Raw genomic sequence first — 57,142 nt, 5'->3', positions numbered from 1 at the left:
CCGGACCCGCGTTCGCGGCGGCGACGGCGGTGACCGGGATGGTGCGCCTGCGCCGCCCGGAGCTGACGCCGCGGCAGGTCGTCCGGGGGCGCGCGGCGCTGGCCGGGATCACCGCGCCCGCGGCCGTCGCCTACCGCGTCGGGGACCCTGCGACCGTGCCCGGACGGATGCGTGAGCTGGGGCTGACCGAGCGCGAGGCGCTGGGGGCGGTCGCCGCGTTCGCGCTGACCGGCACCGAGACGGTGGTGTCGTTCCTGCCGCGCCTGGTGGCGCTGCTGCACGACTCGGTACTGCTCGGGGCGGTCGCCGCCGACCGGGGTCGGGTGGACGCGTGCGTCGAGGAGGGGCTGCGCGTCACCGTGCCGTCGCCGGTGATGCTGCGCCGCGTCGCCGCCCCGGCCCGCGTCGGGACCGTCGAGGTGGTTGCGGGGGACCGGATCGTCATCGCGACGGTGTCGGCGGCCCGGGCGCTCGGCGGCTTCGCCCCGGACCGCCCGCACCCGCCCGCGGTGCGCCGGATCTGGTTCGGGGCCGGGCCGCACTTCTGCCTCGGGATGCCACTGGCGACGGCGCAGATCCGGATCGTCCTCGACGCCGTCCTCGACGCCCACCTCGCCCGCCCGTTGCGGATCGCCCGCCGCCGGGTGGCCCGTCGCGTGCTCGTCCCGGCCTACCGCGAGCTGGTGGTGCAGGGTGTCTGAGGCGCTGGACCTGCTGCACCTGATCCTCGACGCCGCCGACCGCCACGGCGACGCCCCGGCCCTGACCGGCCCACCCCCGCGGTTCACCGCGTTCCGCGGAACTGTCGCCGGGGTCGGTGCCGCGTTCCGCGGAACGCGATCCGCGGCCGGGACCGTGTCCCGCGGAACGGGCTCGCGACCGGGAACGGGGCCGGGGCCGGGACGGGGAACGGAGCCGGAGCCGAGGCCGTCCGGAACGCTCCGCGGGACGGGAAGCGCGTTCCGCGGGACGCAGCCGGCCGGGGTGACGCTGACGTACGCCCAGCTCGGCGCCCGGATCCGGGCCGTCGCCACCCGCCTCACCGACGCCGGGTTCGCCCCGGGGCAGCGGATGCTGTTCTCCGTCCGGCCCTCCCCGGACTCGGTGGTGCTCGCGCTGGGCACCGTCGCGGCCGGCGGAACGGTCGTGTTCGTCGACCCCGGTGTGGGGCCCGCGCTGTTCGCCGCCCGCACCGAGCTGGCCGCGCCGGGCTGGGCCGCCGCGGAGCCGGTGCTCTACGCCGCGGGTCGTCGGCCGCTGCGGGCACTCGCCCGCCGCCGGGGAGTGCTGCTGCCCGACTACTCCCGGCTGCCGGTACGCCACGTCAGGGCCGGGACGTGGCTGCCGGGCGTTCCGCGGAACGCGGTGTCGCTGCGGGACCTGCTGCGCCCGGTGCCGCGGGTCGACGTCGCACCCGATCCCGCCCAGGACGCGGTCGTCGTGTTCACCGCCGGCACGACCGCCGCCCCGAAGGCCGTCGTGCACACCCGCGGTTCGCTCGGGGCGGCGCTCGATGTGCTGTCCACCCGCTGCGCACTCGGCCCGGGCACCCGCGTGCACACCGACCAGTTCCTGCTCGGCCTGCCCGCGCTCGTCGCCGGGGGGCACTGGTCGATGCCGCCCTACGGGTTCGCGCCCGCCGCTCGCCCCGACGAGCTCGCGCGCGGGCTGGACGGCGCGACGCACACGTTCCTCGTGCCCGCGGACCTCGCCGCGGTCCTCGACGTCGTCGAACGGGGGGAGGTCGCGATGCCCGCCTCGTTGCGGCAGGTGCTCCTCGGGGCCGCACCGGTGCTGCCGCCGCTGCTGCGCCGGGCCTGCGCCGCCCTGCCCGACGTCGAGTTCCTGGCGGTCTACGGGATGACCGAGATCCTGCCCGTCGCGATCGCCACCGCCGCCGAGAAGCTCGCCCACCGCGGGCCCGGGGACCTGGTCGGGGCCCCGCTGCCCGGCGTCCGCGCCCGCGTCGACGACGACGGACGCCTCGTCGTCGGCGGCGCCAACCTCGGCCACTACCTCGGCGAGGAGGCCCCCGGCGAGCACACCACCGGCGACCTCGCGACGCTCACCGACGACGGCGCGATCGTCCTCGGCGGCCGCGCCACCGACATGATCATCCGTGGCCGCACCAACATCTACCCGGGCCTCTACGAGCCCGCGATCGCCGCACTTCCCGGCGTCGCGCAGGCGGTGCTGGTCGGGGTGCCGGACACGATCGGTGACGACCGGGTGGTCCTCGTCCTCGTCGCCGCCCCGGGGAGAGCGCCCGGCCTGACCGACCGGGTGCGGGCGGCGCTCCCGCGCGTGGTCGACGCGGCGGCGCTGCCCGACGAGATCGTCTGCGTCGACGACGTGCCGGTGGCCGGGCGCACCCGCAAGACCGACCGGGCGGCCCTGCGGAACCAGCTCGCGCGGGCGCAGGGGTGACGGGCGCAGGGACGACGGGCCGTGCCGCCCGCAGGCAGGGGGCGACGTGCGGATCGCGGTGACCGGCGCCGTCGGGTTCGTCGGCTCCGCGGTGGTGGCCGCGGCCCGCGCCCGCGGCTGGGAGGTGTACCCCCTGACCCGCCGCGAGTGGGACCTGAGCACCGGCCCCCTGCCTGGTCCGCCCGCGGTCGACGCCGTGGTCCACACCGCCGCGGCCGTCACCGACTGGGCCGACCCGGACCGGGTCTGGGCGGCCAACCTGCACGGGACGCGCCACGTCGCCGCGAGCTTCCCCGGTGTGCGCCTGGTGCACGTCTCGACCGCCAGCGTCTACGACCCGTTCGTCCCGACCGTCGACGCGCCCGAGTCGGCGGGCCCCGCGGCCCGGCACCTCACCGCGTACGGGGCGTCGAAAGCGGCCGCGGAACGCCTGCTGCTCGGGCGCCCGGGGACGGTGGTGCTGCGCCCGCACGCCGTCTACGGCCCGGGCGACCCGACGCTGCTCCCGCGGATCCTCGGCGCGGTCCGCGGGGGCACGCTCGTCGTCGCCGGCGACGGGGACACCCGGCACACCCTCACCGCGGTCGGCACGCTCGCCGACGCGTGCCTGCTCGGGTGCACCGGCCCGCCGGGCACCTACAACGTCGGCGACGCCGAACCGGTCACCCTCGACGCCGCACTCGGTGGGCTGCTCGCCGCCCGCGGGATCGACGCGCGCATCCGGCACCTGCCACGGCGGGCGGCCTGGCACCTGGCCGGGGTCGCCGAGACGGTCACCTGCGCACTGCGCCGGCCCGACCCGCCGCGGCTCACCCGCTACGCCGTGAGCCAGCTCGGGACGGAGCGCACGCTCGACCTCACCGCGGCCCGCGCGCGCCTGGGGATGGACCCGGCCGCCACGTCCTTCGCGGGCGCCGACGAGTGGTAGGCCGGGTCGGCCGAACGGCGTCCTGTGCGCGGCGGATGGGGTTTGCCCCGCCGCACTCCGGGCAACTCCGGATCATGGAGCCGTCCGAAACGGGGCGCGTGGAGTTCGTGCACCGCAGCTGGCCCGCCGATCCCGCCCAACTGACCGTCATCCGGCACGAGCTGGCCGGGTGGCTCACGCCGCTGTCCCTCACCCAGGACGAGACCGCCGACGTCGTGCTCGCCGTCGACGAGGCCGCCGCCAACGTCGTCCGCCACGCCTACGGACCGGACGAGTCCGGCGCGGTCGAGCTGACGCTCTGGACCGAGCCGGCCGAGGGCACGGGGCCCGGGGACGTGGGGTCGACCACGCTGTGCATCGAGGTCGTCGACCACGGCCACTGGCAGCCGCCGGTGGAGCAGCCGACGGAGGGTGGTCGCGGGATCCCGCTGATGAGCACGATGTCGGAGTCGGTGCTCATCCACTACGACGAACGGGGCAGCCGCGTGCTGCTGCGGCACCGCATCCCGAACGCTGCGTGAGAACTCCTCAGTAACCGGCGGCGGCCGCGCTCGTTCCCCCGGGTATGGGTCGGGGACGCAGGGTCGCATACGTCGGGGGTGCCGCGCTCGTCGCGGCCGTGGTCACCGGGCTGGCGGTGGTACCGGCATCGGCGCAGGAGGGTGACCTCCCGGTGCCCTACGGCGCTCTGGCCACGCTCGCCGCACAGGCCTCCCCGGTCCCCGCCGACCCGCCCGGCTCCAACGACTACGACTGTGAGCCCGGCGCGGAACACCCCGACCCGGTCGTGCTCGTGCACGGGCTGGGGGCGAACAAGTCCGTCAACTGGCAGACGATGTCGCCGCTGCTGGCCAACGAGGGCTACTGCGTCTTCGCGCTGACCTACGGCACCGCGCTGCCCGGGGAGAGCGTCGGCGGGCTCCTGCCGATGGAGCAGAGCGCGGAGGAGCTGGACGCGTTCGTCGACGGCGTGCTGGACGCGACCGGCGCGGAGCAGGTCGACCTCGTCGGGCACTCCGAGGGGACGCTGATGCCGCAGTACTGGCTGCAGTTCCTCGGCGGAGACACCGTCACCGACGACTACGTGGCCGTCACCCCGCTCTACGACGGCACGCTGGCCGACCCGTTGCCCGTCGACGCGCTGGTCGACGCCCTCGGGGTGCGCGACGTCGCCGGTGCACCGGTCGCAGCGGCCTGTGGGTCGTGCCCGCAGTTCATCTCGGGCTCGGACTACCTGGACCGGATGGCGGAGGCGGGCACCCGCGTCGAGGGCGTCGACTACACGACGATCATGACCCGCTACGACCAGCTGGTGATCCCGTACACCAGCGGCGAGCTCGAGGGCGCCACCAACATCGTCGTGCAGGACGGCTGCGAGATCGACCTGTCGGACCACCTGTCGATCATCTTCTCCGAGCGCACCGGGCAGCTCGTCCTCAACGCCCTCGACCCGGCGAACGCCCAGGACGTGCCCTGCCGCCCGGTGCTCCCTCTGCTGGGCAACGAGATCCTCTGAGTGACGGCCGTGGTCGACTTCGGCTACGTCTCCAGCTCATCGACAGCCGCAACGCCGGCCGCACCGACATCGTGCTGCTCGCGCTGCTCGCGCTGTTCGGCAAGATCACCGACGGCCTGCTCGGCCTCGCCGAGCGCCGGCCGCTCCGCCGCTGGAGCTAGTCAGCCCCGCAGCGCCTCCCCCCGCAGCTGGTCCCACAGCGCCACGACGTGCTCGCGCTCGGTCGCCACCGACCCGATCGCGACGCGGACGACGTATCGCCCGTCGACGACGGTGTGGGTGAGCAGTGCGCTCCCGGTGGCGTTGACGCGCTCCGACAGGGCCCGGGTCGCGTCGTCGCCGGCCTGCAGCCGGAAGCACACCAGCGACAGGGACCGCGGCACCGCGAGGACGAAACCGGGCTCCGCGACGATCCACGACTCCAGCTCTGCGGCGAGCGCCACGTGCCCGCGCAGGTGCGCGCGCAACCCCTCCAGCCCGAACCCGTGGATCACCGCCCACAGCTTCAGCGCGCGGAACCGGCGGCCCAGCGGCACCTGCCAGTCGCGGTAGTCGACGACCGCGCCGGAGTCGGTGGCGCTGTTGCGCAGGTACTCCGGGGTGATCGACAGCGCGGCGGGCAGGGCGGCGGCGTCGCGCACCCACAGCAGCGAGGCGTCGAACGCGGTGAGCAGCCATTTGTGCGCGTCGGTGCAGAAGGAGTCGACGTGCCGGGTGCCGTCGAGCAGGTCGCGGTGCTCCGGGCACAGCGCCGCGACGCCCGCCCAGGCCGCGTCGACGTGCACCCACACGCCGTGCGGGGCGGTGACCGCGGTGATCGCGGCGACCGGGTCGACCGCGCCGGTGCCGGTGGTGCCGACGGTCGCGCAGACGAGCACGGGCCGCAGGCCGGCGGCCACGTCGGCGGCCAGCATCTCCGCGAGCGCGTCGGCCGACATCGCGAGCGAGCCGCGCGAGGGCGGCACGACCCGCAGCGCCCGGGCGCCGAGCCCGGCCACCCGCACCGCCTTGGCGAGCGAGGAGTGCGTCTCGGCGGTGACGTAGACGCGTTCGGTGCCGTCGACGCCGGACTCCCGCCACGCGCCCCCCGACGTCCGGTGCAGGGCCGCGAGCAGGGCGACGAGCGCGGCCGAGGACGCGGAGTCGGCGATCGTGCCGCCCCCGCCACCGGCCCAGGTGAACGCCGGATCGAGGCCGAGCGCGTCGGCCAGGCCGTCGAGCAGGACCTGCTCGACCTCGGTGGCCGCTGGCGAGGTCGACCACAGCATCCCCTGGACGCCGAGCCCGCCGGAGAGCAGGTCGCCCAGCACGGAGTGCAGCGAGGCGTTGGCCGGGAAGTAGCCGAAGAACCCGGGGTGCTGCCAGTGCGTGGTGGCCGGGACGACGACCCGGTCCAGCTCGCCGAGCAGCGCGCCCAGCTCCCGGGGCGCCTCCGGGAGGGCGTCCGGCAGCTGCGCCCGGACCCAGCCCGGCTCCACCGCCGGGCGCACCGGCAGGTCGCCGACGCCGGCGCGGTACCCCGCGATCCAGTCGACGACGGCGTACCCGAGCCGCCGGAACTCCTCGGGGTCGAGATCGCTCACGAGAACCTCTCACTCAACCAGCCCGTGACGGCGTCGAGCACCTCGGGCGCGATCGTGGTCTCGATCGTGCCGTACTCGGTGATCGAGCCCGTGGCCGTCGGCTGCATGAGGTGGTTGAGGCCGGGGAACGTCCGCACGATGGCGTCCGGGCCGCCCGCGAGCAGCTCCCGCATCGGGCCCTCGCTCTGCGACGGCGGCACCTGCAGGTCCTTGTCCCCGAAGAACGCGAAGACCGGGACGTCGAGCGCGCGCAGGGCGGGGGCGGGGTCGTAGAGCAGGAACGGGGCGAGGTCGAGCGTCGAGTCCACGATCGCGTCGACCTGCTCGGGGCCCGGGCGCTGCGACTCCGGCAGCGTCGCGAGCTGGCCGATGATCTCGTCGCGCGACCGGGCCCTGGAGGCCTCCACGTCGCCCGCGCGCAGCAGGTCGGTGAACTCGGCGAGGAACGCCAGGTAGGCCTCCGTGTCGGCCGGGTCGGCCCCGGCCTGCTCGCGGAGCAGCCGGTTCTGCAGGATCAGCACGTCCTCGCCCGACACGGCGGGCCCGGCCATCGACACCACGAACGCGACGTCGCCGCGCGACGCGGCGAGCGGTCCCAGGTAGCCGCCCTCGCTGTGCCCGAACAGCCCGACGCGCGCCGGGTCGATCGCCTCGGTGCCCCGTAGGAACGCGACGCCGGCGAGCGCGTCGTCGGCCAGCACCTCGTAGGCGGTGCCGGACGCGGCGCCACCGGAACCGCCGACGCCGCGGTCGTCGGTGCGCAGCACGGCGAACCCGGCGCGGGTGAGGGTGTCGGCGAGCAGCAGGAACGGCTTGTGGCCCTCGATGGTCTCGTCGCGGTCCTGCGCCCCGCTCCCGGTGATCATGACGACGGCCGGGAACGGCCCGGCGCCCTCGGGGCGGGTGAGCGTGCCGGCCAGCGTGACCTCGCCGCTGGGGAACGTCACGTCGTCGGCGCGGTAGGGGAACGGCGGCTGCGGCTCCTGCGGGCGGGCCGGGGCTGTGAGCTCGCCGCGGGCCAGGGAGAACGGGATGGTCGGGGCGGAGCCCTGGGTGTAGTCGCCGGCGACGGTGTCGCCGTCGAGCGTTCCGCGGAACGTCGCGCCGCCGGGGGCGTCGGGCAGGGCGAACGTGACGGCGGTGCCGTCGACCCGCACGTCGCGGAGCGGGAGCCCGCTCACGCCCTGCGCGGGGATGTCGATGCTCCCGCCGTCGCCCGCGAACGTCACCTGGACGTCCAGGGGCGAGCCGGGCGCCTCGATCCGGCCCTGCCAGGTGCCCTCGATCGCGGTGGGCCCGGGCGGGGCCCCGCACGCGGCCAGCAGGACGAGCACGATTCCCATGATCCACCACCTCACGGGCGCCACCGTAGCCGTACTCAGACGGCGGGCTCCGCCACGGACGCGGCGCCGTGGGCGGCCCGCAGCACCGTCTTGAGCACCTTCCCGCTCGGGTTGCGCGGCAGCGAGTCGACCAGCACCACGTGCCGCGGGCGCTTGTAGGCGGCCAGGTGCTCGCGGGAGAACTCCTCGATGTCGGCGGCGGTCGGCGGGTCGGCCGGGTCACGCGGGGAGATCACGGCGAGCGGGGTCTCGCCGTACCGCTCGTCCGGCACGCCGATGATCGCCACCTCCGCGACCTTCGGGTGCGCGGCGAGGGCGTTCTCGACCTCGGCGCAGTAGATGTTCTCCCCGCCCGAGATGATCATGTCCTTCTTGCGGTCGACGACGTAGAGGTAGCCGTCGGGGTCGGCGCGCACGAGGTCGCCGGAGTGGAACCAGCCGCCGCGGAACGCCTCCGCGGTCTCCTCGGGCTTGTTCCAGTACCCCGTCATGACGGTCGGGCCGCGGTAGACGATCTCGCCGACCTCGCCCGGCGCGACGTCGGTCATCTCGTCGTCGACGATCCGGACCTCCACACCGACGATCGGCCGCCCGATCGAGCCGATCTTGCGGATCGAGTCCTCTCCGCCGAGCATGCAGGTGACAGGGCTGCACTCGGTCTGGCCGAACGCCGTCATGACCTCGGCGTCCGGGAACGTGTCGATCATCGTGCGCAACAGCGTGGTCGACGCGGGCGCGGCCCCCCACACCGCGCGGCGCAGCGCGGACAGGTCCCGGTCGCGCACGCCCGGCACCGCGACGATCGCCGCCCACTGCGCCGGCACGAAGAACACGGTGGAGACGCGCTCGCGCTCGAGCAGGTCGAGCATGGCCGACGGGTCGAAGCCGCCCGACGGGGTGAGCACGGTGGTGCCGCCCGCGACCAGGGTGTTGTAGAAGCCCGACACCCCGGCGATGTGGAACAGCGGCGCCCCCGACATCCCCACGTTGCCGGAGACGCCCGAGCCCGCCTGCAGGGCGTTCGCGTAGGCGTGCAGGTACATGTTGCGATGGCTGAGCACCGCGCCCTTGGGCCGACCGGTCGTGCCCGAGGTGTACATGATCAGCCCGGGTGCGGTGTCGTCGACGGGCTGCTCGGCGTAGTCCTCCGACCCGCCCGCGAGCAGCTCCTCGTGACCCGCGCCGATCGTGACGACGGTGCCCGCCCCGGCGGCCCGCGCGAGCGGCGCGAAGGTGTCGTCGGCGACGACGACCGTCGCCCCGGAGTCGGTGAGCAGGTAGGTGACCTCCTCGGCGACGAGCCGGAAGTTCACCGGCACGCAGATCGCCCCGAGCCGCAGTATCGCCGCCATCGCCTCGATCAGCGGCACGCTGTTGAGCGCCAGTACCGCCACGCGGTCGCCCGGGCCGACGCCGTGGCCCGCGAGGACCGACGCCATCCGGCTGACACGCGCGTGCGTCTGCGCCCAGGTCAGGGTGACCTCCCCGTCGCGGAAGGCGATCGCGTCGGGGGTGGTGCGGGCGAAGCGGGCGACGAGGTCGCTCATCGTCATGCCCTGTCCGGAGATGCCCTGGGACGTCATCACCCCACCCTGGCCGGGGGTCACCGCAGGGGCAAGGGGACCGTGGGGCAGGGTCGCCGGGTGACCACCGTCCCCGACACCCGGCTGCGCCTGCTCCAGGCCGCCGCGCTCACCAGCACGTGCGACCGGTTCGCGATCGCGCCGCTGCTCGTCGTGATCTCCCTGGACCTGGGCGCGTCGCTGGCCGCCGTCGCGACGGTCGCGAGCGTCTACTTCCTGGCCTACGGCCTGATGCAGCCGGTGTGGGGGCTGATCAGCGACCGGATCGGGCGGGTGCGGGTCATGCGGATCGCGCTGGTCGGGGCCGCTGTCGGTGGCGTCGGGTCGGTGCTCGCACCCGACCTGCTGGTCCTGGGGATCATGCGGGCCGTCGCGGGCGGCAGCTTCGCCGCGCTGATCCCGACGACGCTGGTCTACGTCGGCGACGCCTGGCCCGCCGACGTGCGGCAACGACCGCTGTCCGACGTGCTGGCCGCGTCCTCGCTGGGCGTGGCGGCGGCGACCGCGGGCGCGGGCCTGCTCGCCGACCTCGTCGGCTGGCGGATCGTCCCCGGGGTGACGGCGGTCGCCGCGGTGGTGCTGTGGTTCGCCCTCGCGCGGCTGCCCGAACCGGACCGGGTCCCGACCGGCGGCAGCCCGTGGCACGCGCTGCGCGGGGTGCTGCGGGTGCCGTGGGCGGTCGCGGTGCTGGTGCTCGCGTTCAGCGAGGGGATCGTCGTGCTCGGTGTGCTGACGTTCCTCGCGCCCGCCGCGCAGTCGCTCGGCACCAGCGCGACCGTCGCCGGGTTCCTCGCCGCCGGGTACGGGCTCGGCGCGCTGGCCTGGTCGCGGCTGGTGCGCCGGCTGGTCGGGCGGGTGCCCCCGGCGGGGCTCGCGGCGATCGGGGGTGCGTTCCTCGTCGCCGCCTGGATCGTGCCCGCGGTGGCGCTGAACCTGGTGACGATCGCGGTGGCGGGCGTGCTGGTCGGCGGGTCGTGGGCGTTCCTGCACTCGACGCTGCAGGCGTGGGTCACCGAGGTCGTGCCGGAGCAGCGGGCGTCGGCGGTGGCGTTGTTCGCGGCGTCGCTGTTCCTGGGCAGTGCGGCGGGCACGGCCCTGTTCGCCCCGCTGGCCCAGGCGGGGGCGTACCCGCTGGTGTTCGGGCTGGCGGTCGCGGCAGCGGTTCCGGTGGCCGTGCTGTCGGCGGTCGGGCGCCGGGCCTACGCGCGGAGCGCATGACGGATGTGACGGTCCGCGGACGGGGTGCGCCGGGCCCCGGCCGGTCGGCGATCATGGCCGCGTGACCGCCCCGACCCCCGTCCGCCACCGCACGCGGTGGGACCTGGTCGCCGTCGGCGCGGCCGCGGCGCTCGTCGTCGCCGCGCACCTGGTGGGGGAGTCGCTCAAGGCCGCGGGCCAGGACATCTTCCTCGGCCTGCCGCCGCTGCTGGCGGTGTGGCTGCCGCACGTGGGGCCGGGCACGCCGGTCGCGGTCGTCGTCGCGGTGCTGGTCGTCGCGCGCGGCCCGGACCTCGCCGCACGCCTGGCGTGGCGGCCGCTGTTGCTCCTCGCGTATGGCGCGTCGGCGGTGTGGACGGTGTCGCTCGCGCTCGTCGACGGCTGGACCCGCGGCGTCGTCGAGCGGCTGAGCAGCGACCAGGAGTACCTGTGGGACGTCCCGCGGGTCATCGACGTGCCGACGACGCTGCGCACGTTCTCCGACTTCATCCTGCCGGGGCCGGACATGTGGGTCACCCACGTCGGCGCGCACCCCCCCGGGGTCTTCCTGGTCTACGTGGTCCTGGACCGCCTCGGTCTGGGCGGCGGCGGGCCGTCGGGCGTGGTGACGATGCTGGTGGGGGCGTCGGCGTGCGTCGCGGTCGCGGTGACGTTGCGCGCGCTCGGCGTCGAGTCGCTCGCACGGGCGGCGCTGCCGTTCGGCGTGCTGTTCCCCGGCGCGGTGTGGGTCGGGGTGTCGGCCGACGGGATGTTCGCCGCCGTGCTGGCCTGGGGGGTGGCGCTGCTCGCGATCGGCGCGGCCGGAGGGCGCGCGGTGCCGGCGTTCGCCGGGGGCGTGCTGCTCGGGTACTGCCTCTACCTGTCCTACGGCCTGGTCCTCGGCGGCCTCGTCCCGCTGGCCGTGCTGATCCTCACGCGCGCGTGGCGGGCCGCGGCGTGGGCGGCGGCCGGGGTCGCCGTCGTCGTCGCCGCGTTCACCGTCAGCGGGTTCTGGTGGTTCGACGGCTTCGAGCGGGTGCAGGTGATCTACGCGCTGTCAGTGGCCTCGACCCGGCCGTACGGCTACTTCGTGTGGGCCAACCTCGCGGCGCTCGCGATCGCCGTCGGCCCCGCGGTCGTCGCCGGGCTGCGGCGGACCCCGTCGCTCCCGGCGCGGGCCGGGTGGCTCGTCGCGGCCGCGGGGGCGGCGATCCTGCTCGCGGACCTGTCCGGGCTGAGCAAGGCCGAGGTGGAGCGGATCTGGCTGCCGTTCGGCGTCTGGCTGGTCGTCGCGTGTGTCGGAATGCCGCACCCGCGCCGCTGGCTGGCCGCGCAGGCGGGGCTCGCGCTGGCGGTGAACCACCTGCTGCTCACCGTCTGGTGAGGGGCACGATGGACGGGTGGACGCCGCACGCGAGGAACTGCCCGCCGGCCCGGTGACGCTGCGGCGCTGGACCGCGGCCGACGTCGACGACCTGTACCGGGTGGTGGGGGAGTCGCTGTCCCACATCGGGCCCTGGATGGCGTGGGCCACGCACGGCTACTCCGACGCCGACGCCCTGCGGCACGTCGAGCACGTGCAGGAGGAATGGGCGCACGGGAGCGGGTACGGCTACGCGATCCGGCTCGGTCACGGTGCGCTCGTGGGTGGTTGCGGAATGTCGAACCGGATCGGTCCCGGCGGCCTGGAGATCGGTTACTGGCTACACCGTGCCCATACCGGGCACGGATACATCACAGCCGCCGTCGCGGCACTGGCGGCCGAGGCGTTCCGGATCGGGGCCGACCGTGTCGAGATCGTGCACGACGTGGCGAATCTGCGCAGTGGGGCCGTACCCCGACGTCTCGGATTCACCGAGGTGGCCCGCCGCCCGCCCCAGGAGGAACTGTCCCCCGGGGAGGCGGGCGAGGACGTGGTGTGGCGGCTGCTCGCGCCCTGATCAGCGGTTCCGGCGCCGATCAGTGGTTCTGGTGGTAGGCCTCGAGAACGTTGGACGGGATGCGACCCCGCTCGGAGATCTTCATCCCCTGCGCGACGGCCCATTCACGAATGGCCTGGTTCTGCTCACGGTCGGTGCTCGGCCGGGCCGCCGGGGTGGCCGACGAACCACCGGAGCTGCGGCGGCCACCGGAGCGGCGGGCCGCGGAAACGAACGGGGCCAGCGCGTCGCGCAAACGCGAGCTATTGGCGGTGGAGAGATCGATCTCGTAGGCCTTGCCGTCGATCGCGAACTCGACCTGCTCGTCGGCCTCGGAACCGTCGATGTCGTCGACCAGGGTAACGGTGGTGTGCTTCGCCACGCACGTGCCTTTCTCGGGATCGTCAATTGTTCGAGGTCGACGATAAAGGATGCGATGCCGCATTGTCGAACAGGGGTCGTTATTCCACCCCCGGGACGGGAATGGTGTCTCTCGATGGTCGAGATGCCTGCTATCGTCGGTGACGTGGACGGTGATCGGGACGAGTTGGTGCGCCTGTTGCAGGCCTATGCCGCGGAGGCCGAGCGGCTCAGTCAGGTCTTCGCCGACCGCCAGGGCATGCACGCCACCGACCTGTCGGCACTCCTGGCGGTGATGCAGGCCGACCGTGCGGGCGAGCCGCTCACCCCGGGGCGCCTGGGCCGGCACCTCGGGCTGTCGTCGGGGGCCACGACGGCGGTCGTCGACCGGTTGGAGCGCGCCGACCACGTGCGCCGCGCCCGCGACGACCGCGACCGTCGCCGCGTCACGCTGCACTACGGCGCCGCGGCGGAGCAGGTCGGGACGGCGTTCTTCGGGCCGCTCGGTGCGCGGATGGACGAGATGCTCGCCGGCTACGACGCCGCGGAGCTCGCCGTCGCCCGGCGCTTCCTCGGCGACGCCACGGAGATGGTGCGCGCGTACCGGGAGTCGGTGGCGCCGCCCGTGTCACCGCCCGTGTCGCCGCCCGTGTCGCCGCCTACCGGGGGCTGACGCGGTCCCACGCGCGCCGCCAGGCGGGGCGGGGCGGGGCGGCCTCCAGTGCCACCGGCGTCGTGCCGGGGGCGGGCGGCAGGGCCACCTCGATCTCGCCGCCGAGGCGGAACCCCGCGGTCAGCTCCAGGTCGTCGCCGCTCCAGAAGCGGCCGGGGTCGTACCAGTTGGGCCGGCGGTCGCGGGGCAGCAGGCCCATCTCCTCGTAGGTGAGCGCCACGACCTCCGCGCAGTAGGCGGTCTCCAGCCCCGCCGGTTCGACGTCCTGCGTCCGGCGCCACGGCAGCTGCGGGGTCCGGCCCCACAGCCAGCGGCCGGTGAGCCGGGCCGTCGAGGGGAAGGGGGTGCCGTCCAGCCGCGCGACGGCGCGCAGGGCCCCGTCCTCGATGTCGCGGCCCTCGTGCCGGTGCGCGTCCGGACCCTCGAGCTGCCGCAGCCAGCCGCGTTGCCCGTAGCGGTGCCCCCACTGCAGGACGGCGTCGCGCATGTCGTGCAGCTGTACGCCGCGCTGGTGCTGCCCGGTCCACAGGTCCAGCAGGGAGCGGCCCAGCTCGGCGTGCCACATCATCGGCGGCAGGTCGTCGACGACGATCGCCATGCCGACGTGGTTGACCGGTGAGTTCGTCAGCCCGCGGATGGCGCGGTCGGCGCCGCTGCTCCCGCGGAAGACCCAGATGTCGCCGGTCCGGGCGAGCTCGCAGGCCCGGTCGAGGGTGATCAGACTCGTTCCTGAACCAGGGGGCCGCACGCCGGTACGGTAGCGACATGCGCTGGTGGAAGCTGATCGGACTCGCCGGGCTGGCCGGGGTCGCCGCGACGGGTGTGGTCACGGTCCGGGCGGAGCGCAAGCGGCAGGCCTACACCCCCGACGAGATCCGCTCCCGGCTGCACGAGCGGGCCGCGCAGGCGGGAGCGAAGCCGGCGAACCAGGCGTCGGCGCGCTAGAGGTCCGCCGTCGCGCCCACCAGGTACTCCGCGAACTTCTCCCGCGCCGCCACCGCCCGGGTCGGGACGTGCTCGGTCGGCACGTCGGTCGGGGTGTAGCCGCGCAGGATCCGCTTCGCGACGGTGGCCTTGTGCACCTCGTCGGGTCCGTCGTAGATCCGGGCGGCGCGCGCGGCGCGGTACATCTCCTCCAGCGGGAGGTCGCCGGAGAAGCCGAGCGAGCCGTGCACCTGGATCGCCCGGTCGATCACGTCGTGGAGCACCTTCGCGCCCCAGTACTTGATCATGCCGATCTCCAGCCGGGCGTCGGACGCGCCGACCTGGTCCATCGTCCACGCCGCGTGCAGCGTGAGCAGCCGCGCGGCCTGCATCTCCGCGGCGCTGGTGGCCACCCAGTCCTGCACCATCTGCTTGTCGGCGAGCACCGACCCGTGCGTGTGCCGGCTGACGGCGCGCTCGCAGAGCATGTCGAACGCGCGGCGCGACTGCCCGAGCCAGCGCATCGCGTGGTGGATGCGGCCGGGGCCCAGGCGCTGCTGGGCGAGCCGGAACCCGTCGCCGGGGTTGCCGACCAGGTTCTCCTTCGGCACCCGCACGCCCTCGTAGAGCACCTCGGCGTGCCCGCCGTAGAGCTCGGGGGAGTGGGTGGGGTGGTCCATGACGGGGATGTCGCGGACGACGTTCACCCCCGGCGTGTCGGTCGGCACGATGATCATCGAGCTGCCCTGGTACGGCGAGACGTCCGGGTCCATCACGCACATGACGATGAGGAAGTCGGCCTGCGAGGCGTTGGAGCTGAACCACTTGTGGCCGTCGATGACGTAGTCGTCGCCGTCGAGGACGGCGCGGGTCGTCAGCAGCGTCGGGTCGGCACCCGCCCCCGGCTCGGTCATCGAGAAGCAGCTGCGCAGCTCACCGCGCAGCAGCGGGTGCATCCAGCGCTCCTGCTGCTCCGGCGACCCGCCGATGGCGAGCAGCTCGGCGTTGCCCGAGTCGGGGGCCTGGTTGCCGAAGATCCCCGGGGCGTAGCGGCACTGGCCGAGGATCTCGTGCATGAGCCCCAGCCTGACCTGCCCGAACCCGCCGCCACCCAGCTCCGGCGGCAGGTGCGCGGCCCACAGCCCGCGCTCCTTGACGCGCTCCTTGAGCGGGGCGGTGATGCGCGCGAACGCCGCGCGGTCGAGGTCGAGCGTCTCCAGCGGGATGATCTCCTCGCGGACGAACCCCCGCATCCACTCCAGCTGCGTCTCGAACTCCGGTTCGGTGGAGAAGTCCCAAGCCATGCCGTCACCGTAGGTATCGGACATGCTGACGTCCATGCAGCCGCACAGCTTCGAACCCCTGACCCCGGTGTCCTTCCTCGACCGCGCGGCGGCCGCGCACGGCGACCGCACCGCCGTCGTCGACGGGGAGCGGCGCTGGACCTACACCGAGCTGCACGACCGCTGCCGTCGCCTGGCCGGAGGGCTCGCGCCGCTCGCGGACGGGCGGCCGGTGGCGGTGCTCGCCCCGAACACGCACGTGCTGCTGGAGGCGAACTTCGGCGTGCCGTGGGCGGGGGTGCCGCTCGTCGCCGTCAACACCCGGCTCTCGGCGGGGGAGGTGGCCTACATCCTGGAGCACTCGAACGCCTCCGTGCTCGTCCACGACCCCGTGTTCGACGACCTGGTGGACGCGGTGTTCGGCACGCTGGACGCCCCGCCGCAGCGGATCCGGGCCGGCGCGGAGTACGAGGCGCTGCTCGACGGCGCGACGCCGCTCGCCCGCGCGATCGACGACGAGCGCGGCCTGCTCTCGATCAACTACACCTCCGGCACCACCGGGCGGCCCAAGGGCGTGATGTACCACCACCGCGGCGCGTACCTGCAGGCGCTGGCGATGGTGGGGCACACCGGGCTGACGCCGAGCGCGGTGCACCTGTGGACGCTGCCGATGTTCCACTGCAACGGCTGGTGCTTCCCGTGGGCCGTCACCGCGGCCGGGGCCACGCACGTCTGCCTGCCCAAGGTCGACCCCACCGAGGTGTGGCGGCTGATCCGCGAGGAGGGCGTCACGCACCTCAACGGCGCGCCGACGGTCCTGTCGATGCTGGCCTACGCGGCGGAGGCGGCGCCGCTGGAGGGCCCGCCGGTGAAGGTCGCGACGGGCGGGGCGCCGCCGAGCCCGGCGATCCTGCGGCGGATGGGGGAGCTGGGGTTCGAGGTCACCCACCTCTACGGGCTCACCGAGACGTTCGGGCCGGTCATGATCTGCGACTGGCGGCCGGAGTGGAACGACCTGGACGCGGGCGAGCAGGCGCGGCTCAAGGCGCGCCAGGGCGTCGGGAACATGATCTCCTGCGCGGTGCGGGTGGTCACCGACGACGGCGCCGACGTGCCGCGCGACGGGGAGTCGGTCGGGGAGATCGCGCTGCGCGGCAACAACGTGATGCTCGGCTACCTCGACGACGCCGACGCGACGGCCACCGCGATCCCCGACGGCTGGTTCCGCACCGGCGACCTCGGCGTCATTCATCCCGACGGCTACGTGGAGCTGCGCGACCGCTCCAAGGACGTGATCATCTCCGGTGGTGAGAACATCGCGTCGGTGGAGGTGGAGCAGGCCATCGCCGACCACCCCGCCGTGCTGGAGGTCGCGGTGATCGCGGTGCCCGACGAGAAGTGGGGCGAGGTCGCGGCCGCCTACGTCACGCTGCAGCAGGGCGCGAGCGCGACGGAGCAGGAGATCATCGACCACGTCCGGGAGCGGCTGGCGCGGTTCAAGGCGCCGAAGACGGTGACGTTCACCGACCTGCCGAAGACCTCGACCGGGAAGATCCAGAAGTTCGTGCTGCGCGACGAGGCGTGGAAGGGGTCCGAGCACCGGATCCGGTGAGGGGGAGGGGGAGGATCGTGCGGTGATCCTGCACGTCGTCCCGCTCGACCTCCCCGGACTCGGCGTCGGTGAGGCCGCCCGGCGCCTCGCCCACCGGGAGCGGGTCACCGCCTGGGCGGGGGACTGGTCGACCGGCGGCCTCGTCACCTGCGACCCGGTGCCCGGCGACCTGTTCCCCGCGCTCCCCGCCGTCGCGCCGGACCCGGCGCACCCCGACGCCGTCGGCGGGGGCTGGTTCGGCCACCGCGGCTTCGACGGCACCGACTCGTGGGCGTCCTACCGCGACGTGCTCCGGTTCGACGGCACGGCCTGGTTCCACGAGGCCCTGCTCGACGGCGCGTTCGACGCCGCGGCCGCCCGGCGGCGGGCCGCCGAGCTGGCCGCCGACCTGCGCCGGCCGGCCCGGACCGTCCCCGCGCGGCTGGAGGTCACCGCGTTCCCGGACCGGACCGCGCACGTCGTCGCGGTGGAGCGGTGCGTGCAGGCGATCCGGCGGGGTGAGATCTACCAGGCCAACATCGCCTGCCACGTGCACGGGCGGCTGCACGGGTCCCCGCACGACGCCTGGGCCCGGCTCGTCGAGGCCCACGCACCCGCCCGCGCCGCACTGGTGGCCGATCCGGGCCGGACGGCGGTCGGCGCGAGCCCCGAGCTGTTCCTGCGCCGCCGCGGGCGCACCGTCGAGACCTCGCCGATCAAGGGCACCCGCCCGCGGACCGGGGGCCCCGACGACGCCGCCGAGCGACAGCGGCTCGCCGCGTCGACCAAGGACGCGGCCGAGAACGTCATGATCGTCGACCTGATGCGCAACGACCTCGCGCGCGTCTGCTCCGACGTCACCGTGCCGCGGCTGCTCGAGATCGAGCCGCACCCCGGGGTGTGGCACCTGGTGTCGACGGTGCGCGGCACCCTCGACACCGACGACGCCGGGCTGCTCGCGGCGACCTTCCCGCCCGGCTCGGTCACCGGCACCCCGAAGATCCGGGCGGTCGAGCTGATCGGCGAGCTGGAGGCGGAGCCGCGGGGGCTGTTCACCGGGATGCTCGGGTACCTGAGCCCGCTCGCCGGCGTCGAGCTCGCGGTGGCGATCCGGACGCTGGAGGTCGCGGCGGACGGCACGGCGCGGCTCGGGGTCGGCGGCGGCGTCACCGTCGACTCGACCCCGGTGCAGGAGTGGGCCGAGTGCCGCACGAAGGCGGCCCCGCTGCTCGCCGCGCTCGGCGCCGCACCGTGGCCGCCGGACCCGGCGCCGAGCCGGCTCGCCGACCCCGCCGCCGGGCTGTTCGAGACCCTGCTCGCCGTGGACGGGCGGCCGCGGCGGGTCGCCGAGCACGTGCGGCGGCTGCAGACGTCGTTCGCCGAGTGTCACGGACGGCCCCTGGACGCCGACGTGGCGGCCGCGATGACCACCGGTCCGCCCGGCCCCGCCCGCGTCCGGGTGGACGCGTCGCCGGACAGCAGGCTCGCGGTGCGCGCGGCCCCGTTCGTCCCGGTGCCGCTCGCCGCGCAGCCCGGCCTGGACCTGGTGGTGCACCGCCTGGGACCCGCCGGGGCCCCGCGGCACAAGTCCGCCGACCGCGACTGGACGGCGACGGTCGAGGCACCGCTGGGGCCGGACCAGGCGGCACTGCTGGTCGACGACCGCGACGTGGTGCTGGAGTCCACCCGCTCCGGCGTCGCCGTCGTGCTGGGCGGGCGCGTCACCGTGCCGCCGCTGGACGGGCGGATCCTGCCGGGTACCGCCCGCCGCGCGCTGCTCGACGTCCTCGACACCGCCGAGCTGCCCTACGACCTGCGCGCCCCCGCGCTCGGCGAGCTGGCCGGCGCCGACGGGATGTTCCTGCTCAACGCGCTGCGCGGGGTGCAGTGGGTGCGCTCGGTGCCCGGGCGGACCTGGACCGCGCCGGACCCGGTCACCGTGCGGGCGGCGCAGCTGCTGGACGCGGACCGAGGGTGAGGGTCAGCGCCTGCTCCAGGTCGGCGACCAGGTCGCGCGGGTCCTCCAGGCCCACCGAGAGGCGCAGGTGGCCCCACCGGCGGAACTCCTCCGGGTAGTGGGCGACGCGCGGGCCGTCGGTGCCGACGTGCACGATCAGGGTCTCGTCGTGCCCCAGCGACACCGCCGAGGTGATCAGCTCCAGCGCCGCGACGAACCGGTTCTGGGTGGCCGGGTCGCCGCGCACGGCGAAGGCGAGCATGCCGCCGGACCCGCCGTCCAGGGTGCGGGCGGCGAGCGCGTGCTGCGGGTGCGAGGCCAGCCCGGGGTAGGCGACGTAGGCCACGCGCGGGTCGGCGTCCAGGAACTCCGCGACGACCTGGGCGCCCGCGCAGTGCGCCCGCATCCGCATCGGCAGCGTCACGGCCCCGCGCATGATCAGCCAGGCGTTGAACGGGCTGATCGTGCCCCCGACGTTGACGCCCGCCTCCAGCCGGATGCGGTCGACCAGCTCCGCCGCCCCGATCACCGCGCCGCCCATCGCGTCGCCGTGCCCGTTGACGTACTTGGTGAGCGAGTGCACGACGAGGTCGGCGCCCAACTCCAGCGGGCGCTGCAGGACGGGTGTGGCGAACGTGGCGTCGACCGACAGCAGCGCGCCGCCCTCGTGCGCGACCTCCGCGACGGCGGCCACGTCGGTGATCTTCGTGGTCGGGTTGGCCGGGCTCTCGACGTGCACCAGCCGCGTCCCCGGACGCATCGCCGCGCGCACCGCGGCGACGTCGGAGGTGTCGACGAGCGTCGTCGTGATGCCGTACTTGGCCGGCAGCAGCTCGGTGAGGAGCTGGTACGTGGCGGCGTAGGTGACGTCGGAGCAGACGACGTGGTCGCCGGTGCGCAGCAGCGTGAAGAACACCGCGTGCAGCGCCGCGACCCCCGTGGCCGTGGCGAACGCGGCCTCGCCCCCGTCCAGCGCGGCGAGCTTGCACTCCAGCCAGCCCTGGTTCGCGCCGCCGTTGCGGGTGTAGAGCGGGGTGCCGGTGCCCGACCAGCTCAGCTCCGACGGGTCCTCGGGCAGCGCGTAGGAGTTCGCGGCCACCAGGGGGCGGCGGATCGCGCCGGTGCCCGGGTCGACGGCGTTGCCGGCGTGGACGGCCCGGGTGGCCAGGTGCCGCTCCGTCACGTCTGCTCCGGACCCAGCTCGGCGACGAACTCCTCGACGAACCCGCGCCACGACGCCACCGGCGCGAGCGGGCGCACCACGAACTTCGTCACGCCGACGTCGACGAACGCCCGCACCTGGGTGCGCGCGGCGGCCCACCCGTCGGCGACGAGCAGGGCCGGGTCGACGTCGGGGCGGCGCTGGGCGGTCTGGGCCAGCACCGCGGCGCGGTCGGCGTCGGAGGTGCCGGGCGGGAGCAGGGTGATGTTCGTGCCGTAGTGGTCGTCCTCGATCTCGCGGCCCGCGTCGGCGGCGGCGCGCTCGATCCCGGCCCGGCACTCCGCGGCCTCCGCCGGGGTGACGGCGGCGCCGAGCCACCCGTCGGCGAGGCGCCCGATCCGGCGCAGCGCGACCGGGGCGCTCCCGCCCAGCCACAGGTCGAGCGGGCGTGCGGGCAGTGGGCCGACCGCGGCGTCGTCGAGGTGGAAGAACTCGCCGTGGTGGGTGACCGACGGCTCGGACAGCAGCCGTCGCAGCACGACCAGTGCCTCGTCGAACACCGCGGCGCGCTCGCCGGGCACCGGGTAGAGCCCGCGGTCGCGCTTTCCGACGGCGCGGACGCCGAACGTCGGCAGGATCCGCTTCGGCGCCAGCGCGACGAGCGACGCGAGCTGGGCCGCCACCAGCATCGGGTTGCGCCCGGGCAGGACGAGCACGCCGGTGCCGAGCTTGAGCCGCCGCGTGCGGCCGGCCGCGTAGGCCAGCCCGACCAGCGGGTCGACGGCGTCGGAGGAGGCGAAGTCGGGGAGCCAGATGGAGTCGACGCCCGACTCCTCGCACGCGTCGACGTAGTCACCGAGGTCGTCGTGGGGCACCGACCCCAGGCCGATGCGGATCTTCGACTGCGTGTGGGCCTTCGACTGGAGCAGTGATGGAGGCACCCCGCGACGTTATCCCGCCGACGGCTCCGTCGCGGGGCCCGTCGCGGAGCGCCAGGCCACGAGCCGGTCCTCCGCGCTGCGGACGTCGCGGATCGCGTGGACGGCCGCCGCCTGCTCCGCGGTGGCGCTGTGTTGTGCGACCGCGCGCTCGGCGTCGGCGAGGTCGCGCACCGCCACGGCGTCGTCGGCGTGCGGGTAGATCGTGGGCAGCGGGGCGGCATCCGAGTCGACCCCGTCGGCGGCCCCGCTCTCGCCCGCCTGCCGGTACGGGTTGTCGTCGGGCAGCCGGCCGGTGAACCGGCCGTACGCGCCGAGCACCATGAGCAGCCCGCCGGCGAGCAGGCTGAAGATCACGTTCGACATCCGGAACGCGAGGACGTTGAACGGGGTGTCGAGCACCAGGACACCTCCCACTCCGGAGAGCAGGAACGCGACGCCGATGCCGAACGTCACCGTCGAGGCCGTCCGCCCGCCGCGGACCGCCGCGGCCACCAGCAGCGCCGCGGTGACGAGGCTGATCACCGAGAGCAGCCCGTTGGAGGAGAGCCCGAGGATCGGGGTGCCGCTCGTGGTGAAGAGCTCGAGCTGGTTGACCAGGCCGAGCACGCCGAACACGACGAGGCCGGACGCGAACGCCACCGCCCCGATCCGGTGCACGAGCCCCAACCGGGTGCCGGGTTCAGGATCGCGCCGAGAGTTGTTCACACGACCCAGCGTGACCCCGTTCGCCCGGTCCCGCCACTCGACGCCGAGCCGCGCGGAATGTCGCGGAAAGGCATTCCGTCCGATCCGACGCCTGATCGCGCGGGAATGGTAGACCGGAGACCGTGCGGAGAGCGGGTGCGGGAACACGGTTGGTCGGGCTGGTCATGGCGGGGGGCCTGGTGGCCGCGCTGATGTCGTTGCCGCTGGTCGGAGGCCTGGGCCTGGTGGCGGAACGGGCGAGCGGATCGGCGACGGAACTGTCCCCGGAACTGCGTTCCGGAATCGTCCCGGAAGCGAGCACCGTGACCGATTCGACCGGTGCGCCGATCGCCTATCTCTACGACCAGTTCCGCATCCCGTCCGGTTCCGTCTCGGCGGCGATGCGGGCGGCGATCGTCGCGATCGAGGACCGGCGGTTCTTCGACCACGGCGGCGTCGACCCGATCGGCACCCTGCGCGCGTTCGTCCACGACGCGAGCGGGGGAGCGCAGCAGGGCGGCTCGACACTGACCCAGCAGTACGTGAAGAACTACGAGCTCTACGTCACCGCGACCACCGACGCGCAGCGCGCGGCCGCGGTGGCGCCGAGCGTGGCGCGCAAGGTCACCGAGGCGGAGCTGGCCGTGCAGCTCGACCACGCGCTGAGCAAGGACGAGATCCTCGCCCGCTACCTCGATCTCGTGTACTTCGGCCACGGTGCGTACGGGGTCGGCGCGGCGGCACGGGCGTACTTCGGGACCACGCCCGACCGGCTGAGCGTCGCGCAGTCCGCGCTGCTGGCCGGCCTGGTGCAGAGCCCCGCGCAGGACGACCCGGTCGCGCACCCGGCCGCCGCACTCGCCCGGCGCGGGCTGGTCCTCGACGCGATGCACGGCCAGGGGGCGATCGACGACGCGCAGTACGCCACGGCGGCCGCCGAGCCGCTGGGGGTCGGCGACGTCGGGGTGCCGCGGGCGGGCTGCAGCGCAGCGGGTGACGCGGGGTACTTCTGCGCCTACGTCAGCTCCTACCTGCAGGCGGCCGGACTGTCGCCGGAGCAGCTCGCGGGCGGCGGGTACACCGTGCGCACCACCCTCGACCGCTCCGCGCTCGACCACCTCGTCACCTCCCTGACCGCGCAGGCCCCGCCGGGCACCTCGCACGTCGCCGACGTCATGTCGGTGGTGGCGCCGGGCGCCGACCGGCACCCCGTCGTGGCGATCGCGGCGAACCGGCCGTTCGGCAACGGGGAGGGGGAGTCGGCCTACGACCTGCCGGTGGTGCCGGAGAACCTCGGCGCCGGCTCGGTCTACAAGATCTTCACCGCGGCGGCGGCGCTGGACCAGGGCATCGCGGGCATCGACACCGTCCTCGACGTCCCGGCCGGCGGCTCCACGCTGCCCAACTACCGCGGTGCCGACGGTCGCCCCTCGCCCGTCCGCAACGCCGGGACCTACCCGTCGCGGCTCTCGCTCACCGACGCGCTCGCGCAGTCGCCGAACACCGCGTTCGTCGAGCTGGAGGGGCGGACGGGGGTCGCGCCCGCCGTCGACATGGCGCAGCGCCTCGGCCTCACCTCGCTCGACACCCCCGGCCCCGACGGCCGGTCGACCGCCGACGTCGCCCGCGAGGAGGACCAGGCGTCGTTCACGCTCGGGGTGTCGCCGACGAGCGACCTGGAGCTCGCGAACGTCATGGCGACCATCGCGAGCCACGGCACCTGGTGCCCACCGACGCCGATCACCTCGGTCACCGACCGCGACGGCGACGCCGTGGCGCTGACCGAGCCGCCGTGCACGCAGGCCGTCGACCCGGGCCTCGCCGACACGCTCATGGTCGGGCTGAGCCGCGACGCCGCCCCGGGCGGCACGTCGGCGTCCGCCGCGGCGTCGAGCGGGTGGGACCGGCCGATCGCGGCGAAGACCGGCACGACGCAGGACCAGGAGTCGGCGGCGTTCGTCGGGGCGACGCCGCAGCTGGCCGGGGCGGTGATCACCTTCGACGACTCGGCGTCGCCCCGCCCGATCTGCGACGGGTCACCCCCGCGCAGCTGCGCGAGCGGCACGCTGTTCGGCGGAACGGTGCCGGCCCGCACGTTCTACCGGGCGATGGGCCCGATCCTCGCCGGGCAGCCGGTGGCCGACCTCCCGGACCCGGACCCCCGCTACCTGGACGCCCGCTGACGGACCGCCCGGACCAGCAGCGCCACGCCCGCGACGACGCACACCAGCCCCACCACCAGCCAGAACCGGGAGCCGGTCATGAAGCTCCCGGGCAGCACGTTCGCGCCCTGCAGCGTCCAGACCGCCCCGACCAGGAGCAGCAGCACGCCGAGGACGGTGGGGACGACACGGGTCATGCGGCCGATCATGCCCCACCCCGAGTTTCGACGCCCTGTAGAAACCGGGCAGACTGGTCGCGTGTCCGCTCCGGTCCTGTCCCCGCCCCTGACCGCCCGGCTCTTCCGCGCGGTGTCGATCGCCGAGGCCTGCTCGTGGGTCGGCCTGCTGGTCGGGATGTTCTTCAAGTACGTCGCCGTCGGGAACCCGATCGGCGTCACGGTGTTCGGCCCGATCCACGGCGCCCTGTTCGTGGCCTACGTCGTGGTCACGCTGGTCACCGCCCGGGTGTTCCGCTGGGACCTGCGCACGCTGGTGGTCGCGCTGGCCGTGAGCATCCCGCCGCTGGCGACGCTGTGGTTCGAGCGCTGGGTGCGGCGGACCGGACGGTTGGACTACTCCCCGTCGGGGTCGGCCAGCGCCTGATAGGCCGGGCGCAGCAGCTCCACCACCGACGCCCCGCGCACCGCCACCGGGAACTCCGGCACCTGGTCGAGCAGGGCGTCGGACGGGGTCCGCGGCCCGGCGATCCGCTCGCCGAGCCCCGGGCCCGCGACGAAGTAGGTGTCGAGCAGGTCCGCCAGTGGCGTGACGCCCGTGGGGGCGGGGGACCCGCGCCGCGCGCGCAGGTCGTCGAGCAGGGTCTCGCGGTCGCGCCCGCGCAGCGCGAGGATCTGGAACGGGTCGGCGTCGAAGCGCTCCGCGAGCACGTAGAACACCGCGGCGAGGTGCTTGCAGGGCACCGCGAAGTCGGGGCAGCTGCAGTCCATCACCAGGTCGCGCGCTGTGGCGGGGAACAGGCTCAGCCCGGCGCGGTCGAACACGTCCTCGATCCCGCGCGGCATCTCCCCGGCCAGCAGGGCCGCGGCGTAGGAGGCGTCGGCGGCCAGGGTGTCGAGGACCTGGGTCCACTCGGCCTTGCCGTACGCGGGCACCCCGATCCGCGCCTTGTAGGGCTGCGGTCTGCTGCCCTGCACCTGCGCGACGGCGCCGCCCGCGTCGACGTCGAGGGAGACGATCTGCCCGGCGCGGGCGTAGGACCTGCCGCGGGAGAGCCGCCCACCGATGCCGAGCGACTCCACGACCGCGAGGAACCGCCCCGACCACCACGTTCGCGCCACCTTGCCGCGGGTGTTGCGGATCTGGATGCCGCCCTCGACGCGGCGGGGCCCCGACGACTCCTCGTCGCGCCACCAGAAGGGGTCCGGCTCAACCATCCACGTCCTCCAGCGCCTCGCTGCCCAGCGCGAACACCTCGCGCAGCGACTCGGTGGACAGCTCGGTGAGCCACCCCTCCCCGTCGCCGACGACCATCTCCGAGAGCGCCTTCTTCTTCGTGATCATCTCGTCGACGCGCTCCTCGACGGTGCCCGGGCAGACGAACTTGCGCACCTGGACGTTGCGTTTCTGCCCGATCCGGAACGCGCGGTCGGTGGCCTGGTTCTCCACCGCGGGGTTCCACCAGCGGTCGAGGTGGACGACGTGGTTGGCCGCGGTGAGCGTGAGCCCGGTGCCGCCCGCCTTGAGCGAGAGCAGCAGGACCGGCGCGCCCTCACCGGCCTGGAACCGCGCGACCATCTCGTCGCGGCGCTTCTTCGGCGTGCCGCCGTGCAGGTAGGCGACATCGGTGTCGAAGCGGGCGCTGAGGTGCGGCACGAGGAGGTGCCCGAACTCGGTGAACTGCGTGAAGCACAGGACGCGGTCGCCCTCGTCGAGGATCTCCCCGAGGATCTCCTCCAGCCGGATGATCTTCCCGGACCGCCGTCCGACCGCGGAGCCGTCGTGCAGCAGCTGCGCGGGGTGGTTGCAGACCTGCTTGAGCTTGGTCATCGCCGCGAGGACGTTGCCCCGCCGCTCGATGCCCTGGCTGTCCTCGATCTTCTCCATCATGTCGTCGACGACCGTGCGGTAGAGCGAGGCCTGCTCGCGGGTGAGCCGGTAGTGCTGGGTGATCTCGATCTTCTCGGGCAGGTCGTCGATGATCGTGGGGTCGGTCTTGAGCCGGCGCAGCAGGTAGGGCCGGGTGACGCGGCGCAGCAGCTCCGCGGCCTCGGTGCTGCCGTGGCGCTCGACGGGGATCGCGTAGCGGGCCCGGAACTTCTCCGACGTGCCGAGCAGGCCAGGGTTGAGGACGTCCATCAGCGACCACAGCTCCGAGAGCCGGTTCTCCACCGGCGTGCCGGTGAGCGCGACCCGGTGCCCGGCGACGAACCGGCGCACGGCCTGAGCGTGGGTGGCCCGGCTGTTCTTGACGGCCTGGGCCTCGTCGAGCACGAGCCGGTGCCACGGCCTCGACTCCAGGTCCTCGACGTCGCGGGTGGCGGTGGCGTAGGTCGTGACGACGAGGTCGGACGCGGCGATCTTCTCCGTCAGCTCGGCGCCGCGCGGGCGGCCGGGGCCGTGGTGGGCGTGGATCCGCAGGCCGGGGGCGAACTTCGCGGCCTCGCGCTGCCAGGTGCCGACGAGTGACATCGGGCACAGCAGCAGCGTCGGCCCGGGGTCGGTGTCGCGGCGCTCGTGCGCCTCCAGGGCCAGGAGCTGCACAGTCTTGCCCAGGCCCATGTCGTCGGCCAGGCACGCACCGAGCCCGAGGCGGGCCAGGAACGCCAGCCATGCGACGCCGCGCTGCTGGTAGGGCCGCAGCTCGGCGCGGAACCCGGGGATCGGCGGGATCGGGGCGAGTGCGGTCTCGGCCCGGCCGGCGAGCAGGTCGCCGATCCAGCCGTCGGTGCGCACGGCGACGGGCAGCGGCGCGTCCTGGTCGTCGGGGTGCTGCTGGGCGACCGCGAGCACCTCGGCGACGGTGGGGGCCCGGCCGCGCCGCCGCGCCGTGGCGAGGAACTCCAGGCCCGCGCGGAGCCGGTCGGCGTCGACGCTGACCCAGCGCCCGCGCAGCCGCACCAGCGGCGCCTTCGCCGCCACCAGCTCACCGATCTCCTCCTCGGAGAGCTCCTCGTCGCCGACGGCGAGGGACCAGGCGAAATCGGCCAGCTCCTCGCGGCCCAGCCCGCCGCGCGTGATCACGCCGTCGGTGGGGGTGCTGCGGGCGCTGAGCGTGAGCCCGACCGTGCGCGCGCCGTCCCAGCCCGCCGGGAGCTGCACCCCGAACCCGGCCCCGACCAGCAGTGCGGCGTCGGAGGTGAGGAAGCGGTGGGCGCCGTCGAGGTCGAGCTCGTGGCGCGACGGGCGGGCCGAGCGCAGCGCGTCGGCCAGCGACGGCACCACCTGTGCGGCGCGCCCCAGCTCGGCGAGCAGCAGCTCCTGGGGCTCCGCGATGAGCCGCGCCGCCGCGCCGTCCCAGACCTGCTCGGCGGGGATCTGCAGGCTCGGGTCGGCGCTGGACTGCAGCAGGAACTCCAGGACCCAGCGCGTGCCGTCGCCGGTCTGGTCGTCGAGGTCCTCGCCCGGGTCGGACGGGTCGTGCAGCGTGCGCTCCTCGACGAGGCGGAAGCTCGCGCGGCCCTCGCCGGTGGGGGCGGTGCCGAACGCGTCCCACGCCGCGAGCTCGTCGGCGAGGCGGCCCTGCTCGCGCTCGCCGGCGTCGACCCGGGCGTCGGGGGTGAGGAGGGCGGCGAGCCAGGCCTCCGTGACGGGTGACCTGCTCCGTCGCGCCGGCGCGATCGTGATGGGTTCGGGGGTGCGGGCCAGCCGGTCGCGCACCCCGGTGTCGACGAGGACGGCGAGCGCATCGGCCACCAGCGCGCCCGGGTCGGGGCCGATCAGCTCCGTGCGGGTGCCGGTGTGCTCGGCGCGCCCGACCGGCGGCATCGCGGACGCGAGCGTGTCGACGGCCACCGCGTCGAGGCCCTGCACGACGGGGCGCCACCGGGCCTCACCGGCGACCAGCGTGGGCAGGACGCGCCCGCGCGCGACCAGGTCGGCCGCCGTCGCGGCGACCGCGCGCAGGTGGGTGACGGACGCGCCGTAGCGCACCTCGTCGACCGGGTCCTCCAGCTCCGCGACGTCGACGACCAGCGCGGGCACCGACCACGGCCGCAGCACCGGCCCGCCCCGCGGTGACGTGTCGCGGGCCCGGACCAGCTCCGGCGAGGCCAGGGGCCCGCCCGCCCGCGAGGGCAGCAGCAGGGAGACCGTGGTGGCCTTGCCCGGGTGCAGTGCCGCGAGGCCGGCCGACGACACCGCGAACGGGTGCGGCCGGGCCGAGCGCAGCGACCGGCTGCTACCGGTGGCCGGCCGCTCGCCGTCCTCGGCCCAGATCAGCACGCCCCGACCGGGGGACCAGAGGGCGTGGACGGCGAGCACGGACCCAACCTACGACGGCCCCCCGACAGTCCGGTGCCCGCCGCCGGCTCCGCGCACCCGTCGCTGCTACGCGCACGGTCGAGGGTGCGCGGGGGGTGAAGGGATGCGCGTGGTCGCGGAGGTCGCGGCCGCACCGGCCCCGCGCCGGGGGGCCCGGCGCGCACGATCGGTGCCGACGCGCACCGTCGAGCGTGCGCGGCCCGCGAGACGGTGCGCGCGGGCCGGGTCGAGCGTGCGCGGCCCGCCGGAGGGTGCGCGTGGGCCGGGCGGTCCTACCGCGCCCGCCCGTCGGTCGGAACCAGGTCGGCGTACTCGGGGTGCTTCGCGATCCAGCCCCGCACGAACGGGCAGTCCGGGTGCACGGCGAGGCCGCGGGCGCGGGCCGTGTCGAGGGCCGACCGCACCAGCACCCCGCCGAGGCCCCGGCCCGCGACGGCGTCGGAGACCTCGGTGTGGGTGAACCGGAGACCCCCGGGAACGGGGCGGTAGGCCGCGAATCCGACCGTCGCCCCGTCGACGCGGACCTCGAACCGGGACCGCTCCGGAACCTCGACGACCTCGACGACCTCGGCGTCAGCCACGGGCGCCGCCGTGCGGGATGTACGTCGCCGGGACGACGCCCAGCTTGCCCTTCTGGTAATCCTCGAACGCGGCCATGACCTCGGCCTTGGTGTTCATCACGAACGGCCCGGCCCACGCGATCGGCTCCCGGATCGGGGCGCCGCCGAGGATCACGACGTCCATGCCGTCCAGGCGCGACTCCTGCGCGTCGGCCGCGGCGACGGACAGGGCGTCGCCCGGCCCGAACAGGGCCGCCTGCCCCGTCCGGATCGGCCGCCGGTCGGCGCCGACGGTGCCGTCCCCGGACAGGACGTATACCAGCGCGTTGAAGTCGCGCCGCCACGGCAGCCGCACCTGCGCGCCGGGGGAGAGGGTGGCGTGCATCATCGCCATCGGGGTGTAGGTCGAACCCGGGCCGGTGTGCCCGGCCAGGTCGCCGGCGATGACGCGGATCAGTGCGCCGCCGTCGGGTGTGGTCACCAGGGCCGCCGAGGAGCCGCGCAGGTCCTGGTACTTCGGCTCCAGCCACTTGTCCGCCTTGGGCAGGTTGACCCACAGCTGCAGGCCGTGGAACAGCCCGCCGCTCGCGACGAGCGCCTCCGGTGGCCGCTCGATGTGCAGCAGCCCGCCGCCCGCGGTCATCCACTGCGTGTCGCCGTTGGTGATCGACCCGCCGCCGCCGTGGCTGTCCTGGTGCTCGAACTCGCCGTCCATGATGTACGTCACGGTCTCGAAGCCGCGGTGCGGATGCCACGACGTGCCCTTGGGCTCGCCGGGCGCGTACTCGACCTCGCCCATCTGGTCCATCATCAGGAACGGGTCGAGATCGCGGAGCTCGATGCCGGCGAAGGCCCGACGCACGGGAAACCCCTCGCCCTCGAACCCGGTCGGAGCGGTGGTGATCGAGCGGACGGGCCGGTCCGTGGCCGTCGCGTCCGGCGCGGCGACCCGGGGGAGAACGGTGATGTCGGGGACGGTGACGGCGGGCATCGCAGGACCTCCGGGGTAAAGTTGTTGCAAGCGCAACAAAGAACGGCGCGCGGGCGCCGATTGTTCCCGATACTGGGGCCCATGCCGGACCTGGACCTCGTCGACGGCCACAACGACCTGCCCTGGGCGCTGCGCGCCCGGGGTGATGCCGACGTGGCGCAGCCCCAACCGCAGTTCCACACGGACCTGCCCCGGCTCCGGGCGGGGCAGGTGGCCGCCCAGTTCTGGTCGGTCTACGTGCCCTGCTCCTACACCGGCGACGCGGCCGTCACCGCGGTGCTGGAGCAGATCGACCTGGTGCACCGCCTGGTCGCGCGGTACCCGGACCAGCTGGCCCCGGCGACGACCGCGGACGAGGTGGCCGCCGCGACGGCGCAGGGCCGGGTCGCCTCGTTGCTCGGCGCCGAGGGCGGGCACTGCATCAACGGCTCGCTCGCCGTGCTGCGGATGCTGCGCCGCCTCGGCGTCCGCTACCTGACGCTGACCCACAACAGCAACGTCGAGTGGGCCGACTCCGCCACCGACGACCCCGTCTGCGGGGGCCTGTCCCCGTTCGGCCGCGAGGTCGTCGCCGAGATGAACCGGATCGGCATGATCGTCGACCTCTCGCACGTCGCCGCCACCACCATGCGCGACGCCCTCGACGCGACCGCCGCCCCCGTGCTGTTCACGCACTCGTCGTGCCGCGCGGTCACCGACCACCCCCGCAACGTCCCCGACGACGTCCTCGCGGCGCTCGCGGCCAACGGCGGCACGGCGATGGTGACGTTCGTACCGCGCTTCGTCTCCACCGCCGTCGAGGAGTGGGACGAGCGGCTCGCCGAGGCCATGGCCGGCCGGGGTCTCGACCACAACGACCTCCGCGCCCGCGACGCCTTCGCCGCCGTCTGGGACGGCCCGGCCTCCCCCCGCGCGACCCTCGGGGACGTCGTCGCCCATCTCGACCACGCCCGCGAGGTGGCCGGCGTCGACCACATCGGGATCGGCGGGGACTACGACGGCTGCTCGGAGTTCCCCACCGGCCTGGAGGACGTCTCCCGCTACCCGGCCCTGTTCGACGCGCTGGCCGACCGCGGCTGGTCGGGGGAGGACCGCGCCAAGCTGGCCGGGCGCAACGCCCTGCGGGTGCTGCGCGCGGCCGACGAGAGCGGCAGTATCTGAGCATGCCCACAGTCGTGCTGGAGAAGTACTCGTTCCTGGAGAGCCCACGCTGGCGGGAGGGGCGGATCTGGGTGTCCGACTTCTACACCCACCGCGTCCTCTCCGCGCGCGAGGACGGCTCCGACGTGCGGGTGGAGGCCGAGGTGGCCGCACAGCCGTCGGGCCTGGGATGGCTGCCCGACGGCCGGCTGCTGATCGTCTCGATGCGCGACCACCGCGTGCTGCGCCGCGAGACCGACGGGACGCTCTCCGTCCACGCCGACCTCTCCGGGTACGCCACCGGGTTGCTCAACGACATGGTCGTCGACCCCGACGGGCGCGCGTTCGTCGGCAACTTCGGGTTCGACCTCATGACGGGTGCCCCCGTGCGGACCGCGTCGGTGGTGCGCATCGACCCCGACGGCTCCTCCACGGTCGCCGCCACCGACCTGAGCTTCCCCAACGGGTCGGTGTTCATCAACGGCGAGTACGTCGTCGCGGAGACCCTCGGCAACCGGATCAGCGGCTACCCCGTCGACTTCGACGGCTCGCTCGGGCAGCGCCGGGACTGGGCCCGCTTCGGTGACCACCCGACGAGCACCGACGTGCCCGAGGTCCTCGGGTCGCTCGCGATCGCGCCGGACGGGATGTGCGCCGACGCCGAGGGGGCGGTGTGGGCGGCCGACGCCCTGGGCAACCGGGCCGTCCGCGTGCGGCCGCAGGGGGCGATCGTCGAGACCGTCGACGTCGGCACCGGCGTGTACGCGTGCGCGCTCGGCGGCGAGGACGGGCGGACGCTGTTCCTGTGCACCGCCCCCGGGTTCGCCGAGCACGAGCGGCGCGACACCCGCGAGGCGGCGCTGGTGTCGGTCCGCGTCGAGATCCCGGCCCCCTGAGTGCCGGTCCTCGACGACGCCCAGCGCCGCGAGCGGCTCGCCGCCGCCCCCGTCGCCCGGCTCGCGACCCTGCGCGCCGACGGCACCCCACGGCTGGTCCCGTTCACGTTCGTGCTGCTCGGGGACCTGCTGTGCTCCGCGATCGACGACGTGAAGCCCAAGACCAGCACCCGCCTCGCCCGCCTCGACGACGTGCGCCGCGACCCGCGCGTCGCCGCGGTCGCCGACCACTACGCCGACGACTGGTCGACGCTGTGGTGGGTGCGGGTCGACGGGACGGCCGCGGTGCACGACGACGGTCCGCTGCGCGCCGACGCGCTCGCCGCGCTGTGCGCGAAGTACCCGCCCTACGCCGCGGCCCCGCCGGACGGCGCGGTCCTGGTGATCACCCCGGAACGGTGGTCGGGCTGGACGGCCACGGCCTGACCCGCCCGAACTCGTGCGCAGGGGTCAGGGGAGGGGGGCGAGGAACTCCAGCAGCGCGGCGGTCGTCTCCTCCGGTGCCTCCAGGTGGGGGGCGTGGGCGCAGTCGAGGACCACCAGCCGCACCGGGCCCGTGGCGAGGTCGCGCACCGCCTCCACGTGGGCGACCGTGCCGTAGGGGTCCCCGGTGCCCTGGACGGCGAGCACCGGGCAGGTGATGCCGGGGAGGTCGGGGCGCAGGTCCCAGGCGCGGAAGTCGTCGCTGAGCCACACGTCGTTCCAGTTGTGGAACGCGGCGTCGGGGTCGCGGTGCCGCCGCGCCATCCGCCCGCGCAGGTCGCCCTCGACGTACGCGGTGCGGGCCGCGCGCACCCCGACGAGCCCGAACTCCTCCGCGAACACGTGCGGGGCCAGCACCGCGAGCCCGACCACCTCCGCTCCCGCGGCGTGCACCAGCCCGATGGACGCCCCGTCGCTGTGCCCGATCACCACCGGCGCCGCCATCCCCAACGCCGCCCGCAGCGCGGGGAGGACGACACGGGCCTCCTCGTGCATGAACCCGGTGTCGCGCGGCGCGGGCGGCGGATCGGACCAGCCGTGCCCGAGCCGGGAGTACGCCACGGTGCGCCGCCCGGTGGCGTCGGCGATCCGGCGGTGCCAGCCGCGCCACAGCGCGACCGACCCGAGGCCCTCGTGCAGGAACAACAGCGGCGCGCGGTCGGGGTCGCCCGGCACGTCGTCGAACTCGACGCGGCCGCCGGGCACCGCGACCGTGGGAAGATCGGACACGTGTCGAACGTAGCCGTCCCCCGTTCCACCTCGCCGTCCCCGTCGACGACCTCGACGCCGCCCGCGCGTTCTACGGCGACGTGCTCGGCCTCGCCCGCGGCCGCGGCGCGGAGCACCGGCAGGACTGGGACCTGCACGGCCACCGGTTCGGCACCCACGTCGCGCCGGGGGCGGGGCCGGGCGGGCACAGCGGGGTCGACGGCCACCGCGTGCCGGTGCCGCACTTCGGACTCGTGCTGCTCCGGACTCGTGCTGGGCGTCGAGGGGTCCCACGCCACCGCCGGGCGGTTGCGCGCGGCGGGCACCGCGTTCGTGATCGAGCCCTACCCGCGGTTCGCGGGCGAGCCGGGGGAGCAGTGGACGCTGTTCCTGCTCGACCCGGCGGGCAACACGCTGGAGTTCACGGCGTTCGCGGACCCCGCGCAGCTGTTCGCGAGCTGACTCCCGCCGCGAGCTTCCTCGGGGCGATCACCAGGTAGGCGTCGGTGACGATCTCGGCGATCTCGTCCCAGTCGGGGTCGACGTCGAGCCGCACCCCGAGCCAGCCGCGCCCGCCGACGTAGGGCGGGCGGAAGAAGCGCTCCGGCTCGGCGGCCACCAGTTCCTCCTGCACGCCGGGCGGGGCGGCGCACCAGAACGCGAGCCGGTCGTCGTGGTGGTGGTCGGCGAGGGACACGAACACCTTGCGCACGAACCACGTCGGCTCGCCGTGGCTGACCTTCTCGGTCACCTCGGGCAGGGCCAGGCACAGGGCGCGCAGCCGGGCGACGGGATCCTGCGGGGTCTGCTCCTCCGTACCGTCCACCAGCCCAGCATCGCACCGGAGGCCTCCCGGCACCTACGATCCTCCGCGTGGAGCGCCCGGACGAGGTTCTGGCCGGGGTCGTGGACCGGTTGCCGGTCGGGGTGTTCGCGCTCGACGAGGACGAGGCCGTCGTGCTGTGGAACAGCCACGCCGAGCATCTGACCGGATGGCCCCCGGACCGGGTGCTGGGCACGCGCCTCACCGAGGCGTCGATGGACGGCCCCGCGCTCGCCCGGATCGCCGACGAGCTGCGCGCCGGCCGCCCGTTCACCGGGCGCGTCCCGGCCCGCGGGTCGGGCCCGACGCTGTACTTCCGGGCCGTGCCCGTCACCGTGCCGGGCCTCTCGGTGGTCGGGGTGCTCCAGGACGTCGTCGACACCCGGGCGGGCGACGAGGCGTTCGCGCTGCTCGACGCGCTGTGGGAGAGCGCGCCTGTCGGGCTCGCCTACTTCGACACCGCGCTGCGCTACCGCCGCGTCAACGGTGCCGTCCTCGACATCGACGGCGGCACCGTCGACCAGCGGCTCGGCCGGACGCTGGAGGAGGTGCACGGCGCCGTCGGCGCCACCATCGCCGACGGTCTGCGCGCGGTACTGGCCGACGGGGCGGCGCGCCCCGCCGTGCCGATCCGGGGCCGGCTCTGGCACGGGGACGGCCCGCCGCAGGAGTGGCGGATGAGCATGTACCCGGTGCACGCCCCGGACGGCGAGATGATCGGGTGCGGTGTCGTGATCGTCGACGTCACCGTGGCGGAGAAGACCCGCCGCGAGCTCGCGCGCGTCGCCGCCCAGCGCGAGCACGCGCTCAACCGCTACCAGAGCCTCATCGAGGCGACGAGCGCCGCGGTGTGGGTGCGCGAGGTCGACGGCAGCGCACGCCGCGACGCCCCCGGCCTGCGCGCGATCACCGGGCAGAGCATCGCGGCGATGCGCGGCTGGGGCTTCCTCGACGCGGTGCACCCCCAGCACCGCGACGCCTGGCGCGCGTCGTGGGAGCAGGCCGTCGCCGCGGAGACCGCTGAGGTCTTCTCGCAGGTCTACCGGCTGCGCACGGCCGACGGTGGGTACCGCTGGTTCCGCACCCGCGCCGTGCCGGTGCGCACCGAGGGCCGCGTCGCGCAGTGGGTGGGCACGGAGACCGACATCGACGACGGCGTCCGCGCCCGTGACCGGCTCGACCTGCTCGCCGGCGCCACGCTCGCGATGAACTCCGCCACCGAACCCGAGGGCGAGCTCGGTGCGCTGGCCGACGCGCTCGTGCCCGACTTCGCCGACGTCTGCCGCGTCTACCTCGTGGACCCGTCCCGGACGGGCGGCGGCGTCACCGGGCGCCGCTCGGTGTCCCGCACCGCGCCCGGCCTGCCCGAGTCGCCGATGGGCGACGCCCGGTTCGTGTTCGCCGCGACGCACCCGATCGCCCGCTGCGTCCGCGGCGGGGCGCCGGTGCTCGCCGACGTGCCGCGGGTCGACACCCGCGACTGGCAGCCGACCCCGGAGATGGCGCAGTGGGGGATCGGGGTCGACGCCCACTCGGTGCTGGTGGCGCCGGTGCTCTCCGGCGGGGTCGTCGTCGCGGCGCTGCTGTTCGTGGGGGTCGGCGACCGGCCCCGCTACACCGAGGACGACCTGGGCCTGGTCGGGGAGCTGGGCACGCGGGCCTCCACCGCGGTCGAGCGGGCGACCGCGTTCCAGCAGAGCAGGCAGGTCGCCGTCGCGCTGCAGAGCGCGATGCTCACCGACCCGCCGACCGCGCCCGGACTGGAGATCGAGACGCGCTACCTGCCCGCCGCGGCGGGCCTCGCGGTGGGCGGCGACTGGTTCGACGCGTTCCCGCTGCCCGGCGGCGACCTCGCCGTCGGGGTCGGCGACGTCGCCGGTCACGACCTCCCCGCGGCGGCGACGATGGGCCAGCTCCGCAGCATGCTGCGGGCACTCGCCGACGCCGACCACCCGCCGTCGACGGCGGTGGCGGCGCTCGACCGCGTCGCCACCCGGCTCGCCGTCACCCGGTTCACCACGCTCGTGCACGGTCACGTGGTGCAGCGCGCGGGGGAGGCCGTCTTCCGCTGGTCCAACGCCGGGCACCCGCCGCCCGTCGTGGTGTCGGCGGCGGGCGAGCCCGCGTTCCTGACCGGGGACGTCGGGATCGTCCTGGGCGTCGCCCCCGACACGGTGCGCCGCGACAGCGAGATCGTCCTGCCCCCGGGCAGCACCCTGCTGCTCTACACCGACGGGCTCGTCGAGCGCCGCCGCGACCCGGACGGCCGCGCGAACGCCGACCTGCTCGAGCTCGTCCGGGCCCACGCCCACCGCCCGCTCGGCGAGTTCTGCGACCACCTCGTCCGCGACACCGCGGCCGACACCGACGACGACATCGTGGTGCTGGCGGTGCGGGTCGCGTGATCCCCGATCTCGTGTCCCGCATCGGGGCGCTCCCCGGCCGGCGGGTCGTGGTGGGCGTCGCCGGCTGCCCCGGCGCGGGCAAGACGACGCTGGTCGCGGCTTTGCGCGACGCGGTGGCGGCCGAGCACGGCGCCGACGCCGTCGCGCACGTCCCGATGGACGGGTTCCACCTCGCCGACGTCGAGCTGGCCCGGCTGGGCCGCGCCGGTCGCAAGGGCGCCCCCGACACCTTCGACGTCGGCGGCTACGTCGCCCTGCTGCGCCGGATCCGCGCGCGGGACGAGGACGTCGTCCTCGCGCCGATGTTCGAGCGCGACCTCGAGCAGGCGGTGGCCGGGGCGATCCCGGTGCCGCGCGCCGCCCGGGTGGTCCTCACGGAGGGCAACTACCTGCTGCTCGACGAACCTGGCTGGCGCGAGGTCCGCGCCGAGCTGGACGAGGTCTGGTTCTGTGCCGTCGACGACGACCTGCGTCGGGCCCGGCTCACGGCCCGGCACGTGCGGTTCGGGAGGACCCCGGCGGAGGCGGCCGCCTGGGTGGCGGCGGTCGACGACCCCAACGCGGTGCTGGTCGAGGCCACCCGGGGGCGAGCCGACCTGGTGGTGCGGGTCGGCTAGTGGTGAGCGGCCCGGTGTCCGGCCAGGACGTCGAGCCCGAAGTCGGCCTCGGGGTCGCGCCACACCGAGTGGGCGTGGTTGACGTCGCGCTGGGTGTTGTCCCACTCCAGCAGCAGCCGCGGGCCCTGCAGCCGGTAGTAGTGCGGCTCGCCCGGGGTCGTGGAACCCGCCCAGGCCAGGTGAACGGCGTCGAGAGCGGCGTCGTCGGCGTAGCGGGGGAGCGGCGACAGGCCCTCGGCCACCCGGTCGAGGTAACACCCCAGCAGCGCGCGCAGCCGCTCGCGCTGCCCCGCGTCCAGCGCCGAGGCGGGCACGCCCTTCGGGGCGTGGGTGAGGGCGACCGCGGCGTGGTCGGTGTCGTCCAGCCCGGCCGTGTCGTCGATCGCGTCGCTCATCCGCTGCAGCTTCGCCTGCTCGCCCGCGTCGTCGAACGGAGCCCGCCACACCCCGGCGAGCGGGATCACGCGGTCGCCGGGTGACACCCGGCTGCGGTTGGCCGTGACGATGTCCGACGGCGCGCGCGGCAGCAGCACCGCGGCGGCGGCGAGGTCGGCGTCGAGGGAGCGGACGAGGTCGCGCGCGAGGTCCTCCACGGCCCCGAGCGGGCGCAGGCGCGCGCCGCCGAGCAGGGGGGAGGACGCGGGATCGGCCCCGAGGAACAGCGGCGTCGTCGCGGCCACCCGCCCGTCGACGACGACGACGTTGACCGACACGTGGTGCCCGCCGAACCGCCACGCCCACGGCGCCGCACCCCCCGGCTCGCCGAAGACGCGCAGGTAGTAGAGGCCGGGGTCGCGCCCGCGGTCGCGACCGAAGCCCGTGACGAAGCCCTCGGTGCGGTCGAGCACGTTCTCCAGTCCCATCACCGTCGTCGCGGTGACGTACGCGGCCTCGGACAGCACGCTCGCGACGAGCGCCATCGCCAGCCGCTGCTGGGCGGGGCGCTGGGCGTGGACGGTGAGCCCGCCGTGGTCGGTGGGGGTGTAGAACCAGCGCAGCCGCTCGGCGTCGTCGGCGGACCCGGGGACCGCGCCGGACGCGACGCGGCGCTGGTCGGCGTCGAGGGAGGCGAGCCACGCCGCCGCGGCCCCCGCTGTCCGGGTGGCGATGTCGCGGGCGGGATCTGCGGTGATCACCCGGGGATGCTACCCGTCAGGGGCGGGGCCGACCCGCTCCGATCCGACAGCCGATCGCCTCCGGGGCCAGGCCCGTGAGGTCGGCGATCAGCGAGCGGGCGGCGTCCTCGGCCCCGACCATCGACAGCACCGTGGTGGCCGCCTCGATCTCCGGGACGTAGAGGACGATCCGCCGGTCCGACGGCCACGCCAGCACCTCGAAGGTGCGTACCAGGGGGTCGTCGTCCACCCGGTCACGGTAGACCCGCCGTGGGCGCGGCGACACGGGTTCCGGCCGGGCCGTCCTAGCCGCAGGGCGTGACCGAGCAGTCCTGCGTGGACGGCGTGGTCCGCGTCGGTTCCGGGTCGCCCCCGCCGTTGCCGAACAGCAGCGAGTCCTGCTCGCGGGGCCGTTCGGGTTGCGGGGCGTCGGTCTCCTGCGGGACCTCCGGCGTCGGTGGCACGGGCGTCTCGGAGGACGGCGTGACGACCGGCTCCGGGGTGGGCGTCGGGGTCGGCGTCGCCTCCGGGTCGACGCCGGGGGGTGCGTCCGACGCCGCCTCGCCGATCGGCCGGTACGGGGGGAACGTCTCCACCGGCGCCTCGTCGAGGGCCTCGCCCATGAACGTCTGCCAGACATCACCGGGGAGCGTCTTGCCGCTGATCGGGTCGCCGCTCGACGTGCGGATCGGGGTGTTCATGTCGGTGCCGATCCACACCGACGTCGACAGCGACGGGGTGAACCCGGCCATCCAGGCGTCGTTGTTGTCGCCGTCGAACCGCGACTGCACGGTGCCCGTCTTCGCCGCGACCGGCCGCCCGTCGGGCAGCGCGAGCCCGTCCTGGCCCGCGACCTCCAGCATCGACTCGACGACGTTGCGCGCGACCCGCTCCGGGAACCGGCGCTCGCCCTCGGTCGGTGCGGAGAACAGCACCCGCCCGTCGGCCGTGACGACCTCGCTGACCAGGTGGGGCTGGTGCCAGACCCCGCCACCGGCGATCGTGGCGTACGCCGAGGCCAGCTCCAGCGCGCTGACCTCCTTGTTGCCGAGTGCGATGCCCTCGTTCGGGTCGTCCAGGGGCGCGGTGATCCCGGCGGCCCGCGCGGCGGCGGCGACGCTCTCCGGCCCGACCTGCTTGGCGAGGGTGTTGAACACGACGTTGTTGGAGACCGTCATGGCCTGCTTGAGGTCGCAGCGGTCGCAGTCGGCCCCCTCGGCGTTGCGGAGCCCGGGCACCTCCTCGCCGTCGAACGTCTCGCCCAGGCCGACCGGCGGGTCCTGCTGCAGCCCGGCGAGCACGACGAACGGCTTGAACGTCGACCCGGCGAGGCGCTGCACGCGGGCGTAGTCCAGGCCCAGGCCGTTGTCGCCGCCGTAGTAGGCGAGGATCCCGCCGGTCTGCGGTTCGATCGCGACCATCGCGCTGCGCAGGTTGTCCGGCTGCCCCTCCAGAGCCGCCTGCGCGGCGTCGACGGCCTGCTGCTGGCGCTCCGGGTCGATCGTCGTGGTGATCCGCAGGCCCTCCTGGGCGAGATCCTCGGAGGTGATCCCGAGCGAGTCGAGCTCGGCGGTGACGGCGGTGACGACGTGGCCGTTCGCGTCGGCGGGCACCCCGGCCGCGGCCCGGCGCGGCTCGATCGTCGCGGGGAACTGGACCGTGGCCCGCTCCGGAGCGCCCAGCCAGCCCTGCGCGACCATCCCGTCGAGCACGAAGTTCCAGCGCTCGACGGCCCGGTCCGGGTTGCGCGCCGGGTCCCAGCGCGACGGGGACTGGATCAGCCCGGCCAGCAGTGCGCCCTCGCTCGGGTCCAGCAGCTGCACCGGCTTGCCGAAGTAGGCCTGGCTCGCGGACTGGATGCCGTAGGCGCCGCGGCCGAAGTAGATGGCGTTGAGGTAGTCGCCGAGGATCTCGTCCTTCGTCCGCTCCTGCGAGATCTTGACGGCGAGCACGACCTCCTTGTACTTGCGCCACAGCGAGTACTCGTCGCCGACGAGGGCGTTCTTGACGTACTGCTGCGTGATCGTCGAGCCGCCGCCCGAGCCGCCCTGCACCTGGTTCCAGACCGCGCGCAGGATGCCGGTGAGGTCGAAGCCCGGGTTGGAGTAGAACGTGCGGTCCTCGGCGGCGAGCACCGCCTCGCGGACGTGCGGGGGGACGTCGCCGATGGCCACCGCGATCCGGTTGCCCTCCTCGGGCACCAGCCGGGTGAGGCGGCTGCCGTCGGAGTAGGACACCAGTGCGACCTGGTTCGTCACCGCGTCGGTGGGGCTGGGGACGGAGAAGAACACCCAACCCAGGCCGAAGACCAGGAGCGGGCCCAGCAACCCCGCGGCCAGCCCGGCGAGCACGGTGCGGCGGATCAGCCGCAGGCGCTGCGAGCGGCGCTCCTCGGGGGTCGCCGGCCTGCGGTGCTGCGAGCCTCCACCGCCGGGGCGCAGGCGCGCGACGAGTGCGCCGATCCGGCCGGGGGCCGCCCGGCGGCGGCCGGATCCGTCGCCGCGGGGGGTGTCCTGACCCGGTCCACCGCGGCGCCGCGTCGGGGGCTGCCACCAGCCGACCGCACCGGCCTCGGCCCGGCGGCGCCCGCCCGGCGCTCGTGTGGAGACGACGGTGTGTGCACCCGACACCGGTCACCTCCCGCTCGTCTCGCCGCTCCGGGGCGCCGGAGGTTCCATCCCCCCAACGGGTCACCGCACGGGCGCGATGTGGCGCGCGCTCCGAGATCACCCGATGAGAGGAAGCGTGTCGCGCCCCGTCCCGGTGATGCGGTCGACCGCGGCGACTGTACGTAGTCAGGTTGGGCCGTTCGGTCCAGCCCCCGGCAGGCGTAGCGTCGGCGGGGTGCGCAACGGTGGCTGGAACGTGGTGTGGCGGCGGGCCGTGCTCGGTGCGGGATTCGCGGTGGGGGCACTCGGCGTACTCGGGGCGGCCGGGGCCCGGCGCCCGGTGATCCGGCGCTGGCCTGCGTCGATCGTGCAGGCGGCGCCGTGTCTGCCCGCGTCGGAGGCCCCCGGGGCGATGGCGCTGCTCGCCGGGGCGGCCGGGGTGGGCGCCGCGCTGGTCGGAGGCCCGGCGGGGTACGCCGCCACCGCGATCGACGGTCTGGCGGTCGCCGCGCTGCAGGGCCTGCGTGGTGACGCTGCGCGCTCGGCGACGGTCCTCGACGCCGCACTCGCGTCGCTGCCCGGGGTCCCGGAACCGCCCCGGCCCGGACGGTTGCCCGCCGGTCGCCCGGCTCGGAGCCGGCACCTGCGGGCGGCCGACCTCGCCTACGGTGACGACCCGGCCCAGCGCCTCGACGTGTGGGGTCCCGCCGAACCGGTCACGGGTGCGCCGGTGCTCGTGCAGGTGCACGGCGGCGGGTGGACGGGCGGGGACAAGGCCCTCTCCGCCTCGCCGCTGCTCGCCCACCTCGTCGACCGCGGGTGGGTGTGCGTCACCGTCAACTACCGGCTCGGCCCGCAGCAGCGGTGGCCGGCGATGATCGTCGACGTCAAGCGCGCGCTCGCGTGGGTGCACGAGCACATCGCCGAGCACGGCGGCGACCCCTCGTTCGTCGCGATCACCGGGGGGTCCGCGGGCGGGCACCTGGCGTCGCTGGCCGCGGTCACGGCGGGCGACCCGGCGTTCCAGCCCGGCTTCGAGGCGGACGACACCTCCGTCGTCGCGGCGGTGCCGGTGTACGGCGTGCACGACTTCTCCGTCGACGAGCACGGCCTGCACCACACGGTGCAGCACGGCGTCACCGGCACGACGTACGCCGCCGACCGCGCGACGTGGCTGGCCGCCTCGCCGCTGCACCGCGCGGGTCCGGGCGCCCCGCCGTTCCTGGTCGTGCACGGCAGCGCCGACACGATCGTCGCCGTCGGGCAGTCGCGGCGGTTCGTCGCGCGGATGCGGGAGCTGGGCAACGAGGTGTACTTCGCCGAGCTGCCGCACGCCCAGCACGGCTTCGACGGATTCCCGACCGCGCGCACCGGGCACCACGTCCGGGCGGTCCACCGGTTCCTCTCCGCCGTCCACGCGCGTCGGACGGTCCCGGCGGCCACCACGGTGGGGTGACGCGCTGAAGTTGCGCGCAACTCCGATTGTGCGCGAACGGCCTATGGTGTTGGGGCGTCCGACCACGCAAACTGTGCGCGCGGCCCAGGGCTGGCCGCGGTGGACGGCTCGGGGAGTACGACGTGCTGGCATGGGTCGTGGGTGGAGCCGCCGTCTGGATGGTGTCCGCGGTGGGCGTCGCGGGAGTGCTCGGTGCGGTGATCGCCCGGGCCGACCGCGAGGACCCCTTCGTCGACGTCTCCCGGATGCTCGTGCCCACCCAGCGCACCGCATCGCCGATGTGCGACTGCCCGGTGCACAGCGCGGTCTCCTGAGCGCTGCTACGGGGTGAGCAGCGCCGCCATCCGCTCGCGCAGTGCGGTGGCCGCCGAGTAGGGACGCACCATCACCGTCAGCTCGGTGAGCACGCCGTCCACCGCCCTCAGGATGTCCACGCCCTGCAGCGCGCGGTCACCGACGCGGGCGGTGAAGACCAGGACGCGCCCGTCGTCGTCGCCGTACGCGTCGGTGTAGGTGAAGTCCTCGAACACGGAGACGACTGCGGTCAGGATCGCCCGCAGCGCGTCACGCCCGACGTAGGTCTGGTGCACGACGGGGGAGACGAAGACGGCGTCGGGGGCGAACAGCGCCACGGCCGCGTCGACGTCACCGGCGTGGACGGCGTCGCGGAACGCGGAGATCGGGTCGGTCATCCGGCCATGGTGCCCGCCGGGGCGAACGCGTCCGCCAGCAGCTCGTAGGAGCGGATCCGGTCGGCACCGCTGTGGGCGCCGGTGACGACCATCAGCTCGTCGACGCCGGTGCGCTCGACGAGGGCGCGCACGCCGTCGCGGACCGTGTCGGGGGAGCCGATGACCTGCCCGGCCAGCCGGTCGTCGACGAACGCCTGCTCCTGGCTCGAGTACGGGTAGGCGGCGGCCTCCTCGGGCGTCGGCACGAGGCCGGGGGTGCCCAGGCGGAGCTTGAGGAACTGCAGGGCGCTCGGCAGGGCGAGGCGCTGCGCCTCGGCGTCGGTCTCGGCGGCGAGCACCGACGCGGCGATCATCGAGTAGGGCTCCTGGAGCGTGCCGGGCCGGAACGTCTCGCGGTACAGGGCCAGCGCGGCGTCGGTGTTCTCGCCGCTGAAGTGGTGCGCGAAGGCGAACGGCAGCCCGAGCAGGCCCGCGACCTGCGCGCTGTACCCGCTCGAGCCCAGCAGCCACATGTCCGGCTGCTGCCCGTGCGCGGGCACGGCGGTGACCGGTCCCTCGCCGCGGAAGTAGGAGGCGAGCTCGGTGAGCTGCTCGAGGAAGTCGTCGGCCCCCAGCGACCCGGTGCCGCGGCGCAGGGCCTGCGCGGTGCGCGGGTCGGTGCCCGGGGCGCGCCCGATGCCGAGGTCGATCCGGCCGGGGTGCAGGGCGTCGAGGGTGCCGAACTGCTCGGCGACCACCAGCGGCTGGTGGTTCGGCAGCATCACCCCGCCGGAACCGACCCGGATCGTCGACGACGCCCCGGCCAGGTGCGCGATCAGCACCGCGGGCGACGAGCTGGCGATGCCGGGCATGCCGTGGTGCTCGGCCACCCAGTAGCGGCGGAAGCCGAGCTGCTCCACGCGCCGGATCAGCGCGGTGCTGGCCCGCAGCGCTTCGGTGGGGGTCGAGCCGGAGCCGACGGGGACGAGGTCGAGCACGGAGAGAGGCACCACGACCGGTGCAACCGCCGCGGTGCGGAGGTTCTTCCCGGACGCGCGTTCGGTCCAGCGGGCCCGCCGCCGCGCGTCGGCATGCCGTGTCCGGTCGCTCACCGTTCGTGAACTGGGATGTGCTCGACCGGCCTACATGACGACCCGGGGACTGCCGTCCAACGGACCTGCCGGCCCTGCGGTGTTCGGCCGCAACTATACGTCTGAAAGCGTGGAGTTCCGTTGGTCCGAAGGTCTCGTGAAACAATTCTGAGCAAGGAAGGACGGCCGCTTGTCAACGATCCACGACGTCCTCCGGGAACTGCTCCAGCTGCCCGGTGCGACGTATTCCTGTGCCGCCGTCCGGGCGAGCGGTGACGTCGTCGCCGCGGCCGGTGCGGAGTCGCTCGACCCGGCCGCCGTCGTGCGCTGGGCCCGGACCGCGGCCGACCTGCTCGCCGACGACGACCTCGACGACCTGATGGTCACCTCGCGCCGGTCCTACCTGCTCGTCCGCCCGGTCGACGGCGGACGGCACGGGCCGTTGCTCGTGGCGCTGCGCCTGGACCGGTCCCGGGCCAACCTGGCCGCAGCCCGTCGCGAATTGGCGATGGTCCGGCTCGACCGACCACACAACGTGCTTCCACCTGCATCGATGTCCGATCCGGTGGCTCCGCTCGAGCTCGCGCCCCTGCCGCGTCGCGTGCCTGCGGCGATCCCGCCGGCCGCGGCCTGGACCCCGCCGGGCCGGACCCCGTCGGCCCGGGCGGCACGGTGGCCCTCCCGGGCCCGGCCGCCGTCCCCGGCCGGACTCGCCGTCGTGCCCCCGCCGCGCGGGCACGCCGCCGTCCCCGAGCCCCGCCCGGAGCCCGCCGCCCCGATGCCACGCTGGGCCGACGACGTCGGCACCCTGCGGCGGCTGCTCGACGGGCTGCGCGCGCTGCGCTGACGTCCTTGCGGGAATGCGCGGAAAAGGGGGTCACATGAACGAGCGAGAACTGTGGGGGTTACGGTCGGCGGACCCCGAACGGGTCACGGTCGCAAACTCCCCGTGTCGACCGGAATCTGTGCCTCTGGAGGCTCGGCAATGAACATCGAACACTCGCTCGACATGGTCGCCAACATCAAGGGCGCATTCGCGACCGCCATCGTCGACTACGACAGCGGCATGACGCTGGGCTCCCGCGGTGGCAGCCCGGAGTTCGACCTCGACGTCGCGGCCCCCGGCAACAGCGAGGTCGTCCGCACCAAGCTCGAGGTCATGGAGAAGCTGGGCCTGCGCGAGGGCATCGAGGACATCCTGATCACCCTCGACACCCAGTACCACCTCATCCGCCCGATCCACGGCAACAGCGAGGAGAAGCTGTTCTTCTACCTCGTGCTCAACCGCGCCCAGGCCAACCTGGCCATGGCCCGGCGCGACCTGCGGGTCATCGAGCAGCAGTTCTACATGGCCGCACCCGGGGTCAAGGCGGGTCGCCCCAGCCCGGGTGACCAGGCGTTCTTCCCCGCCGCAGCCGGGCGCTGAGCGGCCCGCGCGGGGTGTGGGGAGGCCGGTCCCGATGTCGCGGCACCGCCACACCGTGAACGTCCGCGCGGACGGGTTGCAGACCGTGCTCGGGCCGCTGCTGCGCGACCGGCGGGTCGTCACCGCCGTGCTGCTCGACGTCGACAGCGGGATGGTGCTCGACGCGTGGTCCTCGCACCTCGGGCGCGCGGATCTGGAGCTGCTGGGGGCAGGCCACGCCGAGCTGGTCCGGACCGTCCGTGCTGGTGCGGACGGCCGGGACGAGGGGTGCGAGGTCGTGGCGAGCCTCGGCGACGACCGGCACCACGTGGTGCGGACCGTCCCCGACCCGCACGGCGACCACCTCGCGCTCTCGGTCGTCGTCGTCGGTCGTCGCCGGGCGCTGGAGCGGGCGCGGCGGCGGTTGCGGGTGGTGTCGGCCGCGGCCCTCACGGCGGGGCCCACCATGGCGCGCCGTCCCGGTGCGCTGAGCCGGCCCACCCCGCCGGATCCGGCCGCGGTTCCTGTTGCCGGGGTTCCTGTTGCTGGGATTCCTGTTGCTGGGATTCCTGTTGCTGGGGTTCCCGGTCCTGGGGCTCCGATCCGCGGTGCGGCCGCTCCCGGCCCGGCACCCAGCGTCGCTGCGCCGGTCGGCCGCGAGCGGCCGGTCGCCGCGCGGGCCCACGGTGGCGACGCGGCCCTGCTGTCCCTCGGGCGGACGGTCCGGCACGACGCGGCCGGTGCGGCGCTGGCACTCGGTGACGACGTGCTGCCGCCCTGCCCGCCGATCCTCCGGGCGGTGCCGCCGTCGCAGGGAGCCCCGTCCCCGGCCGATCTGCAGCCGGACCGCCCGCGCGCCCCGATCGCCGCGCTGGCGCCCGGCCCGCGGCGGCAGCCACCGGACGAGGGCTGACCTGGGGCTGGGCCGTTCGGCGTAATCGGGCGTGTCCGGATGGGCAGGTCCCCGCGGGCCCCGCCCGGTGCGGGAGTATGCCGCGATGGCTGTCCCCGCCCCCCGGCTCGTCGCCGCACTGGTCGAGCTGTCGACGCGTGCCGGCGCGCGCTCCGTCCGCGTCGTCGACGGCCGCACTGGCACCGTCGTCGCCACGGCGGGAGCCGGTCCCGAGCCCGGTGACGCCACCGTCCCGGGTGTCGACGACCCGGCCACGGTGGTCGGCCTGCTCCGCGAGGCGATGGCGTTGGGGACGGGCGGTCTCGACGACGTCGTGGTCACCACCGACCGCTCGGTGCACGTGCTGCGGCCCGCCACGGTCGCCGGGGTCTTCGTGCACCTGCGGCTGGACGTGGGCCGGGCCGACACCGTCCGGGCCCGCCGTGCCCTGGCCGACCCGGCGTTCCACGACGCGGTGCGGCGGGCCGTCGCTCCCGTCGAGGCCGTCCCCGCTGCGGTGCACCCGGCGTCGGGGCCGCCCCGGTCGGCGTCGGCTCTGACGTTCGGCCCGGCCCGGGTGGCCGCCGATCACGACCCCGGTGCGCACGGCGGGTCCGGGGTCGGTCCGCCGGCCGTCCGGCCGCCTGCCCCGGCGTTCGCCCCGGTCCCCGCCCCGCCCGTCGTCGCGGTCCCGGTCGTGGTGACCGCCCCGGCCCCGGCCCCGGCTCCGTCCGATGTCCCTGTGTCGCCTGATGTCCCTGGGCCGCCCGGTGCCACGCCGTCGTCCACCACGACCACCATGTCCACCGCCCCGTCGTTGTTCGGTGCCGCCGTGTCGCCCGCCGCCGTGTCGCCCGCCGCCGCGGTGCCGTCCACCGCCGTGCCGCTCCCGAGGTCGGCCGATCCGGCGCCCCCCGTCCCGGCCCCGCGCACGGCACGGCCCGCGCCGCAGCAGCCCGCGCTGGCCGGCCTGGTCGCCGACCGGGCCCGCACCGGGGACGGGGCCCGGGCGGCCGTCGCCCTCGCCGAGCTGAGCCGCCCCGATGCTCCGGCGGTCGTCCTGCCCCGCCGCCGCTCCGCCCGGGGAGTGCGGGTGGTGCCCGCCCCGCGGTCGGGCGGCACGACCGGGCTGCCCGAGAGGTCGTGGGCCCGCGACCTCGACACCCTGCGCCGCCTCGCCGACGGCCTGCGCCGCCTGAGCTGAGCGACGTTCGGAAGCCGCGCCGAAAGGGTGTGGCGCCGGACCTCTAGCATCGAGGGGACGTCCGCACCACCCCCCTTGCCCGAACCCCCTGGAGGCCCTCCGTGTCCGCGCCCGCACCCAGCCCCGCCCCCGCTCCCGTCCGGGTGCCGGCGGGGACGACCGCGGGCGCCGCCGTCCGCGAGGCGGGCCTGCCGACGAACGGGCCGAGCGCGGTCGTCGTCGTCCGCACCCTGCCCGACGGAGACGGCGCCGGGCAGCTCCGCGACCTCGCCTGGATCCCCGACGTCGACGTCGAGGTCGAGTCCGTCGGTGCCGACACCCCGGACGGCCGCGCCGTGATCCGGCACTCCGCCGCGCACGTGCTCGCCCAGGCCGTGCAGCAGCTGCGCCCGGAGGCGAAGCTCGGGATCGGCCCGCCCGTCGTCGACGGCTTCTACTACGACTTCGACGTCGAGGTGCCGTTCACCCCGGAGGACCTGACCAAGCTCGAGTCCGCGATGAAGAAGATCATCAAGGCCGGGCAGAAGTTCGCGCGTCGCCGCTACGACTCCCTCGACGACGCCCGCAAGGAGCTCGCCGACGAGCCGTACAAGCTGGAGCTGATCGAGCTCAAGGGCGTCGACACCAGCGAGGTCATGGAGGTCGGCGGGGCGGAGCTCACCGCCTACGACAACGTGCACGCCCACACCGGCGAGGTGGTGTGGTCGGACCTGTGCCGCGGCCCGCACGTGCCGACCACGAAGTTCATCCCGGCGTTCAAGCTGATGCGCAGCGCCGCGGCGTACTGGCGGGGCAGCGAGAAGAACCCGATGCTGCAGCGCATCTACGGCACCGCGTGGGAGTCCACCGAGGCGATGGACCTGCACCTGGACCGCCTGCTGGAGGCCGAGAAGCGCGACCACCGCCGGCTGGGCTCCGAGCTGGACCTGTTCTCCTTCCCCGACGAGATCGGCTCGGGCCTGCCGGTCTTCCACCCGAAGGGCGGGATCATCCGCCGCGAGATGGAGGCGTACTCGCGGCAGCGGCACGAGGAGTCGGGCTACGAGTTCGTCACCAGCCCGCACATCACCAAGGGTCAGCTGTTCGAGACCTCCGGGCACCTGGACTGGTACGCCGAGGGCATGTACCCGGCGATGCACCTCGACGCCGAGCACAACGCCGACGGCACCGTGCGCAAGCCCGGCCAGGACTACTACCTCAAGCCGATGAACTGCCCGATGCACAACCTGATCTTCCGGTCCCGCGGGCGGAGCTACCGGGAGCTGCCGCTGCGGCTGTTCGAGTTCGGCACCGTGTACCGCTACGAGAAGTCCGGTGTGGTGCACGGCCTGACCCGTGCCCGCGGTTTCACCCAGGACGACGCGCACATCTACTGCACACCCGACCAGCTGCAGGACGAGATCAAGTCACTGTTGCGGTTCGTGCTGGACCTGCTGCGCGACTACGGCCTCGACGACTTCTACCTGGAGCTGTCCACCCGCAACCCGGAGAAGTCGGTGGGCACCGACGAGCAGTGGGAGGAGGCCACCGAGGCCCTGCGGGTGGCGGCGGAGGACTCCGGGCTGGAACTCGTCCTCGACCCCGGCGGCGCCGCGTTCTACGCGCCGAAGATCTCGGTGCAGGCGAAGGACGCGATCGGGCGCACCTGGCAGCTGTCCACGATCCAGGTCGACTTCCAGCTGCCCGACCGCTTCGACCTGGAGTACACCGCCGCCGACGGCTCGCGCCGGCAGCCCTACATGGTCCACCGCGCGCTGTTCGGGTCGATCGAGCGGTTCTTCGGCGTGCTGCTGGAGCACTACGCGGGCGCGTTCCCGGCATGGCTGGCGCCGGTGCAGGTCGTCGCGATCCCGGTCACCGACGAGCAGGTGCCCGCCGTCCGCGAGATCGCCGCGGCGCTGCGGGCGCGGGGGATCCGGGTCGAGGTCGACGCCGGCGACGACCGGATGCAGAAGAAGATCCGCACCCACACGCTCGCCAAGGTGCCCTTCATGCTGCTGGCGGGGGCGCGCGACGTCGAGGCCGGGGCCGTCAGCTTCCGGTTCCGCGACGGGACCCAGGTCAACGGCGTGCCGGTGTCCGATGCGGTCGACCGGATCGCGGCGTGGGTGGCGAGCCGGAACAACGCGAACCCCACCGCCGACGCCCTCACCCCCGCATGATCGTGATCATCCGCGCGTGAGGGCTGTCCGGAGGACCGTGACGCGCGACTGACGGCGATCACGTGCGGCCCTCGCCGGGGGACGGGCACGCCCGCGGACCCGCGGGCCTAGGATCGGCGCTCATGAGCGACGCCGCGGATCCGCAGCTGGAGCCCCGCGACGGCGTCGGCACGCCCGACGGTTTCCGCAGGCTGTGGACCCCCCACCGCATGGCCTACATCAAGGACGCCGGCACCACGGGCTGTCCGTTCTGCCGGATCCCGTCCCTGCCCGACGCCGAGGGGCTCGTGGTCGCGCGCGGCGACGCCGTCTACGCGGTGCTCAACCTGCACCCCTACAACCCCGGACACCTCATGCTGCTGCCCTACCGGCACGTCGCGGAGCTGGAGGACCTCACCGACGACGAGGCGGGAGAGCTGATGGCGTTCACCCAGGAGGCGGTCCGGACGTTGAAGCGGGTGGCGGCGCCGCACGCGTTCAACGTCGGGCTGAACCTGGGCACCGTCGCGGGCGGTTCGCTGGCCGACCACCTGCACCAGCACGTCGTCCCGCGCTGGGGAGGCGACGCCAACTTCATCGCCGTCGTCGGGCAGACCAAGGTCATCCCGCAGCTGTTGAGTGAGACCCGCGACCTGTTGGCGTCGGCCTGGGAGCAGCACGGATAGGCTGGAGACCCCATCCGCAGGAGCGCGATGCTCAACGTCTTCGCCCGTGTGCACGTCAACCGCGTCGTCGAGCCCTTCGGGCGCTGGCTGGTCGCGCGCGGGGTCACGCCGAACGCCGTCACCGTCATCGGGACGATCGGCACGGTCGCGGCGGCGGTCTGGTTCCTGCCGCGCGGCGAGCTCTTCGTGGGCACCCTCGTCATCTGGTTCTTCGTGATGTTCGACATGATCGACGGTGCGATGGCCCGCGCCCGCGGCCACAGCACCCCGTTCGGCGCGGTGCTCGACTCCACCTGCGACCGCCTCGCCGACGGCGCCCTGTTCGCCGCGCTCGCCTGGTGGGCGCTGGGGGTGGGGGAACAGCGGCTGGTCGGTCTCGCGGCGCTGGTCTGCCTGGTCGCGGGCTCGCTCGTGTCCTACGTCAAGGCGCGCGCGGAGGGGGCCGGTCTTTCCGCCGACGGCGGCCTCGTCGAGCGCGCCGAGCGGCTGATCCTCGCGCTCGTCGGCACAGGCCTGGAGGGCCTGGGCGTCCCGTACGCACTGGCCGTGGCGCTGTGGCTGCTCGCCGCGGCGTCGGTGTGGACGTTCGGGCAGCGGCTCGTCGCGGTCCACCGCAGCGCGCAGGGCACACCGGCCGGGCAGGCGTGATCGCGCGGGCCACCCTCGTCGACGCCGGGTACGCCGCGGGCTGGCGCGGGGTGCGGATGCTGCCGGAGCCCGTCGCGCAGGCGCTGTTCCGGTTCGGTGCCGACCGGGCGAGTTCCCCCCAGCTGCGGGCCAACCTGGCCCGCCTCGCTCCCGGAGCCGATCTCGACGCCCTGGTCCGCGACGGTCTGCGCAGCTACGCCCGCTACTGGTGCGAGGTGTTCCGGCTGCCGTCGATGGACCTCGCCGACGTCCACCGGCGCATGGATCGGCACGTCCGCGGCGCGCAGCCGTTCCTCGAGGCCCAGGACCAGGGCCGCGGGGTGGTCTTCGCACTCACCCACAGCGGCAACTGGGACGTCGCCGGGGTCTGGCTCGTGGAGACGCTGCGCGCACTCGGCCGGGACCCGTCGTTCACCACGGTCGCGGCGAAGCTGGAACCGGAGGCGCTCTACCGGCGGTTCGTCGCGTACCGGGAGTCGCTGGGGTTCGAGGTGGTCGCGGCCGAGGACGGGTCGCGGGCCTACCGGGCGCTGACCGCGCGACTGCGCGGCGGCGGGGTCGTCTGCCTGGTCTCCGACCTGGACCTGAGCCGCTCCGGCGTCGACGTCGACCTCTGCGGCGAGCCCGCGCGCATCCCCGGCGGCGCCGCGCGCCTCGCCGCGTCCACCGGTGCGCTGCTGCTGCCGGCGGTGCCGTCGTTCACCCCCGACGGGTGGGCACTCGACATCGCCGCACCGGTCCCGGTGCCCGACCGCGCGGCCGCCGCGAAGGCCACCCAGGGCGTCGCCGACGCGCTCGGGGCGCTGCTGGCGCGGGTGCCGCAGGACTGGCACATGCTGCAGCCGATCTGGACGGTCGACCGGCCGTGAGGGTCGGGATGGTCTGCCCGTACTCGCTCGACGTCGCGGGCGGCGTCCAGTCCCACGTCCTCGACCTCGCGCACGCCCTCGTCGCCGCCGGGCACTCCGTCGACGTCCTGGCCCCCGCCGGGCCGGACACCCCGCTGCCCGCGTTCGTGACCCGTGCCGGGCGGGCGCTCTCGGTGCCCTACAACGGATCCGTGGCGCGGGTGCGGTTCGGGCCGGTGTCGTTCACGCGGGTGCGGCGCTGGCTCGACGCGCACGAGTTCGACGTCCTGCACCTGCACGAGCCCACGACCGTCAGCCTGTCGGTGCTGACGCTCCTGGCCGCCGAGCCGTCCCCCCACGGTGGCCCGATCGTCGCCACGTTCCACACCGCGACCGACCGCTCGCGGGCGCTGAGCGCGCTCGGCGGGGTGCTGCGTCCGTTGATGGAGAAGGTGACGGCGCGGATCGCGGTGTCGCCGACGGCGCGCGCGGTGCAGGTGCGCCACCTCGGCGGCGACGCGGTGGAGATCCCGAACGGCGTCGACGTCGCCCGGTTCGCGCACGGCCCGGTGCTGCCGGTGGCGGGGGAGACCGTCGGGTTCGTCGGGCGGTTCGACGAGCCGCGCAAGGGCATGGCCCTGCTGCTCGACGCGCTGCGCGTGCTCGCGCCCGACCGGCCGGACCTGCGGCTGCTGGTCGTCGGGCGCGGTGACGCCGACGCGCTGCGCCGCGCCGCGGGCCCGTGGGTCGATCGGCTCGACGTCCTCGGCCCCGTCGACGACTCAACGAAGGCCGCGGCCCTGCGCTCGGTGCGCGTGCTGTGCGCGCCGCACCGGCACGGGGAGAGCTTCGGGATGGTGCTCACCGAGGCGATGGCCGCCGGTGCGCCGGTCCTCGCGGCCGACCTCGACGCGTTCCGGGCGGTCCTCGGCCCCGCGGGCGAGCTGTTCCCGGCCGGCGACGCCGCGACACTCGCCCGTTCACTGGCGGCGCTGCTCGACGACGCCCCCCGCCGGGCGGCGATGACCGCGGCGGGGCGCGAGCGGGTGGCGGTCTACGACTGGCCGGTCGTGGCCGCCGACGTCGTGCGCGTCTACCGGGCCGCCCTCGCCGGAGCCCCCCGGCGGCGGGCGGGATGACGGCTCCCGCCGTCCGCGGGTCGGGATCCCGCGGTGCGAGGGTCGGGGTCTGGTGGCGACGCTGACGGCCCTGCTGGTCCTCGCCGTGCTCGTCGCGGCGGCGGCCGGGGTGGTGGCGGGTCGCGTGCGCCGGCTGCACCGCCTGCACATCCGGGTCGACGCCGCCCGCTCCGGACTGGACGCGGCGCTGCGGCGGCGGGCGGAGATCGCCCGAGGGCTGGGGCGGGGGACCGGGGCCCCCGACCCGTCCACGCGCCGCGCGGAACCCGGGACGGCACGCGAGAGCGGCTCGGCCTCCGGGCTGGGTACGGCTGCGGCGGCGGCGCTGGCCACCGGGGGGCTGGACGGGCCGCGTGAGTCCGTCGAGAACGACCTGGGCCGCCACCTCGCCGCCGTCGACCGGAGCGTCCTCCCGTCGTCGGTGGTGTCGGACCTCACCGAGGCCGAGCGCTTCGTCGTGCTCGGCCGAAGCGTCTACCACGACGCCGTCCGCGATACCCTCGACCTGCGCTCACGCCGTCTCGTCCGCTGGTTGCGCCTCGCCGGCACGGCCCCGCTGCCGGCGTACTTCGAGATCGCCGTGATCCCCGCCGCGGCCGCACGCGCCGCCCGGAACCCTGACGTACGATCGATCGACCGCCCTTCCGAGCACCACGCTTCTTGCGATCTGAGAGGTACCACCGTGTCGTCGCCCGAGCAGTCCGCAGCCACCGCCTCCCCCCAGCTGGGCACCGCGCGTGTCAAGCGCGGGATGGCCGAGATGCTGAAGGGCGGCGTGATCATGGACGTGGTCGACGCCTCGCAGGCGAAGATCGCGGAGGACGCGGGCGCCGTCGCCGTCATGGCGCTGGAGCGGGTCCCCGCCGACATCCGTGCGCAGGGCGGGGTCGCGCGCATGAGCGACCCCGACATGATCCAGGGCATCGTCGACGCCGTCTCGATCCCGGTCATGGCCAAGGCCCGCATCGGGCACTTCGTCGAGGCGCAGGTGCTGCAGAGCCTCGGCGTCGACTACATCGACGAGTCCGAGGTCCTCACCCCGGCCGACGAGGCGCACCACATCGACAAGTGGGCCTACACGGTGCCGTTCGTGTGCGGTGCCACCAACCTGGGCGAGGCGCTGCGGCGCATCTCCGAGGGTGCGGCGATGATCCGCTCGAAGGGTGAGGCCGGCACCGGCAACGTCGTCGAGGCCACCCGGCACATGCGTTCCATCCGCGGCGAGATCCGCAAGCTCGCCGGGCTCGACGAGGCCGAGCTGTGGGTCGCGGCCAAGGAGCTGCGCGCGCCGATCGACCTGGTCCGCGAGGTCGCGGCCGCGGGCAAGCTCCCCGTCGTGCTGTTCACCGCGGGCGGCATCGCCACCCCCGCCGACGCCGCGATGATGATGCAGCTCGGCGCCGAGGGCGTGTTCGTCGGCTCCGGCATCTTCAAGTCCGGCGACCCGGCCCAGCGCGCCGAGGCGATCGTCAAGGCCACCACGTTCTTCGACGACCCCGACGTGATCGCCAAGGTCTCGCGCGGCCTGGGTGAGGCGATGGTCGGCATCAACATCGACCAGCTGCCCGCCGACCAGCGCTACGCCGGCCGCGGCTGGTAACCCGCTCCTCACACTGCGTGCCCCGGACCGGGTGCTTCACCCGGCCCGATGGGGTGACGCAGCCGGTTCTCCTCACGCACAGCCCCTAACGTCCCCCGGGTCGGACGTGACGGATGGGGATGGTGAGACGCATGAGGCGACAGGTGACGGTCGGGGGTCTGGTGGCCCTCGCGCTGCTGACCGGTTCCGTGGCGGCCTACGCCGCCCAACCCGCTCCGGCGGCGCAGGAGTGCCCCGGCGGAGGTGAGGAGAGCGCGGCGCCCGGGCTCGTCCCCCTCGCCGGGCAGGACGACGACGGTTCCGCCGGCGACCCGGCCGACGGGGACGGGGGAGAGGAGCCGTCGGACGACTCGGATGACGACCCGGCGGATGGCGAGCCCGCCGACGGTGCGTCCGACGACTCGGCGTCCGACGACGACTCGGCGTCCGACGACGACTCGGCGTCCGACGACGACTCGGCGTCCGACGACGATGCGGCGGACGACGGTTCCGGGGACGACGCGTCGGGGGACGACGCGTCGGGGGACGACGCGTCGGGGGACGACGGGTCCGGCGAGGGGCCGTCCGACGACTCCGCCGACGACTCCGACGACTCCTCCGGGGATGACGTCCCGGACGACGACCAGGACACGTCCGATGATCAGGCGGACGGCGCCACCGGGCCCGACGATCAGTCCGGTGACGACGCTGCTGGTGACGACGCTGCTGGTGACGACGCTGCTGGTGACGACGCTGCTGGTGACGACGCTGCTGGTGACGACGCTGCTGGTGAGCCCGCTACTGGTGAGCCCGCGGACGAGGAGCCGGCCGACGCCCCCTCGTCGGAGGATCCCACCGACGGTGACGCCGCGGAGGAACCCGCCGGGGGCGCCGCCCCGGACGAGCCCGCCGACGGCGGCGACGCCTCCGTCACCCCGACGGACGTGGAGGCGGCCTGCGCCGCGCCGACCGCGGCCGAGGCGCTCGGCTGGGGTGCGCCCGCGGTGGCCGACGAGTTCGACGGTCCGCTGGCCGGGGCGTGGCGCGTCTACTCCGGCACCGGGTTCGACGGGCAGGGCACCCGCACCGCGGACGCGCTGACCGTCGACGACGGCGTCCTGACGATCACCGGGGACGCCGCGGGCGCGACCGGCGGCATGGCGTGGTCGGCGGGTCAGGAGTACGGGCGCTGGGAGGCGCGGGTGCGGACCCCGGCGGGTGACCCGTCGTACAACCCGGTCCTGCTGCTCTGGCCCGACGACCCCGCCGCGGCCGGCCGCGAGATCGACTTCATGGAGATGCTCGACCCCGCCCGCCGCACCGCGAGTGCCTTCGTCCACCCGGGAGCCGAGGCGGCCCCGACGATGGGGGAGGTCGCGGTCGACGGCACCGCCTGGCACACCTGGGCGGTCGAGTGGACGCCGACCGCGGTCACCACGTTCGTCGACGGCGTCGAGTGGTGGCGCGTCGAGGATCCCGCACTCGTCCCCTCCGGCCCGATGCACCTGTGCATGCAGCTGGACTGGTTCCCGACCGGGGCCGCGGACGTGCAGGAGTCGTCGATGCAGGTCGACTGGGTGCGCCAGTACGCGCTGCCGGCCGCCGACGCCCCGGCCACCGCTCCGACGGCAGCGGCGGACCCGGCCCCCGCCGCAGACCTGCCCGCGTCGACCGACCCGGCGTCGACCGACCCGGCGTCGACCGACCCGGCGTCGACCGACCCGGCGTCGACCGACCCGGCGTCGACCGACCAGGGGGCCGCCGATCAGGAGACCGCCGGCGCTCCCGCGACGGAGGGTGGGCCGGCGGTCCGCCTGGCCGAGGGCGCACCGGACGCCCCCGCCCGCCCGGGCCTGATCCCGAACCCCGTCCGCATCGGCTGAACACCACCAGCGCAGGTGAACGGAACGTGGTGGCTCCCGGTCCATGATCGACAGCCACCACGTTCCGGGCACCCGTCAGGGGCCGCTCAGACGTACTCCATCACCAGCACCCCGGCGCATCCCGCCGCCAACGCCTGGTAGGTGTGCGGGCGGTCGCCGGGGAAGCGGGCGTAGTCGCCGACGCCGAGCTCGACCTCCCCGCCCACCGGACCGGCCCGCCACCGCCCGGCCGTGACCAGCAGGTGCTCGGTCGTGCCGGGGATGTGTGCGTGGGCCTCGCGGGCGGCACCGGGTTCGGCGGTGATGACGTGCAGGTCGCGCCGTGCGCCGGGCGGGCAGGCGGCGATCAGCGTGCCGGTGAACGGGGAGTGCTCCGACGACAGCGCGAGCCCCTCGCCCGCGCGGATGACCCGCACCGGCGACTCGACGGGGTCGACGAGCCGGCTGAACGGGACGTCGAGCACGACCGCGATCGCCCA

General features: G+C 74.9%; 54 protein-coding genes and 1 pseudogene (2 of these 55 running past the window's edge). 33 read left to right on the top strand and 22 right to left on the bottom strand.

What is annotated here, in order from left to right:
* The 5 genes from I4I81_RS09760 to I4I81_RS09740 form a co-directional block, all read left to right on the top strand.
* Positions 1–701, top strand: the 3' portion of a protein-coding gene (locus I4I81_RS09760; protein WP_218615988.1) for a cytochrome P450. The gene continues 511 nt to the left of window position 1, outside the view; only the last 701 of its 1,212 coding nucleotides appear in the window; its start codon lies off the left edge, out of view; its stop codon occupies positions 699–701.
* Complete coding sequence (locus I4I81_RS09755; protein WP_226363857.1) at positions 694–2,427, top strand: class I adenylate-forming enzyme family protein; 1,734 nt, start codon at positions 694–696, stop codon at positions 2,425–2,427. The genes I4I81_RS09760 and I4I81_RS09755 overlap by 8 nt, the downstream gene beginning before the upstream one ends.
* A gap of 46 nt (positions 2,428–2,473) precedes the next feature.
* Complete coding sequence (locus I4I81_RS09750) at positions 2,474–3,355, top strand: NAD-dependent epimerase/dehydratase family protein (protein WP_218604521.1); 882 nt, start codon at positions 2,474–2,476, stop codon at positions 3,353–3,355.
* 74 nt (positions 3,356–3,429) lie between these two features.
* Entirely contained in the window at positions 3,430–3,876 is a 447-nt protein-coding gene (locus I4I81_RS09745) for an ATP-binding protein (RefSeq protein WP_218604520.1), read from the top strand.
* Between the two features lie 44 nt (positions 3,877–3,920).
* Positions 3,921–4,871 carry an esterase/lipase family protein gene (locus I4I81_RS09740; protein ID WP_218604519.1) on the top strand — a complete coding sequence of 317 codons (951 nt, stop codon included), beginning with the start codon at positions 3,921–3,923 and terminating at the stop codon, positions 4,869–4,871.
* A gap of 161 nt (positions 4,872–5,032) precedes the next feature.
* Here the strand turns inward: I4I81_RS09740 and I4I81_RS09735 are convergent, their stop codons facing one another.
* Genes I4I81_RS09735 through I4I81_RS09725 form a run of 3 tightly spaced genes read right to left on the bottom strand, consistent with a single transcriptional unit; the run spans position 5,033 to position 9,380 of the window.
* Positions 5,033–6,454, bottom strand: coding sequence for a pyridoxal-dependent decarboxylase (locus I4I81_RS09735; RefSeq protein ID WP_218604518.1), 1,422 nt, complete (start codon positions 6,452–6,454; stop codon positions 5,033–5,035).
* Positions 6,451–7,797, bottom strand: coding sequence for an alpha/beta hydrolase family protein (locus I4I81_RS09730; protein WP_218604517.1), 1,347 nt, complete (start codon positions 7,795–7,797; stop codon positions 6,451–6,453). Before I4I81_RS09730 ends, I4I81_RS09735 begins: the two co-directional genes overlap by 4 nt.
* 35 nt (positions 7,798–7,832) lie before the next feature.
* On the bottom strand, positions 7,833–9,380 hold the full coding sequence (locus tag I4I81_RS09725) for a long-chain-fatty-acid--CoA ligase (protein ID WP_218604516.1): 1,548 nt from the start codon (positions 9,378–9,380) through the stop codon (positions 7,833–7,835).
* A 60-nt stretch (positions 9,381–9,440) separates the two neighbouring features.
* Here I4I81_RS09725 and I4I81_RS09720 point away from each other — a divergent pair, with 60 nt between their 5' ends.
* The 3 genes from I4I81_RS09720 (at position 9,441) to I4I81_RS09710 (ending at position 12,517) form a co-directional block, all read left to right on the top strand.
* Entirely contained in the window at positions 9,441–10,598 is a 1,158-nt protein-coding gene (locus I4I81_RS09720; RefSeq protein WP_226363856.1) for an MFS transporter, read from the top strand.
* A gap of 61 nt (positions 10,599–10,659) precedes the next feature.
* Positions 10,660–11,961: a hypothetical protein gene (locus I4I81_RS09715; protein WP_218606066.1), complete on the top strand. Its 1,302-nt coding sequence runs from the start codon at positions 10,660–10,662 to the stop codon at positions 11,959–11,961.
* Between the two features lie 16 nt (positions 11,962–11,977).
* Complete coding sequence (locus tag I4I81_RS09710; RefSeq protein ID WP_218606065.1) at positions 11,978–12,517, top strand: GNAT family N-acetyltransferase; 540 nt, start codon at positions 11,978–11,980, stop codon at positions 12,515–12,517.
* 19 nt (positions 12,518–12,536) lie between these two features.
* Here I4I81_RS09710 and I4I81_RS09705 read toward each other — a convergent pair whose 3' ends face one another.
* The gene (locus tag I4I81_RS09705) at positions 12,537–12,878 is read right to left on the bottom strand and encodes a histone-like nucleoid-structuring protein Lsr2 (protein WP_218606064.1); all 342 of its coding nucleotides are present in this window, start codon (positions 12,876–12,878) and stop codon (positions 12,537–12,539) included.
* 144 nt (positions 12,879–13,022) lie between these two features.
* On the opposite strand from I4I81_RS09705, the gene I4I81_RS09700 reads away from it, so the two are divergent.
* A complete protein-coding gene (locus I4I81_RS09700; RefSeq protein WP_226363855.1) occupies positions 13,023–13,529 on the top strand; it encodes a MarR family transcriptional regulator in 507 nt (168 codons plus the stop codon).
* On the opposite strand, the gene I4I81_RS09695 is transcribed toward I4I81_RS09700, so the two are convergent.
* Positions 13,516–14,277, bottom strand: a complete 762-nt coding sequence (locus I4I81_RS09695; RefSeq protein WP_226363854.1) for a hypothetical protein — start codon at positions 14,275–14,277, stop codon at positions 13,516–13,518. The genes I4I81_RS09700 and I4I81_RS09695 overlap by 14 nt on opposite strands.
* A gap of 17 nt (positions 14,278–14,294) precedes the next feature.
* On the opposite strand from I4I81_RS09695, the gene I4I81_RS09690 reads away from it, so the two are divergent.
* Positions 14,295–14,474, top strand: coding sequence for a hypothetical protein (locus I4I81_RS09690; RefSeq protein WP_218602514.1), 180 nt, complete (start codon positions 14,295–14,297; stop codon positions 14,472–14,474).
* Here the strand turns inward: I4I81_RS09690 and I4I81_RS09685 are convergent.
* Positions 14,471–15,781: an acyl-CoA dehydrogenase family protein gene (locus I4I81_RS09685; RefSeq protein WP_225924528.1), complete on the bottom strand. Its 1,311-nt coding sequence runs from the start codon at positions 15,779–15,781 to the stop codon at positions 14,471–14,473. The two genes, I4I81_RS09690 and I4I81_RS09685, sit on opposite strands and share 4 nt — an antisense overlap.
* A 10-nt stretch (positions 15,782–15,791) precedes the next feature.
* Here I4I81_RS09685 and I4I81_RS09680 point away from each other — a divergent pair, with 10 nt between their 5' ends.
* On the top strand, positions 15,792–17,348 hold the full coding sequence (locus I4I81_RS09680; RefSeq protein ID WP_218602513.1) for an acyl--CoA ligase family protein: 1,557 nt from the start codon (positions 15,792–15,794) through the stop codon (positions 17,346–17,348).
* 22 nt (positions 17,349–17,370) lie between these two features.
* Positions 17,371–19,305: a bifunctional chorismate-binding protein/class IV aminotransferase gene (locus I4I81_RS09675; protein WP_218602512.1), complete on the top strand. Its 1,935-nt coding sequence runs from the start codon at positions 17,371–17,373 to the stop codon at positions 19,303–19,305.
* Here the strand turns inward: I4I81_RS09675 and I4I81_RS09670 are convergent.
* The 3 genes from I4I81_RS09670 to I4I81_RS09660 are packed head-to-tail and all read right to left on the bottom strand — an operon-like array spanning position 19,262 to position 22,092.
* A complete protein-coding gene (locus tag I4I81_RS09670) occupies positions 19,262–20,467 on the bottom strand; it encodes a trans-sulfuration enzyme family protein (protein WP_218602511.1) in 1,206 nt (401 codons plus the stop codon). The genes I4I81_RS09675 and I4I81_RS09670 overlap by 44 nt on opposite strands.
* On the bottom strand, positions 20,464–21,387 hold the full coding sequence (locus I4I81_RS09665; protein ID WP_226363853.1) for a TIGR03854 family LLM class F420-dependent oxidoreductase: 924 nt from the start codon (positions 21,385–21,387) through the stop codon (positions 20,464–20,466). The genes I4I81_RS09670 and I4I81_RS09665 overlap by 4 nt, the downstream gene beginning before the upstream one ends.
* A gap of 9 nt (positions 21,388–21,396) precedes the next feature.
* Positions 21,397–22,092: a DUF4383 domain-containing protein gene (locus I4I81_RS09660; RefSeq protein ID WP_226363852.1), complete on the bottom strand. Its 696-nt coding sequence runs from the start codon at positions 22,090–22,092 to the stop codon at positions 21,397–21,399.
* Between the two features lie 302 nt (positions 22,093–22,394).
* Here I4I81_RS09660 and I4I81_RS09655 point away from each other — a divergent pair, with 302 nt between their 5' ends.
* Positions 22,395–24,254 carry a transglycosylase domain-containing protein gene (locus I4I81_RS09655; RefSeq protein WP_226363851.1) on the top strand — a complete coding sequence of 620 codons (1,860 nt, stop codon included), beginning with the start codon at positions 22,395–22,397 and terminating at the stop codon, positions 24,252–24,254.
* On the opposite strand, the gene I4I81_RS09650 is transcribed toward I4I81_RS09655, so the two are convergent.
* Positions 24,236–24,430 (bottom strand): hypothetical protein, encoded by a 195-nt coding sequence (locus tag I4I81_RS09650; protein ID WP_218602509.1) that lies wholly within the window; start codon positions 24,428–24,430, stop codon positions 24,236–24,238. The genes I4I81_RS09655 and I4I81_RS09650 overlap by 19 nt on opposite strands.
* A gap of 61 nt (positions 24,431–24,491) precedes the next feature.
* Between I4I81_RS09650 and I4I81_RS09645 the strand changes: the two genes are divergently transcribed.
* Positions 24,492–24,836, top strand: coding sequence for a DUF3817 domain-containing protein (locus tag I4I81_RS09645; protein ID WP_226363850.1), 345 nt, complete (start codon positions 24,492–24,494; stop codon positions 24,834–24,836).
* On the opposite strand, the gene I4I81_RS09640 is transcribed toward I4I81_RS09645, so the two are convergent.
* From I4I81_RS09640 to I4I81_RS09625, 4 genes are all read right to left on the bottom strand, one after another.
* Complete coding sequence (locus I4I81_RS09640) at positions 24,806–25,627, bottom strand: SWIM zinc finger family protein (protein ID WP_218602507.1); 822 nt, start codon at positions 25,625–25,627, stop codon at positions 24,806–24,808. The genes I4I81_RS09645 and I4I81_RS09640 overlap by 31 nt on opposite strands.
* Positions 25,620–28,673 carry a DEAD/DEAH box helicase gene (locus I4I81_RS09635; RefSeq protein WP_218602506.1) on the bottom strand — a complete coding sequence of 1,018 codons (3,054 nt, stop codon included), beginning with the start codon at positions 28,671–28,673 and terminating at the stop codon, positions 25,620–25,622. Before I4I81_RS09635 ends, I4I81_RS09640 begins: the two co-directional genes overlap by 8 nt.
* 272 nt (positions 28,674–28,945) lie before the next feature.
* Complete coding sequence (locus tag I4I81_RS09630) at positions 28,946–29,254, bottom strand: GNAT family N-acetyltransferase (RefSeq protein WP_218602505.1); 309 nt, start codon at positions 29,252–29,254, stop codon at positions 28,946–28,948.
* Positions 29,247–30,224, bottom strand: coding sequence for a pirin family protein (locus I4I81_RS09625; RefSeq protein ID WP_218602504.1), 978 nt, complete (start codon positions 30,222–30,224; stop codon positions 29,247–29,249). Before I4I81_RS09625 ends, I4I81_RS09630 begins: the two co-directional genes overlap by 8 nt.
* A gap of 81 nt (positions 30,225–30,305) precedes the next feature.
* Here I4I81_RS09625 and I4I81_RS09620 point away from each other — a divergent pair, with 81 nt between their 5' ends.
* The 3 genes from I4I81_RS09620 to I4I81_RS09610 are packed head-to-tail and all read left to right on the top strand — an operon-like array spanning position 30,306 to position 32,686.
* Positions 30,306–31,385 (top strand): dipeptidase, encoded by a 1,080-nt coding sequence (locus I4I81_RS09620; RefSeq protein ID WP_218602503.1) that lies wholly within the window; start codon positions 30,306–30,308, stop codon positions 31,383–31,385.
* A gap of 2 nt (positions 31,386–31,387) precedes the next feature.
* Positions 31,388–32,260 (top strand): SMP-30/gluconolactonase/LRE family protein, encoded by an 873-nt coding sequence (locus tag I4I81_RS09615; protein WP_218602502.1) that lies wholly within the window; start codon positions 31,388–31,390, stop codon positions 32,258–32,260.
* Positions 32,261–32,686, top strand: coding sequence for a TIGR03668 family PPOX class F420-dependent oxidoreductase (locus tag I4I81_RS09610; RefSeq protein WP_218615985.1), 426 nt, complete (start codon positions 32,261–32,263; stop codon positions 32,684–32,686).
* Positions 32,687–32,710: 24 nt separating this feature from the next.
* Here the strand turns inward: I4I81_RS09610 and I4I81_RS09605 are convergent, their stop codons facing one another.
* The gene (locus I4I81_RS09605) at positions 32,711–33,472 is read right to left on the bottom strand and encodes an alpha/beta fold hydrolase (RefSeq protein ID WP_218615984.1); all 762 of its coding nucleotides are present in this window, start codon (positions 33,470–33,472) and stop codon (positions 32,711–32,713) included.
* An 11-nt stretch (positions 33,473–33,483) separates the two neighbouring features.
* Here I4I81_RS09605 and I4I81_RS09600 point away from each other — a divergent pair.
* A pseudogene (locus tag I4I81_RS09600) lies at positions 33,484–33,913 on the top strand (VOC family protein); the annotation flags it as partial.
* On the opposite strand, the gene I4I81_RS09595 reads toward I4I81_RS09600, so the two are convergent.
* The gene (locus tag I4I81_RS09595; RefSeq protein WP_218604947.1) at positions 33,873–34,277 is read right to left on the bottom strand and encodes an MmcQ/YjbR family DNA-binding protein; all 405 of its coding nucleotides are present in this window, start codon (positions 34,275–34,277) and stop codon (positions 33,873–33,875) included. The pseudogene I4I81_RS09600 and the gene I4I81_RS09595 overlap by 41 nt on opposite strands.
* Positions 34,278–34,324: 47 nt before the next feature.
* On the opposite strand from I4I81_RS09595, the gene I4I81_RS09590 reads away from it, so the two are divergent.
* On the top strand, positions 34,325–36,679 hold the full coding sequence (locus I4I81_RS09590) for a SpoIIE family protein phosphatase (protein WP_218604948.1): 2,355 nt from the start codon (positions 34,325–34,327) through the stop codon (positions 36,677–36,679).
* Complete coding sequence (locus I4I81_RS09585) at positions 36,676–37,296, top strand: nucleoside/nucleotide kinase family protein (protein WP_218604949.1); 621 nt, start codon at positions 36,676–36,678, stop codon at positions 37,294–37,296. The genes I4I81_RS09590 and I4I81_RS09585 overlap by 4 nt, the downstream gene beginning before the upstream one ends.
* Here I4I81_RS09585 and I4I81_RS09580 read toward each other — a convergent pair.
* From I4I81_RS09580 to I4I81_RS31145, 3 genes are read right to left on the bottom strand one after another with little or no spacing between them, the layout of a single operon-like run.
* Complete coding sequence (locus I4I81_RS09580; protein WP_226363849.1) at positions 37,293–38,432, bottom strand: DUF3500 domain-containing protein; 1,140 nt, start codon at positions 38,430–38,432, stop codon at positions 37,293–37,295. The two genes, I4I81_RS09585 and I4I81_RS09580, sit on opposite strands and share 4 nt — an antisense overlap.
* A gap of 16 nt (positions 38,433–38,448) precedes the next feature.
* On the bottom strand, positions 38,449–38,661 hold the full coding sequence (locus I4I81_RS09575) for a hypothetical protein (protein WP_218604950.1): 213 nt from the start codon (positions 38,659–38,661) through the stop codon (positions 38,449–38,451).
* 55 nt (positions 38,662–38,716) lie between these two features.
* The gene (locus tag I4I81_RS31145; RefSeq protein ID WP_267461538.1) at positions 38,717–41,041 is read right to left on the bottom strand and encodes a transglycosylase domain-containing protein; all 2,325 of its coding nucleotides are present in this window, start codon (positions 41,039–41,041) and stop codon (positions 38,717–38,719) included.
* A gap of 214 nt (positions 41,042–41,255) precedes the next feature.
* Between I4I81_RS31145 and I4I81_RS09565 the strand changes: the two genes are divergently transcribed.
* Entirely contained in the window at positions 41,256–42,476 is a 1,221-nt protein-coding gene (locus I4I81_RS09565; protein ID WP_218615983.1) for an alpha/beta hydrolase, read from the top strand.
* A 122-nt stretch (positions 42,477–42,598) separates the two neighbouring features.
* Positions 42,599–42,790 carry a hypothetical protein gene (locus I4I81_RS09560; protein WP_218606058.1) on the top strand — a complete coding sequence of 64 codons (192 nt, stop codon included), beginning with the start codon at positions 42,599–42,601 and terminating at the stop codon, positions 42,788–42,790.
* A 6-nt stretch (positions 42,791–42,796) separates the two neighbouring features.
* Here the strand turns inward: I4I81_RS09560 and I4I81_RS09555 are convergent, their stop codons facing one another.
* Together I4I81_RS09555 and I4I81_RS09550 are read right to left on the bottom strand one after the other, a co-directional pair.
* The gene (locus I4I81_RS09555; RefSeq protein WP_225924527.1) at positions 42,797–43,168 is read right to left on the bottom strand and encodes a nuclear transport factor 2 family protein; all 372 of its coding nucleotides are present in this window, start codon (positions 43,166–43,168) and stop codon (positions 42,797–42,799) included.
* On the bottom strand, positions 43,165–44,157 hold the full coding sequence (locus I4I81_RS09550) for an LLM class flavin-dependent oxidoreductase (RefSeq protein ID WP_218606061.1): 993 nt from the start codon (positions 44,155–44,157) through the stop codon (positions 43,165–43,167). Before I4I81_RS09550 ends, I4I81_RS09555 begins: the two co-directional genes overlap by 4 nt.
* 271 nt (positions 44,158–44,428) lie before the next feature.
* Here I4I81_RS09550 and I4I81_RS09545 point away from each other — a divergent pair, with 271 nt between their 5' ends.
* From I4I81_RS09545 to I4I81_RS09495, 11 genes are all read left to right on the top strand, one after another.
* Positions 44,429–45,085 (top strand): hypothetical protein, encoded by a 657-nt coding sequence (locus I4I81_RS09545; RefSeq protein ID WP_218615982.1) that lies wholly within the window; start codon positions 44,429–44,431, stop codon positions 45,083–45,085.
* 138 nt (positions 45,086–45,223) lie between these two features.
* On the top strand, positions 45,224–45,664 hold the full coding sequence (locus tag I4I81_RS09540; RefSeq protein WP_218606332.1) for a hypothetical protein: 441 nt from the start codon (positions 45,224–45,226) through the stop codon (positions 45,662–45,664).
* 55 nt (positions 45,665–45,719) lie between these two features.
* Entirely contained in the window at positions 45,720–46,556 is an 837-nt protein-coding gene (locus I4I81_RS09535; protein WP_218606331.1) for a hypothetical protein, read from the top strand.
* An 85-nt stretch (positions 46,557–46,641) separates the two neighbouring features.
* A complete protein-coding gene (locus I4I81_RS09530; protein ID WP_218615981.1) occupies positions 46,642–47,739 on the top strand; it encodes a hypothetical protein in 1,098 nt (365 codons plus the stop codon).
* Between the two features lie 101 nt (positions 47,740–47,840).
* The gene (gene thrS, locus I4I81_RS09525; RefSeq protein WP_218615980.1) at positions 47,841–49,901 is read left to right on the top strand and encodes a threonine--tRNA ligase; all 2,061 of its coding nucleotides are present in this window, start codon (positions 47,841–47,843) and stop codon (positions 49,899–49,901) included.
* 122 nt (positions 49,902–50,023) lie between these two features.
* Complete coding sequence (locus tag I4I81_RS09520; protein ID WP_218605523.1) at positions 50,024–50,566, top strand: HIT family protein; 543 nt, start codon at positions 50,024–50,026, stop codon at positions 50,564–50,566.
* Between the two features lie 27 nt (positions 50,567–50,593).
* Positions 50,594–51,214, top strand: coding sequence for a phosphatidylinositol phosphate synthase (gene pgsA / locus I4I81_RS09515; protein WP_218605522.1), 621 nt, complete (start codon positions 50,594–50,596; stop codon positions 51,212–51,214).
* On the top strand, positions 51,211–52,083 hold the full coding sequence (locus I4I81_RS09510) for a phosphatidylinositol mannoside acyltransferase (RefSeq protein WP_218605521.1): 873 nt from the start codon (positions 51,211–51,213) through the stop codon (positions 52,081–52,083). Before pgsA ends, I4I81_RS09510 begins: the two co-directional genes overlap by 4 nt.
* Positions 52,080–53,201: a glycosyltransferase family 4 protein gene (locus I4I81_RS09505; RefSeq protein ID WP_218605520.1), complete on the top strand. Its 1,122-nt coding sequence runs from the start codon at positions 52,080–52,082 to the stop codon at positions 53,199–53,201. The genes I4I81_RS09510 and I4I81_RS09505 overlap by 4 nt, the downstream gene beginning before the upstream one ends.
* Before the next feature lie 682 nt (positions 53,202–53,883).
* Entirely contained in the window at positions 53,884–54,801 is a 918-nt protein-coding gene (gene pdxS / locus I4I81_RS09500; RefSeq protein ID WP_185722654.1) for a pyridoxal 5'-phosphate synthase lyase subunit PdxS, read from the top strand.
* A gap of 131 nt (positions 54,802–54,932) precedes the next feature.
* Positions 54,933–56,663 (top strand): glycoside hydrolase family 16 protein, encoded by a 1,731-nt coding sequence (locus tag I4I81_RS09495; protein ID WP_218615979.1) that lies wholly within the window; start codon positions 54,933–54,935, stop codon positions 56,661–56,663.
* Positions 56,664–56,749: 86 nt separating this feature from the next.
* On the opposite strand, the gene I4I81_RS09490 is transcribed toward I4I81_RS09495, so the two are convergent.
* Positions 56,750–57,142, bottom strand: the 3' portion of a protein-coding gene (locus tag I4I81_RS09490) for a helix-turn-helix domain-containing protein (protein ID WP_218615978.1). Its footprint extends 162 nt past the window's final position; 393 of the gene's 555 nt are visible here — the last part of the coding sequence; its start codon lies off the right edge, out of view; its stop codon occupies positions 56,750–56,752.

The organism is Pseudonocardia abyssalis (genome assembly GCF_019263705.2).
Taxonomy (GTDB): Bacteria; Actinomycetota; Actinomycetes; order Mycobacteriales; family Pseudonocardiaceae; genus Pseudonocardia; species Pseudonocardia abyssalis.
This window is presented reverse-complemented; position numbering and strand designations above follow the sequence as displayed.

Excerpts from the sequence above, each read along its gene's own strand:
- I4I81_RS09745 (WP_218604520.1), top strand. The coding sequence starts at position 3,430 with ATGGAGCCGTCCGAAACGGGGCGCGTGGAGTTCGTGCACCGCAGCTGG.
- I4I81_RS09740 (WP_218604519.1), top strand. The coding sequence starts at position 3,921 with ATGGGTCGGGGACGCAGGGTCGCATACGTCGGGGGTGCCGCGCTCGTC.
- I4I81_RS09730 (WP_218604517.1), bottom strand. The coding sequence starts at position 7,797 with ATGGGAATCGTGCTCGTCCTGCTGGCCGCGTGCGGGGCCCCGCCCGGG.
- I4I81_RS09725 (WP_218604516.1), bottom strand. The coding sequence starts at position 9,380 with ATGACGTCCCAGGGCATCTCCGGACAGGGCATGACGATGAGCGACCTC.
- I4I81_RS09690 (WP_218602514.1), top strand. The coding sequence starts at position 14,295 with ATGCGCTGGTGGAAGCTGATCGGACTCGCCGGGCTGGCCGGGGTCGCC.
- I4I81_RS09685 (WP_225924528.1), bottom strand. The coding sequence starts at position 15,781 with ATGTCCGATACCTACGGTGACGGCATGGCTTGGGACTTCTCCACCGAA.
- I4I81_RS09680 (WP_218602513.1), top strand. The coding sequence starts at position 15,792 with ATGCAGCCGCACAGCTTCGAACCCCTGACCCCGGTGTCCTTCCTCGAC.
- I4I81_RS09650 (WP_218602509.1), bottom strand. The coding sequence starts at position 24,430 with ATGACCCGTGTCGTCCCCACCGTCCTCGGCGTGCTGCTGCTCCTGGTC.
- I4I81_RS09640 (WP_218602507.1), bottom strand. The coding sequence starts at position 25,627 with ATGGTTGAGCCGGACCCCTTCTGGTGGCGCGACGAGGAGTCGTCGGGG.
- I4I81_RS09625 (WP_218602504.1), bottom strand. The coding sequence starts at position 30,224 with ATGCCCGCCGTCACCGTCCCCGACATCACCGTTCTCCCCCGGGTCGCC.
- I4I81_RS09620 (WP_218602503.1), top strand. The coding sequence starts at position 30,306 with ATGCCGGACCTGGACCTCGTCGACGGCCACAACGACCTGCCCTGGGCG.
- I4I81_RS09615 (WP_218602502.1), top strand. The coding sequence starts at position 31,388 with ATGCCCACAGTCGTGCTGGAGAAGTACTCGTTCCTGGAGAGCCCACGC.
- I4I81_RS09555 (WP_225924527.1), bottom strand. The coding sequence starts at position 43,168 with ATGACCGACCCGATCTCCGCGTTCCGCGACGCCGTCCACGCCGGTGAC.
- I4I81_RS09540 (WP_218606332.1), top strand. The coding sequence starts at position 45,224 with ATGAACATCGAACACTCGCTCGACATGGTCGCCAACATCAAGGGCGCA.
- I4I81_RS09530 (WP_218615981.1), top strand. The coding sequence starts at position 46,642 with ATGGCTGTCCCCGCCCCCCGGCTCGTCGCCGCACTGGTCGAGCTGTCG.
- I4I81_RS09520 (WP_218605523.1), top strand. The coding sequence starts at position 50,024 with ATGAGCGACGCCGCGGATCCGCAGCTGGAGCCCCGCGACGGCGTCGGC.
- pgsA (WP_218605522.1), top strand. The coding sequence starts at position 50,594 with ATGCTCAACGTCTTCGCCCGTGTGCACGTCAACCGCGTCGTCGAGCCC.
- I4I81_RS09495 (WP_218615979.1), top strand. The coding sequence starts at position 54,933 with ATGAGGCGACAGGTGACGGTCGGGGGTCTGGTGGCCCTCGCGCTGCTG.